This window comes from Paenibacillus barcinonensis (assembly GCF_003217495.1).
GTDB lineage: Bacteria > Bacillota > Bacilli > Paenibacillales > Paenibacillaceae > Paenibacillus > Paenibacillus barcinonensis.
This window is the reverse complement of the sequence record NZ_QJSW01000031.1, coordinates 1-53201: the sequence shown is the minus strand read 5'-3', so window position 1 is coordinate 53201 and position 53201 is coordinate 1. Positions and strand designations below refer to the sequence as shown.

The following is a 53201-nucleotide window of genomic DNA, read 5'->3' as shown; positions in this document are numbered from 1 at the left end:
TTCGCACCTAACGCTTCGGATACAAATCGAATGGGAACCATAACACTCCCTTGAGCATCCTGAAATGGCTTGGCATCTGGAAATTTCATCTTAATCGTATTTAACAACACTTCCACTTGCTTGGGTGACCCCGCAGCAGAAGCCGATTTCACTCCCGATCCCATCAAACTTACACTTAATGCACCTGCTAATACCGCTAAAATTAGTTTTTTCATCTTCTTGACTCCTCAACTTCCTAATATAGTTTCTATAGCTTTCTCATGACTCTATACTCTATTTATCGGCTCGAACATCCTAAAAATAAATCATAACTGGGAATTTTCAGAATATTATACCAGTAAATATTTGTACAAACTAGTGAATCTAAAGCTAATGTCCGCCTTCGGATTCCTTTAAATTTCAAATCGAGACGCCCCCTGGCTTTCGGTTACTGCAGTTCCAAGAACTTAAAAATAAAAAATAGCCTACTGATGAGTAGGCTAAACTTGGTTATACACTCGCACCTTTATATAATTTCACCCCGTAACTAAAAATAGCTTTTTTCCTCTCCGCTCTCGGTTCAAATTAGACATGTATCTGAGTATTTAAAATGGAGAAATGCCTCTTCCTACTTTACCTGCTTCAGAAATGCTAAGTCAGGATTCACTCCATCTCCCATTTCAATAAATGTATCATATGACCCACTAAAGGTTATTTTACCTTGATGAATAAAATGCAGAACACATTGGATATTTGCAATATCCTGCAAGTGATGGTTCGAGACCAGTACAGTGCACTCATTATGGAGTGCCAGCTTTTCGATCCTTTTTAAAATATGATAACGCATCTCAGGATCGATTCCCGCCAATGGTTCATCGAAGATGTACAATTTTCTCTGCATTAACGTGATTGCCAGAATACACAGATAGCGCCTCTCCCCAACAGATAGTTGCCCAAACTCCATATTCCATACACGCTGTACCAAATCAACCTCAGCTGGACTCATAGCTTCATCTACATAAGGTTCATTATTCACTTCAATACGGTTGGAGTGGTCGGAATACAGAAAAAAACGAAAAAGATCCTTAGCCTTTAAGGTTAGAGGAAATAACAAACCCTGCAGCTGGTAGATGATCTCCTTCTCATCAGGAATACCTTGTATTTCTGGCGGACGTTTAATCACATTCGCGATCAGATCAAATAATGTCGTTTTGCCAGAACCATTCTTGCCAATGATCATATTAACGGTCTGTTCGGGAAACTCCACATGTAAATGATCCAGATTTTTGCGAGAGGCTTTGGGATAAGAAAAGCTCAAATCTTCAATTTTAATCATAGATCCTCCTGCTATGTCCGATGTGTTCTGGATATGACTTTCACAAACTTGAGTGCGATAAGTCCGCAGGTAATATAACAAAGTGTGATGAAGCTCATGTTAATCAGACTCAAATGTGGGAACGGGCTATCCATAAACCATTCTGCTAATAAAAAAGTTAGATTCCTGACGTATTCCATAGGGTTGATGAACACCAGAAGTAGACCATACTCTGTTGAATACGCCAGTCCCTTTGCAGATAGAAAAAACATGACCAGTAAACTCATACTGACCACCGCATTCAGCGACTCCTGCCTTACTGGAAGAAGCATAAGGATAAGCGTTAATAAAATGACCATGACAGATCCCAATATACAGCTTGTTAAAGCAACGGCGAGAAACAAAGCAACCTGTCCAAAGCTATCCAGGAATATCACTCCCGATACTAGCGAGAAAAGAAGAATGGTCAAGAACAGAAAACCAATTTGGTTCAGAGCTTTTCCCCAGATAATAGGATATTTACTACCCGAGATAAATTTGAACATTTTGAAAAAACCGCTCTCCCTTAAAGAGATCAGATTGGTCGTCACATCAATGGACATCACAAAAATAATATATGAAACAAATACACTGGTCTGAATGTAAAATTCATTGATCTCCGGCCCCTGAGTAAACCATTGATAGTTAAAGATAAAAAAAGCAATGAGGGGAAATAACAAATACCATACGAATGCTACTTTGTTGCTTAACATCATTTTAGTAAACAGACGGAAGTATTCACGAGTTATTTTCAAAAGGTAACCTCCAATTTATCCAAACGGGAGCATTTTCCCTATATTGTGTAATCGATTCTTATAAGGCTTTAAGATTTCTACTTGAGTTGGGTCTATTTTTGCAGCATACATGTGATGGAAACCCTTATTTGTTATGATTTTAACAATTTTTGTATTCAATTCTCTATCAAGAGCTGGTATATAACAAAGATTAAAATCCATTGCCAATTTTAAAGAAATTTTCTTTACTGTATTATAAAATTCATTAGGATCAGCTTTGTCTCCATCTATTAGTTCACCACACACTTGATCCGATTTCTCTAGGTATTGGAACTCGCTTTTTAATTCATCTACACCAAGTCTCTCCATAAAATAATGAGAGTAAAGTAATGGATCAACCGAGTTTTCCGTATTTTGATAATTCGATTTTTTTATAGGTTGCTCCACAGTTATATATTGGAATAGCTCTTTTAAACTGCCTGTTATTGCACCTCGGTAGTCCCAATCAGCACTTATCCCAACACCTTTAGTTTTTTCTCCAAAGGCGATTGTAATTACTACCTTGACCTCATCACACAACGATATATCGTACATAAAAACCTCATCTACATGTATCCGAGACATCTGGATAATGGATTGAAGATCTATAAATTTTATATCTTCAATATGAATCTTTTTAGCAGGAGATTTAGTGAACCAACTAAAGAGCAAGCTTTGTCTTTCAAAGAATTCTAAAAATGCAGAATTTATTGACTGATGGGAACTAACATGAGAGGCCATTCCGCAGGTATCGCTATATATATTATCTAGATTTAATTTGTTAAGTATAGGATCATTCCAGTTCAACAAAATACGATGTAGAGGAAATTGTTCTATTGTACCATTCAGCATGTTGACTCCCTCTACTAATTGATCCCTGAATCTATGATAATTGTTAAAAACAGATACCCTCTCTATATGCTCTCCTATTGCTGCTTTAATTGATTTTCTTTTATCAAAATCAATTGCGCTTGCAGGCGGGCCATTCTCAGAATACGTAATAACATCACTCTGAAAATAGTCAAGGAGAAATGAATTTTGTTTGATATGAAACCTTTCAATCATAAAAGGTGTGCCGTTCACTGGATTATTTATCAAAGCGTATTCTCTCCTCTCTATCACACTACAATACAGTTAGGTATTTTCAACATGCTTTGCTCGTTAAGATCTATCGTATTTACATTCATAGGGTTTCTTAGGTTAATGTACTCTTTTAAAGGAATATGATTAAAAAGATAAGGAGAGTAGATTTTTATACATTTAATTTTTGTAGTTACCGTTTGTTTTAGCGGAATCATATATACCTCATCCACCCAAGCAGGAAGTATATTCAACAAATTGGAGATTGTTAATTCAATCATCGTTTTTTCATAATCACTAGTTGAGATACTTCCGTACCCTACAGATAAGTAATCAATAATCTCAGATTGATTTTCATATTTTTTCTTGAACACTTGGCGTGACATAGCAACGAGTTCATTACTTTCTTCTTTCCACTGTAATAAAACGGCTTCTTGTGTGGATTTAAGGATAGCCTCTTCAATGGAAAAAGAGCTACCCACCCCAGAAGAGCAAACGAAATTTTTGTAAAGAATAAAACAAAATACTACCTTTAAGGGATAGAAATATTCATTGATAAAAAAAAGAACTTCTTTATTTTTTTGATACATTAATCCAGATAAAATCTTATTTTTGTTTATCAGAGATACATCTAGTTTAATTTTAGAACCTTGTTTACCATACCAAAATAGATATAAGGCATTTTTTTCAATAATTTCTCGGAGAGAACTAACAATTGCTTTTTGTGACGAAATATGACTAGAGGTTCCGGTAGTATCAATTGGGAATTCTCCTGATAATGAATACGTTGAGTATTTCTTATTAATAAGTACACTACTTGAATTCACCATATTAATAGCGTAAACACTCTTCTCATCAAAAGGGATGCCCCCGGCAGATATTGCCCTTCTCTCGATCATTTCTGAAAAAGCTTTGATTAGAGATTGTTGCTTATTAAAATCTATTGCAGTGGAACTATCCGGCCCTATATAACCATTTTTAAGAAAGTTCCCAATCCTTGAGAAGGATGTGTATATGTCGTCAGTAATAAATTTTTGCTCCGGTATATTAAAGTGAAGAGGATTTGATAAATACAACATGATATCGACCTCATTTTCCTGTTGAATCCGTGTATCCAAACCATTGAAGCATCACTATTGGACACAATCTCACATTAAGACCACATCGTTTAGTCAGTTCATTATCATTGAATCCAGACCAGCTTACCTCCCCGACACCTTTACTCATTTTATGGAGAGAATTTTTAAATACTTGGCTCATGGCCCCTACCTCTATTAGAGCATGTCTGTACCCTCTGATATGATATTTGATTATTGATCTGCGTAAGTCTGCTGCATATGCAATACAAATTTCCGGTAGATCTATTGCATCATGACAGACATACTTCTTGATATGGAGTGCTTCGTCCTTGACCCAAGACTTTATTTTTAACAATGTTTGTTCTATACCATCATATACGTAAACACCTCTTGTTAAAGTATCATGATCTTGGAACACGAGTACCAACGGAACTATGGGATAGAGAGCACCAGCAGAACCATATTTTTTAGACCCTTTTTGTTTATCTCTTATAAAAGCATCATTTAATAATTGGGATAACTCTTCAAAATTGAACTTTCTTTCTTTGTTAAATGATCTGTAACTTCCGATTACATTCACTTCTGTGCTTGTATTAAGATTAATTTTCTGTTCGTAATAATCAGGAGTGATATCTGTGTACTGCGCATATTCAAGCCATGGAATTACGTTATCATCGATGGATTGGTGCTTGGAATCAGGCAACTTTAGCAAAGTACTGCTTTGATGAAATTTAAGAATATAGTTCTCAACTTTCTTTGGTATATAACAAGAGTAAATGTAATCAGTGAAAGACCTTTCCACTGTGTTATGTTCTAGACTTCCAACATACTTATTTTTCATAGCAATCACATAGCTCCCAATGTAATGAATAATCTGTATAGTAATTATTTGTTTGAAGATCAAATACAGAACATTCATGCAACTCCTCGTTATGGATTATTCTACCATTTTTCAGGGTGAAATATTTACTTATTTTATTACTTAATAACGAGAGTATATTTAAAATATTATTTTTGTTTAGAGGAGTATGAACCTTGAATTTGGGTTCATCTTTATAAATCGAATCTATAATTTGCTGATAAGAGATATTCCCAGTAGAATCTACACGTAATTGCGATTCAATGTGGCCTATGTGGCAAAAATGACATGGATTAAATGCTTGAGGGCTATAAAGAGAATCAATATAAAAGTTGTTGTTGTATGTGTAGCTCATCAATAAAATTGAGTTCTCACTCCTTCTTACAAGTGAAGTAATCTTACTGGCAATTTCTTTACTGTAAGGATTCATAAACACTACATATAAAGTATTACTATACTTCTCTGAAAGTAGTGTGCTATTTGATTCTTCATTAAGATTTACAATTGAATTTTTCATATTTTGGTTCTCAAAAAGATACTCTCGAGACACTTTAAGTATTTCATCATTATTACTTAAGAAAATGCATTTTTCTATTGAGAAATTCACTTCTTCTTTAGTAATGAAGATGTAATTACTCTCTAAAAATGCTATAGCATTTGAATAATCTTCTTGAAAAACATCCATAAGTTCTTTTTCATGGACTGATTTAATATTATTGTTATCCCATTTCTTAATTTCTTCTATTAATCTTGCTTCTTTTATTTTCACTATCCCATAGTTATGCATTAAAACTAGTTCATTTGAGTTTATTTCATAGATAACAAAGTTATTCAATGTATACGTAGTGTACTCTTCTGTAATCAAAGTGATATGACACCTCCGCTTTAAACTTCAAGTGCGGCTAATATCCTAAATACGTATATTGCCGCACTCGAATCAATATAATTATTGGGGATCAAAAAAAGTCCTATAGTTCAATTTGTTTTTGTACATTATCCGCTCCACCACCTTTGCCACAACAACAGCAAAGTACACAACTAACATTAACGCCACAGCTACCGGTGTTCCCTGTTCCCCCGCCTGTATTTGGAGGATTTTGAAATCTGATTGCTCCAACACCGAAATCCCCGCTAGTCAGCTCGGGATATTTATTACTGCCTTTACCAGGTTTACTTGCTCCCATACACTCACCTCCTTATTTAATATAGATAAAAAATTCATTTAACCTTTTCAAAAATTGAACTAGTATGTTGATCCCTTTTTTAAAATATAATATTTTGCAAAAGAATATTATATTTAAATTATTTGAATAATTATACAAATTATCATGTGTAATTATTTGGTAAAAGCATAAATATCATATCATTCATTTCCTCATGTTCATTCCTAAAGTAAATCGATTATATTCATTAATCAGCTCATCCAACGCCATAGACTGCTCAAGCACTTTCACATTCGGGATTCCATATTGATCTACCAAGCGACTCAACTCTTGCCGACCTTGCTCGATTTGGTCTTTCAAGATACTTAGTTCTCTCATCGCATGTACCCCTCTAGGACATTCTAGAAAAACATTCAATATGAGTAAGCTATTAGTTTATCTCATGACTACAAGTGCTTTTTAGAACATAATATGTTTTGCATAATATTGTAAAAAGAATTCTTTAGAAAAGGCATTGCGCTCTATCTTTTCAAGGAAGTAAACATAAAAAATAGCCTACTGATTGCAGTAGGCTAAACTATAAACTCGCTTCTATATAAATATTATCTACTAGTATTTTATATTTATCATGATCTTGATTAGTTAAATGCTCCTTAAACTGCCCATAGAGATTTACACATTTTGAGATCAGAACGTCATCTTTGACAAAAATACTTAACTCTAAACTTGTTAACAGAGAAACAGCTCCTAGTTCAAACCACTTCTTGTTAAAGTAGTAAAAGGCCAATTCGTAGAATAGCACCACTCTTCGATAATACCAGCTCTGTACAGTATATCTTCCTTGTGAACGTGCGTCACTGAATTTAGCATCGATTTGAGCTTTAAATCTAATCAGCACCTCATCTATATCATATTGATATCTATTTGCTGATTGAAGAATTTTGACCATTGCAGGGAGAATTTCCTCTTCACTATGTTCGATGTAAGCGATGTATTCAGGGATGACCTCTTTTCTTCCCATCATGACTTTATACAAACATTTGTTGAATTTCGCCCATTCTCTAAATTTATGAAGAACTTCATAATCTGCATAAACTTTCGCTTCATTCTCAATGATTTTCTCATATATATCAGTGTACTTTAAGGCTTCTTTGTAATTTTTAGCATAATCACAATAGTTAGAAAAAAGTAAGTTGGCATAGGCTTTGTATACGAAGAAAGGATATTGAGATTTAGATCCACGCTTTTTAGTTTGTTTCATAGCCAGGTTAGCTCGTCTCTCAAGTTCTTGCGATAAATCCTTCATTTTATTCCACTCATGCAACCCCCAGTAAGCATTCGCCAAATCCTTAATTGCATCCAATTGATAGTCCTGATCTAATCGCTCTATAAAAGGTTCAAACTTTGAAATAATTCTTCTGTTTTCTTTTTGGTCAGAACCCATACTAATCAGAAATATACGATACTGACACATAGCCAAACGTTCAGAGTGCTGATATTTTTCGCATTCAGACACACATTCATACAAAATAAGTGCTGCTTGCTTCATTCCTTTGTTATACAAATCTTCGGCTACTTCAAATAACTCATCTATATATGAATGATCATCTGTCACATGAGTAATGACTTGTTGAATAATATCCAGCTTATCAAGCTCAGCACAACGGTATATAAACGGTTCTAATCGTCTCCAATGGGGTGCAGAATCAATAAAATATTCCACACCATACATATCATAAAAGCACCCTTGTTCTAGACCCATTGCAGAAGTAATCAGGTCTAGTTGGTTCATTGAAATCAGTCTGGTTCCTCTGATGATCGCACTTAATGTACCCACATTAATGTCAACAATTTCTGAAAACTGTTGTAGTTTATACCCATTGTCTTTCAAGTGATTTTCAATATAGGAACGTATATTGGACATTTCCTTCACCGCCCCTCCCCAGATATTTCATTATCAAAAAGTTGGTGTGCTTAACTTTTCTATTACATTTTTATACTTTTTCATTTGTGTTTCATTGGCTTCGCTCCGATACTCCCCGTACATATCCAAACATTTAATGCACATCAGATCATCTTTACTTAAAGAAGAGAGCTCTAAACATACAAGTAAGGCATCCATTCCAAATGAATAATTACGTTTTTTCATTTGATACCTTCCCAATTCATAATAAAATTCTTGATGCACGCGGTTAAACATTTGATCGTTATACCCGCTTTTAGTGTGCATATCCGTATTAATTAATTTGATCTGATTTTCGAATCGAATTAAAGCATAGTCAATGTTAAAGGAATACTGATTAGCCGACTGCAAAATATTAACCAATCCAGCTAATATTTCTGAAGGGTTGTTTTCGATATAATCCAAATAAGCATCGATTACATTTTCTTGACCAAGCATTAATTGGTACAACAGTCGATTACCCTCCCCCCATTTTTTGAATAAATCTATTATTTCTTGATCCTCTTGTGTAGGATTCTCAATTTCAATTATCCTCATGTATTTCTGCATATACTTTATGGCCTTATCATATTCCCCGCCGGTCTCATATACAGTCGATATCATTAAGTTTGCATAGGCTGTATATGTAAAAAGAGGATAGGCTGTTAGCCTTCTTTTATTTTTTCGCCTACGAGATTGCATTTTTAATTGAAATTCAGCTTTCCGTTCCAGTTCCCGTGACCACGCATCGACCTTGTCCCACAAATGTATCGCACAATAAATATTGGCCAAGTCTTTAATTGCATCCAATTGCACTTCTTCATTTAATTTATCAATATACGGTTCGAACTTTACTGCGGCATTAAGATTATCATATTTTCTCAGTGTTTTATGAAGCGAGAAAATGCGGTATTGGCAAAGGGCCAACCGCTCCGAGTGCTGGTACTTCTCACTGGCGGCCACACATTCATATAAAATGAGTGCCGTTTCATTCATGTTTTTATTATAGAGACTCTCTGCCACATTAAATAACTCATCAATATAGGATTGATCATCTGTCACATGAGTAATGACTTGTTGTATAATATCTAGCTTACCAAGTTCAGCACAACGATATAAAAACGGTTCTAATCGCCTCCAATGGGGCGCAGATTCAATAAAACATTCAACTCCATACATTTCATAAAAGTACCCCTGTTCCAAACCCATTGCTGATGTGATTTGGTCTAGTTGATTCATTGAAATAAGTCTGGTTCCTTTGATGATCGCACTTAATGTCCCCACATTAATGTCAGCAATTCTTGAAAATTGCTGTAGCTTATATCCCTCATTCTTCAAGAAATCTTCAATATAGGAACGTATATTGGACATTGTCTTCATCGTCCTCCCCAGATAATTTACTATTGAAAAGTTGGTACACTTAACTTATATATTAGTTTTGTATACTGCTCTTCCTGGGTCTTACTGGCTTGGTTTCTGTATTTTCCGTATAAGTCAATGCATTTGATACACATCATGTCATCATTACTTGAGACAGATCGTTCGAAACTAGTAATTAAATGTTCGATCCCCTGCTGAATTTGGTTTTGACTCAACCTATATTTTGCAAGTTCGTAGAATAAAAGTATATATTTTAGATTCGAAGACTGCTCGTTATATGTTCCTTCGGAATTTTTCTCTACCTTGATTTGGATGATGTAATTTTCAAACCTATTCAACGCATGATCAATATTGTAGGACCACTGATTAGCAGCCTTTGCAATGTAAACAAAAGCTGTCAAAATCTCTTTGGGATTAGCATCCAAAAAATTTAGATAAGCACCTAAAACTTCGATATTACCCAACATTAAATTATATAAGTAGCGGTTACCTTCAGCCCAGCCCTTGAATCGCTCTATCAATTCTTGTTCTTCTCGAGTTGGATTTTGAAATTCATTCATAATATTCTCATAAACATCTGTGTACTCTAAAGCTTCTCTATATTGCTTACGCTTTTCAGACACAGATGCTTTTAATAGATTTGCATAAGCCTCATAACTAAATATCGGATAAAGTGCTATCCTCATTTTATTTTTCCGCCTATTGGTTCGAAAATTAAGCTGAAAGTCTACTCTCTTTTCTAGTTCTTCAGCTAACTCCCAAACTTTATCCCACATATGTAATGTGCTGTACAAATTAGCTAAATCTTTTATGGCATCCAACTGTACTTCCTCATTCAATTTATCAATATATGGTTCAAACTTTATTGCCGCTTTAAGATTATCAAATTTGCTCAGTGTCTTATGAAGCAGGAAAATACGGTACTGACAAAGGGCCAACCGTTCCGAGTGTTGATATTTCTCACTGTCTGCAACACACTCATATAAAATAAGAGCTGCTTCATTTAATCGTCTAGCAAAGAAACCTTCAGCTACTTCGAATAACTCTTCTATATAAGATCGATCGTCCGTCACATGAGTAATAACTTGTTGTATACAATCCAATTTACCTATTTCAGCACACTCGTATAGGTATGGTTCCAAACGTCTCCAGTGAGGCGATGATTCAATGAAGGACTCTACCCCATAACTCTCATAGAAATGCCCCTTCTCTAATCCCATTGCTGAAGTGATCTGATTCAGTTGGTTCATAGACATTGGTCTGCTACCCTTAATAATAGCACTTAATGTCCCAACATTAATTCTTGTAATATCGGAAAAATGCTGCAACTTGAGATTTTGTTCTCTCATATATTTCTCAATATGTGCTCTTATTGTAGGTACCAATTCCATTATCACACCTCCATCACCCAAATCACTTATAATTCAATAACATATAATAAATGTTATTTTAATCCTGTATTTTACATCGGTCAATCTATGAAAATACAAAAAGGCTTACTTCCGCATTCGGAAATAAACCAATAAAGTATCCATAGATAATCCTTGTATCTTAAATTAAATTTGCCCAATACCATGTGCTGATGGCACATAAATTTGATCTTGAACATTATTTTGACTTATAGGGAAAGTGCTTAGGATCATAACACTAAACAAGAGTATAGCCATGATTTTTTTTGATTTCATAATAGCTGTTAACCTCCTCCATTAGATTATGATAGGTAACTTCCATTTCCTGAGATGCAAAAGACCTGTACCTCTCAAAGAGAGCAACACATTGTATTATGTCATTAGAATTATTAATTCTAATGGCTGAACTTAAACACGTGACAAGCTTTTGCATCCCTTCTGCATATCGCTCTCGATTAAAATGATACATTGCCAATTCAAATAAAAGTTTAGAATACTGGTCATTCTTAATTTGCTCATTGTGCCCTTCTGTTGAGCTTGTATCACTGAACATTGAATTAATGGAATTATCAAATTTTAATATAATATGATCTATATCCATCTCAAAATTATTTGCTGCTTCAATAATCTTAACAAGAGCAGTAAGTGTTTCTTCTTCATTTTGCTCAATCCAAGCTACATATATCGGGAGAACCTCTTTGTCCCCCATCATTAGATTATATAAGTAGGTATTAACCTCAGTCCATCTATTAAACATATTGATATATATCATATCTTCATCGCTAGGACTTGGAATTTTAGCCAAATCGACATTTTTTTTTGTATAAACCAGTGCGTTAGTATAATCACCTTTCCATTCACATGCATTAGCCTTAAGCAAGTTTGAATACGCCTGATATACAAATAACGGGTAGGCTGTGACCCTATTCTCTTTGCTTATTTTTTTCTTAGTATATGATTGGATAATTTCAGCTTTCCGTCCCAGATCATCAGCAAGCGAAAATGACTTATCCCAATATCGAAGAGACGCATACGTATTCGCCAAATCCTTAATCGCATCCAACTGCCTCTCCTCATCCAGCCGATTAATATAAGGCTCGAAGTGCACGGCGGCCCGGAGGTTATCATGCTGATTCTGGCCTAGCGAGAGGGTGAAGATGCGGTACTGGCAGAGGGCCAGGCGCTCGGAATGCTGGTATTTCTCGCATTCGGCTACGCATTCATATAACATGCGGGCTGCTTTTTGTTGTCCGCGCTCCAGCATACCTTCGGCCATTTCGAACAGTTCCGATATGTAGGAGCGATCGTCTGTTACTTGTTGGATCACCCGTTGGATGCAGTCCAGCTTGTCCAATTCTGCACAACGTTGCAGGAAAGGCTCAAGCCTTCGCCAGTGGGGAGCCGATTCCACGAAGCACTCCGCACCGTACGTCTCGTAGAAATAACCTTCCTCCAGATTCATGCCCTGGGTGATCAGATCAAGCTGCGCCATGGCGATGGGGCGTGTTCCCTTAATAATGGCGCTAAGCGTTCCAGCGTTCACTCCCGATATATCTGCAAAATATTGAAGGGTATATCCCTGTTTCCTGATGTAATCCTCAATCGTTGAGCGTATCGTAGTTGCAGGTTCCATGTATCCCACCTCCACAATTAAAATCCAGAAATTTGAATTTATATGATTACACCAATTTTAATCCTAAATTTTACAGTGGTCAATAACAATCGTGGCAATTATTTTACATTTTTATTCCAGCAAAAAAGTTCTACATCTCCAGCTTGCCCCAGTCCCGAATTGCTTATAGAAAAAATCCATTAGAAGAATCAGAAGGAACATGATACAGTTATCACAACCTCAATATCCTACTATTTCCATAGGATTATACAACACGGACAGACACTTTTATACAAGCAAGGGAGTACATTCAATGAAATTTGCCTTGTTTAGCCTCATGATGAATCTACCTAATGCCGTCACAGGGGAAGTTTTGACAACTCAGCAGAAGTTCCATAACATCCTGCAGCAAGCTCAGCTCGCTGAGCGACTGGGGTTCGATGCCTACGGCATCGGTGAACGACACGGCGCACCCTTCCTGTCTTCATCGCCGCCCGTTGTGTTAACAGCGATTGCTGCGGCCACCTCACGGATTCGTCTGCTGACCACGGTTACGGTTCTTAGCATCCTTGATCCGGTTCGGGTTGCCGAGGATTACGCTACGCTGGATCAGTTGTCGGGTGGACGGCTGGAGCTGATTATCGGCAAAGGCAATGACCCGCGTCATTACCCGCTGTTTGGCATTCGCGAGGAGCAGCAGTGGGACTCTCTGGATGAACGCTATCATCTGCTGAAGCGGCTGTGGTCGGAAGAGAATGTCACCTGGGAAGGCACATATCGTCCTGCACTTGATGGGGTGACCACGTGGCCGAGACCCCTTCAGAAGACCATTCCGATCTGGCATGGCAGTGCGTCGAGCACATTATCTACAGAACTGGCTGCCAAATATGGTGAGCCGCTCTTTACCTCGAATTCCTTCCACCCTCAGGCCAAATACAAAGCTTTGATCGACCATTACCGCGAGCGCCTCACTTATTATGGTCATGATGCACAACAAGCTGTGATTGGTTCTGGTGCTGGCAGCCTCTATCTTGCGAGCACGGGCGAAGAAGCCATTCGTCGCTACAAGCCGTACTATGAAGCATTTCATGCTACCGCGGCGGCACAGCATAACCAGTCTCCTTTTACGGATCTGGAGGACAATATTGCCCGCGGCCCGGTTTTGATCGGCAGCCCGGAGCAGGTGATCTCGAAGATTCTAGATTATCATGCCGCTTACGGGCACCAGGTGCTCAGTATAAGCGTTGATGGACTCACGCATAGCGAGCAGTTGGAGCAAGTGGAACGTTTTGCCACAGAAGTGGCTCCTGTATTACGACGCGAACTGCCAAGTTCAGTGTGGAATGATCCCCCCGTTTTAAACGAGCACGAAAATTCCTTCATCCCCAAAGCGACGGACACATGGCCCACTGCCATCTCCCCGATCTTTCAGGTTTAAAACTTTGCCCTGCCACACATAACCGCTTCCCGGGTAATTCGGAATCCCTCCGTATTGCCCTCTTCCTCTTCCTTTTCCTTTTGCTCTTCTTCTCTTCCTTTCACTTCTCACATGTTGCTGCACTTCTTGCTATGCCTCAGACCCAATGCCTTTGAATACCACGCCTAGCAGCAGCTCCACAAACGTATCATCCATCGACTCACCCGTAACGAGCATTCGGTAGAACACAGGTCCATAAATCAGGTCGATATATAGTCCAATGTCCAGTCCCTGCTTCAGCTCGCCGCGCTTCACACCTTTCTCCAGAATCCCCCACGCCTCGCGGCGACGCGGCTGAATATATCTGCTTCGGTATTCTTCCGCAAGAGCTGGATCAGACTGTCCCTCTCCGATAATCTGTGTAATGACCTTCCCTTCGGCACTTGTCAGAAATTGAACCAGGTTTCCCGCATGAAGACGCACATCCTCATATACAGACCCCGTATCTGGCACAGGCAATCTGGCTGTTAACGCAGACATGTAGCCATCCAGAATCACAGCCCCTTTACTGGGCCACCATTTGTAGATCGTTGCTTTGCTTACCTGTGCGCGTTCCGCAATCTTCTCAATGGTCACCGCTGCAAACCCATCCTCCAGCAGCAGCTCATATGCCGCCGCAAGAATGGCATTCTGCGTTTCCATGTTGCGCGGACGCCCTCTTTTTGCCGTCATTGCTGACCCCTCCATTGTAATCATCTATATAGGCTGAACTAAAGTATTACACAACCACTTCAATGACAGAATAACCTTTCAATCGCTGTTATCCCCAGATTTTTTTGATTCCCTTTATTAAAGGGGAAAATCCGGTGATAAAGGCGACCGCTTCGCTTTTCCAGGTTTTTTCTGTCCTCTCCGTTTTTGTGTAAAAATAGTTCAGCTAAAATAAATACAAAAAATAAAATTAACAAAACGATACGTTCATTATACTAAAATGCAGCGTCAATATACATTTTTAAGCTCACAGCAATGTCATTATATTTCCGCCCTATCTATGTAAAATTACTATGTTCTGTAACTGCCTATTTACAATACTAAACGTATCGTATATTATTTAGGTGTAATTAGTAAACGGTGCGTACAGTAAATAAACCCGCGCGTCAATACGCATAATTAAATGCAGCTGATTAGCTCATCCTATACCTTAACGGAGGTCGAACTTATGAAGTCAACACAGAAACAAAGCTCCAACTGTACTACGACTGCTGTACCTGGCTGGATTATTTTCCTGCTCGCTGCTTCCTGCGGTTTGATTGTAGCCAACCTGTATTATGCTCAAACGGTTCTTGGACCAATTAGCGCCACCACAGGTCTCTCTTCTGCCACAGCCGGATTAATTGTGACGCTGACACAGATTGGATACGTTATTGGTCTGCTGTTCATCGTGCCGCTCAGCGATATTATTGAAAATCGGCGTTTAATTGTGCTCTTTCTCATCGTACTCGTTCTGGCACTGATAACTGCTACCTTCTCAACCAGTGCCTTTCTTTTCCTGACCGCATCACTGCTTATTGGCGTCGGGTCCGTTGTGGCACAGATTCTCGTACCCTATGCCACGTACCTGACTTCCGAAGAACAGCGCGGACAGGTGGTTGGCAATGTCATGAGCGGCCTGCTGCTAGGCATTATGCTTGCCCGTCCTGTTGCCAGCTTTATCACCAGCGCCTTGGGATGGCAGGCGGTGTTTGCCTTCTCCGCGATTGTGATCGCCCTGCTCATGCTGCTTCTATCACGAGCACTTCCCGTTCGCCAGCCTGAACCAAGCTTAACCTATAGACAATTAATTACGTCCCTCGGCACCCTGCTCCGAACACTGCCTATGCTACGTCGGCGGGCATTCTATCAGGCCAGCCTGTTCGGTGCATTCAGCCTGTTCTGGACAACAGTACCCCTTCGGCTTGCGAGCGATTTTGGACTGTCTCAGCAGGGCATTGCCTGGTTTGCTCTGGCAGGGGTAGGCGGTGCTATAGCCGCTCCGATCGCCGGGAGATGGGCAGATCGCGGTTTTACCCGGGTACTTACCGGGGCCGCTATCGTTATTGCTATCGTTTCCTTTGGTCTTGCCTATCTGTTCCAGAGCCATTCCACAGCCTCGTTAATTCTACTGATCGTTATCGCTATAACTCTTGATATGGCTGTTTCAGGCAATCTGGTGCTCGGTCAGCGGGTGATCTATTCCCTTGGTAATGAAGGAAGGGGGCGGGTGAATGGTCTGTTTATGTCGATCTTTTTCATCGGCGGTGCCATCGGTTCTTCGCTCGGAAGCTGGTCTTATGCCCATGGTGGCTGGAGTCTTACAACGTTGATTGGCCTGATCATGCCACTTCTGGCGCTGATCTATTATTTCACGGAGAAAAAGATCACGGCTGTAAGCAGCACATAACCTATACCTATACCTATACCTATACCTATAACTTTAACTTTGCCTTTGTCTTGCCCATACCAGTCTATGCTTCTATCTTTACCTTTCCATGCTGCCGTTTATCCTCCTTCCGATCTGCATCTTCATCACCGTATGCAGAGCATTCATCTAAAAAATTCCCTTATACAAAGCAAGGGCAGAGGCCTATCCATAGGATAGCTTCTGCCCTTCTCGCTATATTTGTACCCCGCACGGTCAAGCCGCGCTGATCTGTTCTGCTCTCTTCCGTTCCAGCCAGCCGCAACATCCTGCTGTTGTACCAAACGTTGAAGCGTATCCCCCAGACCTTCCTTATTTCATCACACTGAATTTCTTGGTCTTTGCCCGAACGGACTCGTCCTCTCCCCACACAATGACACCTACGACCTTGGTCGCCTCCAATGCCATTGCTGCGATCTCACTTGCATATTGTTCAAAGGCATTATTCAGGGACTGCCCCGTCTGTGTAAAAACAAGATGTCTCAAACTGTCGTTATCTTCGGAGCAGACTTTGACCAGATTGATCAGTTGATTCTCCCCTGCCTTCAGAATAACTGTGCTGTATCGGATACCTGCGTGCTGAACACCGCTCTGATCCAGAACAGGTTGATCCGAATATAACCCTGGTTCATTTAGGGCAGCTTGTCCCATAAGCAGGGCTGCCACATTGGCTGCAGCTCCTTGCTCCAGATTTTTATCCAGTATAATTGCAATTCTTTTCATACGAGTGCGTTCACCCTCTGTGGTTTTTTCGTAAAACATACCCATGGCATTTGAATTCCCTCGCGCAGCACTTTATAAGTGACCAGTCCATAATGATCTGCACAGAGCTGGTTCGTGAGCGCAATGGAGGTTTCTATATTCAGTATGACCTTCCTGCAGGCCTCAGGGTTGGAAGATACCGTGCTGTTCTCTCTATAGGCAATATTCAGTTCAGATAACAAATATGTAGTTGCCGGATGATGAAAAATCGTATCAATCTGCTCTGGACAGATGGCTTGAAAGCCGGACAGTACCAGTGCAGGGATCTTCTCTACAAAGCTTTCGGAGACCACCAGATCTGAATCCATAATGAAGCTGTTCAGCTTGGGATACGCTCCGGGCACCAGCAGACAGGAAATCTCGCCTGACTTCAGGTCTTCTGCAGCGGCTTCGAACTCGGGGTATGGCTTAATCATATCAGAATTATCCATTTTTTTCGCAATATGCATGCTACAAGTCAGGAATCCTTCATCGTCACCCAACGTACCCAGTATGGCATATTTATCTCTGGTTTTCTCCATTTTTTTCTATTTCCTCCCTCTTATTTTCCAATTCGGTACGATACTATACCAAAAAATACCTGCTGTCAATTAACACTTTAACGCAACAAAAATATGTATCCCTATGCATAATATTTTTACAAAAAATGTATTGTAAATGGAAAATAATGAGCTATAATGTTATGAAAACCATTTTCATCATTCATTTTTTTATCCGGGAGGACATATGAGAACAATCGTATACATATCAGATTTCAGGCTTCCATTCGGTTTAAACTTCGTAAAACCCTTACTCAAGTTTACAGACTGCTATAAAATTCTGATTATTGAACGGCATCAATTACGTAATCCCGAGCGGCTTGAACCTTATTTTGACGAAATACGATACGTGGATTATCTGGAATCTGTGGATGCTATCCGGGGGCATATTCTGCAAATCCTGCAATCGCACTCGATTGCTGCTTTGTTAACTCCGGGTGAGAATGCCATCGAGATTGGCGGGCAACTCCGCTCCGAATTCGGCATTCCGGGTATGCAGCGCAATCAGGCCGAGGCAGTTCGTAACAAATGGATTATGAAGCAAATGCTGCATCAGCGCGGAATTCGTACATCTAGAACGGCCATTGCGCTCCAGCAACAGGACTATCTTCGCTTCTCCGCTACACATGGCTTCCCCATCATTGTAAAACCACTCAGCGGTTACGGAAGCATCAACACGTTTAAACTCTCCAGCATGGAAGAGCTGTTACATTACTTGCAGCATACAAGACAAGAGCAGCAACGTGATCTGCTTGAAGAGTTCATTTACGGTACAGAGTTCCATTGTGACTCCATTGTGTGCAAGGGAGAAGTGGTCTTTGCTTCCGTTTCCCAATACCTCTACAACTGCTTGGATATCGCAACGCAGCAGAAACCTCCGGCCAGCATTACATTCCCCAAAGATACAGAAGCGGATTTTATCCACCGTATTCAGGACCTTAACAGACAAGTCATTGCCGCACTTGGTATCAACCAATCTGTAACCCATGCCGAGCTGTTCCTCACACCGGGAGGAGAAGTCGTTTTCGGTGAGATTGGGGCAAGAATCGGGGGGTCACATGTCATGCCGCCTTGTATTCGGAACACGCATGGTGTAGATCTTTTTGAAGCGGTTACGGATTTGGAACTTGGCACGTATACCTTCACACAGCAGGAAACCAGCAACAAATTCACGGGTATGATCTGCTTCCCTTCCCGTGCAGGGGTGATCCAGCATATCTCAGGTAGAGAAGATTATAAGGATGTACCGGGCATTATTGACTTCAATGTCTCTTATGAAGTAGGGCAGCAAGCTGGAGATGTCAACGATACGATGACCCGATCAGGGTTCGCCATTGTAGAGGGCAATTCGTTCGAGGAATTACGTCAGACGCTGGTGGATATGTATGACCGATTCGTCATTGAGGTCGCCGTTCCCGAAAACGTATAAGATAACGGACAGATGCGGAGTACACTCCGCTCTTATTGTTAGTTTGTGTTTGTGGTATTGGGTTTTCATGAGGAGGAATGAAACGATTGTCTTTATTCAGAACATACGCGGGACTCAGCCGCGACATCTATTATCTCTGCTTGGCACGAACTATTAACAGCACAGGAGATTTTATCTTCTCTCTCATTACGTTGGTGCTTACTCTACAGATGGGTATGAGTGTAGTTAGTGCCGGCATCTTTGTATCCATGGCGGCTCTGATTAGTGGTCCCGGTGTACTGCTTGGCGGCTATTTAAGTGATCTGATCGGCAAAAAAACCATTATTGTCTCAGGCCAAGTGTTATCAGCCCTTATGATCATTAGCTGCGCCTTCTGGTCAGGCACGATGACCATCGGTTATTTGCTGATAGCCGTCATGTTCTTCATCAGTATTACACGTCCTGCATATAACGCCTTAATTATTCAACTGTGCCCGGAGGAGAAGGAGCGAAAATCTGCTTTTTCCCTGATGTATCTTGGAGCTAATCTCGGTATTGCGCTCGGGCCACTGATTGCCGGTTTTTTTATTAAGGATTACGTGCATATCGTCTTTCTGAGCATTGGCACGGTATTCCTGATCTCTACCTTCATCATCTTGAAAAAGGTTCATGTCGGTTCGAGTGAGCAAGCAACTCAGACTGCAACTGGTGATTCGCACCATCACACGCAGCAGCAACAAGGATCGGAATCCTTGCCGTCGCCCCTGTTCCCTATGCTGCTGAAAAATCCGCTCGTTGTTTTTTTCATCGCGGTGTCCTTTCTTAACTACTTTATCTACATGCAGTATTCATTCAGCCTGCCGCTACAGATGAATCAAACCTTCGGTGAGAATGGCGCAGCTTATTATGGGTCGGTCATGACCATTAATGCGATCAGTGTTATTCTCATGACCACGCTGGTGTTGTCTGTGACGCGCAGCTTTACCGCTCTGAACTCCATTGCAGCGGGTGCTCTCTTTTACGGAATCGGATTTGGAGCGCTGTACCTGCTCGGGGATTGGCCTCATTTCGCTATTGTTACAGCATCCACGATGCTATGGACCATTGGGGAGATTCTGGTGCAGACCAATATCAATCTGTATATAGCTTCACGGGTACCTGACACTCACCAGGGGAGATTTAACGGCCTGCTGTTGTTCGTAGGTTGTCTGGGCTACACACTTAGCCCTTATCTGACCGGCCTGTTCATTCGAAGCGTGAATATGGAAAGTGTATGGATCATTATTCTGGGTATCAGCCTGTTCTATGCGCTGTGTATGGTTCTTCTCTGGTATATTGAAAAAAACGCCACAACCAAACGAGGACTCGAATCATCTGAATTCTCCAAAAGTATATGAACGAAAGACACCCGAGAAGTTTTTTTCGGGTGTCTCTTACGCTTGGCCTAATCATCAGGATTGGCCCTTTATGCCAAAGCCTATTTCCGCAGTCTGCGTGCACTTAATGCGTGATGTCCATTTTGTAGAAAGGTGCTGCGCGTGTTCTTCATCATCTCAATCCGCTGCTCTGCAAGCCGGTCCGCAGCAACGTAAGTTGCTATGCCTTCGGTACGGGAGCTTTCAAAAATTTTCTCCAGCGTTGTGTAAATCTCTCCAATCTTCGCCCATGCCCGCTCCGCATGATATCCGTTCAGCTCATCGGCAATGTTGATTACACCGCCCGCATTAATAACATAATCGGGTGCGTATACGATACCTCTCTCATACAGCTCATCCCCATGACGTGGCTCAAGCAGTTGATTGTTCGCGCAGCCCGCCACAACCTTGGCTTTGAGTGTCTTGAGCGTGTCATCATTAATCGTGCCGCCGAGCGCACATGGCGCATAGATATCACAATCGACTCCTGTAATGTCTGCCGGATCAACCGCCTTCGCCCCGAAGCGCTCAACCGCCAGCTTCACCGAAGCATCATGAATATCTGTGACGACCAGTTGTGCACCTTCCTCGTGCAGATAGTTACACAGATGCATCGCTACGTTGCCCACACCCTGCACGGCAATCATTTTGCCCTCCAGCAGGTCGGTGCCAAAAGCTTCCTTGGCAGCTGCCTTGATACCGCGATACACACCATAGGCGGTAGCCGGGGAAGGATTGCCTGATGAACCATAGCTCGATGAGATGCCTGTGACATAATCGGTCTCCTGGTAGATCAGATTCATGTCCTCTTCCGTGGTTCCCACATCCTCGGCGGTGATGTAACGGCCATTCAAGCCTTGAATGTAGCGGCCGAAGGCACGGAACATCGCTTCATTTTTGTCCTTACGCGGATCTCCGATGATTACTGTTTTGCCGCCGCCCAGATTGAGCCCGGATACTGCATTTTTATATGTCATGCCCCGCGCAAGACGCAACGCATCTTCAATGGCCGCTTCCTCTGAAGCGTATGTCCACATCCGTGTACCGCCAAGCGCAGGCCCAAGTGTTGTGTCGTGTATAGCAATAATGGCCTTCAAACCTGAATTTCGATCCTGGCACAGGACCAGCTCCTCATAATCATATTGCTCCATTGCTTCAAACCAACTCATGTGTTAACCGTCTCCTCTAACCTTTTTTACGATAAATCGCAGCGTTCCTATTAACGCTCCACTCTCTATTGTACCCATATCCAACCAGTTTGTGCAAAATCACATCACAATGTCAACGTTGAGTGCTGCGCGATTCATTCGAATTATCATGGCATTACCGGTACTCATAACAAACAAAAAGAGGCTCCTCCTGTCACTCGGTGACCGGCACGAACCTCCTTCAGCTCCTTTGATTCCTGCACAACTCCAATCCAAGGAACACACCGCATTTATTAAGGCAATGTTTCGACCACATTAATGGGATGTAACGCCCCATCTACCGCAAAAGAAGCCTGCCCCGTCTCCTCCGACACCACCAGCACCACCGCATCCGTCAGCTCGGTTAATCCGAGCGCTGCCCGGTGCCTTGTACCCAGCTTTCGTTCAGGAGCGTCAACTTGGGATACAGGCAGCACATTCCCAGCCGATACGATCTGATTGCCTCGAATGAGCACAGCCCCGTCATGCAACGGTGCACCCGGAATGAAGAGTGATTCGAGCAGGGCATGGGTTACTTTGGCATCCACCGCTACGCCGGAATGAATCATTGTGTCCAGCGGCACCTCCCGTTCGATGACAATCAGCGCACCGTACTTGCGATCCGACAGATGCTGCACGCTGGATGTCAGCTCGGCAAATTTTTCGGTAAACGGAGACAGATAACAATCGAGATAAAATGAAGAAGCGAGCACCTCAATGTGCTTGATCTCGGCCCGAATCTCGGCGAACTGTGCCAGCAAACAGACACTGTCATGGTCAAAACGGGATAACGTCAGATTCATCCGTTCTGCTACACGATGCAGGTCTGCCTTCAGCTTCTGCCGCATCACGGAACTATCACAGTCTGCTCGTCCTGCAAGCTGATTCATCTTGTGCCGCCTCCCTCTTCTGATGTACTTGTCTGCCGCCAGCCCTCCACCGCGCTCGGGCCGACTGAACTCGAACGCCATGATTAGTACCCATACCTTCCCCGCAAAAGAGAACAATTATTCAGGCGTAAGCTGTCGGACTTCAGTTGCATTCCAAAAGGCCTGACCGCCAGCTGCGATCAGGCCTTTCATCGTGCTCTGAAAACCTTGTACATCCTATCCTTGTACCTCGTCCTTTTTTCTGAACGTTTACGCAAATATTTCGTTAGACAGCTCCCTCTTATTGAGCCTTGCCGTACGAGCCTGCTTTAAATGTCGTTGGATCATACCACTTGTAGCCTGAAGCAGGAGCGGCCCATGGCTCAAGCTGAGGTTCGGTGGAGCTTGCTGGTGTCTCCATCGAGAGCAAGCTTGTCGCTGTATCCAGTGTCAATCCTGATACTTGGGACAGACTCGTATAGCTCTCTTTAACTGCCAGCCATTTCACCGTGTTTACAAGGAAGGTCGCGTCGTCTACTTCTTTGAAGCCATCATACGTTTTCTTCGTTGCTCCAGTCTCTTCACGCAAATACTTTGGCGTTGCATCCTCAACTGGTGAGGAATCACCGATAAATGCTGCTTTGCCTGCGCCTACCTTGGCAATCGCCGCATAAGCCCCCTCTGCTCGTCCGCCGCCATTATATACGCCCTGATCCACGGCATTATTCCATTTGGATACACCGCTGGGCACGTACACCAAGCCTTTGGCCTTGCTCGGGTCCATGATTGCAATCGTTGATCCGGCATGCATGGCTACAGATTGTACCCCTGTCGTAATGCCAAAAGCTTGGGATGGCGCTACAATATCCGTGGCATTGACATCGCCCAGCGCGTTATAACGGAATCGAACGCCGAAGTTGGTACCAAGCCAATCGGAGCTGATTACACCCTGCATGGCTGGTGATTCCGCTTCCGAGGAGGACATGCCTTTCGCTGGATTCTGGAAGGCCCCGCGGCGATAGCCGTTGAACACTTCGGAGGAATCCCAACGGTTTTTGTTTCGGTCGGCGTTGTAGTGATCCGAGATGAAGAAGATACTTCCGCCGTTCTGCACATATTGCAGAAGCGCAGCCTGCTCTGTTGCCTTGAATGGCACGTTGGCTTCGCCAATGACAAACACGTCATAGTCCTTCAATTTATTATAGGTGTATGCTTGCTCACCAAATGTATACGGGATGCTGCGTTCCAGCTGATCCACGGTAAAGCCTGCGTTTCGCAAACCATTCGCAAAGTCTGAAAAGGCTCCATCAATAATCCAGTCCGCTGCACCTGCCGTTTGGGCGTGAGTGTTATCGAACAGCACTTTTTTGCCTGTACCATCCGGCAGGGTTGTGCCCGGGTTCGGGTTTGGATTTGGATTTGGATTTGGATTTGGCTCTGGATCAGGGTTCGTGGTTCCTGAAGACAAGGTGATGGAGGTTGGATTTTTGATCCCGGCATAGCTGTTGTAAGCGCCAAGTGTTCCGGTCACGATAATTTTTTGACCTACCAGACTCGGGTTGGAGGCCAGTCCGTACTGCGCACGGAACGAGGAGGATACCTGCACATCCAGCAATTTGGCGCTTGCGCGCTCCGATGCGGAATCCGCAATCAGCACATTGAAATCATTCGCATACGGAGAGGTAAACTTGGCCGTAAGTGACCCGGTTGCATGTCCGACAATATAACCCTCGACAGTTGCCGTACCTCCGCCGCCCTGAGCAGCAATAGCCTGTGACACGGTAAGTGGTGCTGCCGCCTGAACCGGGGCTTGAATACCCGGAGCCAATAGCGTTGTTGCCATAAGGATAAAAACCAGGAATGTCCCCATCCAGTGCTGCCTTAATGCCTTTTTCATATACCCTTTCTCCTCCTCCGTATCATTGGATGCCTGTACATGCTGTGACTTGTTTCATTTGATGGGTGATTCGTTTGACTTAGCGTCTGTTGGACATTGTGTTTCATCGACCTGTTATGTTCCAGCATCATTCGGGTCAGGCTTGAGCTTGTCCCTTTTCTAATTTAATGCTTCACATGATGAATTCCTCTTTGTTTATGTAAATTTTTTGAAAAAAAGTTTGCGCCCGCTATCCTTCGTCGATACTGACTATTGTTCAGATGATAGTTTAGAGGATTGGACCTACCTCTCATTTCCGAAGGAGAATGCCATATGAAGCTGATTTTTCTGTTACTTCTGATTATCGTTCCGCTAGTCATGTCCTATATTGCACTTCGATTCAGGCGGGCAGCTCGGCTGTTCCATCTGCTTGCCATCCTTTGCTTCTATAGTGCAGCCACCGTACTCGCCAGTGACGTATATGCAACGAATGCCCATATGACCACGTTCACCACGGAAATTCACCACTTTTTGCTGAACGGCTGGTTTCTGGCCCCGGCTGCTTACCTGGGTGTATATATTCCATATGTGCTGTGGATGAGCCTTTTGAACGAAAAAAGTTGAGTCTGAGGCAGTTAGGCATTGCATTTTCCCAACGTTCGATGCATAATAAACAGTATATATGTGATAATGATTATCATTATTGAGCTTGTTTATCGTTAAATTGTTCAATCTACTGACCGCGACATGCTCAAGACTTTATAGATAAAGGGGAACGAACATCGAATGAATACAACTCTGCAAAAGGCTGATCTGCAGCTCGACGATTATTTGGATCTTCTGAACCTGGCAACCAACCTGGGTGATACGAGATGGCAAAAGGAGATCATTCGCAAGCTGTCCTACACATATCCTGCAGCAACATGCAAACAACCACAATAAACATACAGCTACGCCCGTGTTCTGTGAGCGAGCTACACTATGAAGCCTGACCTTAATCCGGATTGCCCATGAGGAATTCAATCTCTGAATTCAAGCATGGGCTTTTTTGCGTGGATCGAATGCGATAAAATCAGTAAAAGCGACAACCAAGGATCAGATTGGAAATTGAGTCAAAGGAGCGTGTAAACATGCAGCTGGGAACCGAAAGACTGCTCATCCGTGAAATTGGAGAACGTGACTGGCAAGCTATACATACGTACACGTCCATACCCGAAGTGACAGCGCATACCGCATGGGGACCGAATACCGAGGAGGATACACAAGCCTACGTACAGGACGTCATTCGCATGCAGCAGGCTGAGCCGAGGGAGGCATATGAACTGGCGATTGTTTTGAAAAAAGAAGGCCTGCTCATCGGTAGTGCAGGGCTGCACCTTGCGGAACAAAACAATGCAGAGCTTGGCTATGTCTTACATCCCGCCTATCAGGGGAAGGGCTATGTTACTGAAGCTTGCCGCGCACTGCTTCATTTTGGCTTCAGGCAGCTTGGCATGCATCGAATCTATGCCAAGTGCCGACCGGAGAATCCCGCATCCGAGCGGGTCATGCAGCGCCTTGGCATGCGGCGTGAAGGTGTGCTGCGCGAGCACTGGCATTACAAAGGCTCATATCATAATTCTGTGCTCTACTCCATGCTGGATCGGGAGCTGGAATAAACTATAACGTAAGTTGATCCCAGGAGATTAGGTTAGGTTAGGTTAGGTTGTGTTGTGGTGCGCGTTATCGTGTGCCGTGAGGGCTGGTGATGTGCTGTGGTTCGTGGTACTGATCTGTGGTGATATGCTAATATCAGTGATCCAGCAAGGCGCAAAAGCCGCATTCGAAATTCTAACGATCTCCAGAAACCTTATCTAGGCGTTTTACCACAGCTCGAAATTGTAACGATCACCAGTGACGCTATTTCACCCAGAATCCGCGATAAACCTGCTTTTTTCAGCAAAATGCTGGAAATAACGTTTCTCCTGATCGTTACATTTTCAGATGGGTCAAAAAACACCACATAAGATCATCTGAGATCGTTAGCCACAGGTGGTCAGATAGAACGTAGATTACTGGAGCGCTGCTGCTAGAGCATTGGAGTAGCTCCACGTGTGAAACTGGAACATGGGCATTTAAAAACGACGGTGCACCAAGCTGTTGAGACACTTGAGCCTGGAACAGCGAAGCATGGGACACTGCCTGTACAGAACTGCACAGAACCATAACAACACACCAGAATACTGGAGCATTACATGACAAAAGGGACAAAACAGCGCGAGCTGCTTCATCCCTTTTACCGTTCCGATCTAGTTTCTCCCCTTCGATCCAAGCGCTCTACTATCTGCACCACACATCTAACCTCTATCCACACCATACGTTCTCTCTAAAAACTAGCCACATTCCCCGCGATCAGCATTGTTCACGGTTTCATACGCTCTATATCCTTGCCAACAAGCCTTATTTTTGCCGTCTCCCGTCACGCACAAAATCTACTACAGTCGGCATAGCTCTTTCGGACAGCTTGGGAACGAAGGGCATCCGCACATACAACGGAGTGCAGCCATATCCCGAATCATTAATTTGCCGTCCAGCATATCCAGCGTGCCCTGCTCTTTCCATGCACCGAGCATGCGTGTAACACTCTCGCGGGTTGCCCCGATCATCTCGGCCAGCTCTGTATGATTCAGCTTCATCTCCAGCACGATACCGTCTGGTGTAATTCTGCCATACGTATTGCTGGCACGAATGAGGGTCGAGGCAAGTGCTCCTGCTTTCCCGTACAGCAGCAGGTCACGGAATCTCGACTGTGTAATACGCTGTGCGAGCGCCATCCATTGTAGAAATTTCAGCGCCAATTCTCCGTTTTTGCTCAGCACACTCTCAAGGTCCGTCAGCGAGATGATGGCCAGCTCTCCTTTTTCCGCCATCTCCGCACTGTAGCTGTGATTCAGTCCACCTATGCCACCAAACTCACCGATCAGATCACCGCTTTGCTGAATCGACAGAATGATCTCTTTACCATCCTCCGTCGATTTGGTCAGCTTCACACGTCCCGAACGAATGTAGTACAAATATCCGGCTTCATCGCCTTCCAGAAAGAGACTGTATCCCGATTTTACCCGTTTAGGCTGCATTTTCTCTTCAATCATATTCCATTGCTCCGGTGTAACGAACGACAGGATGCCACCTGTTTTTTGAGTCATTTTGTCCGCCTCCGCATGTGTCTGTTCTGCCTTTCGGGTTGCTCTTTCCACAAATACTGTACCCATTAATTTCGTCCCCCTCGGTGTTTCCTTGTGATTCCATCATACCGTGAAAGGGTGCAAAAGGTTATCGGGGGATTACCTGATCTTTGCCGGGAAACTCCCCGAATTCGCTGTGAGAAAAGTCACAACTTGCCCATAACCGCTAAACGAATCCTGTCCTCATATGACATTCCACATCCAACCTGCCTTCTGTTTTTTGAGCTTCAAGCCTATTTCCACGTCTGCCCGCCGCCACTTTCCCCCTCCGATAATAATCCAAAGCCCAGGTTCAGCATTTTCCAGAACGTAAATAGGGGTTTTCCCTGAATTACAAGGTTAACGAAACCGTCTACAATAGAACTAACATCGTAATAACCTGATTGTATGCTTTTTCGATTAAACGAGCCTTGATTCAAGGTTACTAATATGTAGTCAGAACGATGAACGATCATAATAAAGCACTTGATAAAGATGAGTGACGTGAAGACCGTCAATTTGATCCGAAAAAAGGAAGTGTCCCTCATGCATGATGAAGTCTCATCTGCCGTTCAGGAGATGATGAGCGGCCTCTGTCAGAATACCGCTGGTGATTTTTGCGGAATGGCCTGCGTGTCTGGACCCATGCTGCGCTGGAAATACACGTTCGGAGCAACCAATGAACGCGTGAAACGGATGGCGATGCGCCCTGGACAAGATCTGGTAGGCACAGCGTTAAGAACCGGGCGTACGGTAATGCTGGATGAGCAGTCCCGCGGTGAATTCACCCCGGAGCGCTGCCCGCTTATGCTTGCTGAACGACTGGTATGTGCTGTAGCCGTGCCTATGTTCCGTGAAGGACTTCTGCCCGGCGGTGTTCTCCTTGTTGGAAGCAGAACGCCGTGTACCTTTTCCCCCGAGATGGTGATGCAAACAGAGCAGGCGGCCAGACAAATGGAGCAGTACCTATGAGTTCTAACCTATATGCTGCCTGACGAGCGAAGCAACCACGGCTGGATTAGAACAGCACTCGAAATGTTACCTGGATTCAGCATAACCTGAACCCTATTCCACCGTAACATGACCTGGATTACACATTACGCGGAGACTTTTCGGAGATTAACCTCTGAAGCGTCTCTTTTTTTTGGTATGATAGGTGTAGATGTAGGAAGCGGACAGGGGGAAATGTTTGTGATTCGACTATTAGTTGTAGATGACCATGTAGTGGTACGCTCCGGGCTGATTGCCCTGCTTGAAGGAAAGAATGATATACATATTGTTGGAGACGCTGCGGATGGTGACGAAGCCATTGCCAAAGCACAGGAGCTACAGCCAGATGTCGTCCTGATGGATTTCAGCATGCCTCCGGGCAAGGATGGCTTAACCGCGACAGCCGAGCTAAAGAAATTAATGCCGGATATCGCCATTTTGATTCTAACGATGCATGATGATGAGGAATACTTGTTTCGAGCAATTCATGCAGGAGCCTCGGGGTACATTCTCAAAAGTGCGCCACATGAAGAATTGCTCGCTGCCATTCGTTCTGTAGCGGACGGAAGTGCCTATCTGTATCCAAGTGCAACCAAGCGCTTGATGAGTGAATATCTGGATAAAGCCAAACAGGAAAATGCCGGGCCGTATGACACCCTCTCGGATCGCGAGAAAGAAATTTTGGCCTGGATTGCCAAGGGGTATGCCAACAAGGAAATTGCCGAGCATCTGGTGATTAGTGTCAAAACCGTTGAATCCCACAAGAGCAATCTGATGGAAAAGCTTGGCCTGCGCACGAGACCGGAGCTCGTGAAGTTTGCGATGAAAAAGGGGCTGTTGAACTTTGAATAAGCCGCGCAAAAACAGACTCAGCGGACTGGCCGACCAGCCAGTGCGGCTGCTGCTTGACGAGATTGACGAGCATATCTCCGATAATGAGTTCCGTAGTAAATTAAAAGGCTCGCTGCACCAGCTGAGTGACCTGAAATTTGCACTGGATGAGTCCTCCATTGTAGCGTTGACCGACCGTAAAGGTAAAATCCAGTATGTGAATGATAAATTTTGCGAGATTTCACAGTATACCCGCGAGGAACTGATTGGTCAGGATCATCGCATTATTAACTCGGGGTATCACGGTAAAACCTTTATGAAGACGTTATGGGATACCATCTCTTCGGGCAAGGTCTGGCATGGCGAGATTCGCAACAAGGCGAGGGATGGCAGTTTCTACTGGGTGAATACAACCATTGTGCCTTTCATTGATAATGACGGCGAGCCTTATCAATACTTGGCTGTGCGCAGTGAGGTCACCAAGCTGAAGCAGGTCGAGGCCGAGCTGCAGCAGATGATGTCTCAGGTCATGAACATTCAGGAGGAAGAGCGGCGGCGCATCTCCCGTGAGCTTCATGACGGAATCGGGCAAAGTCTGTTCTCCCTGGTCATTCAGATGGACCGTCTGCTGGCCGATCAGGCCAATTCGGGGGTGGAGGCATTAAGACAGCAGGTCACCCGCATCATGGAGGATGTGCGCGGCATGGCTTGGGAGCTGCGACCATCCGTGCTCGATGATCTGGGCGTTGTTCCTGCCATCCGAACCTATGTCGAGAACTATACCCGACATTACGGTATTGAGGTTGAGCTTGAATGCAGCTTGCGCAAACGTCTGGACATGAACAAGGAAATTGCCATCTACCGGATTATTCAGGAGGCGTTAACGAACATCGCCAAGTACGCTGATGTAGCGGAAGCCCGCGTTAACGTAGAGGATACAGAAGAGCTTACTCTCGTGATTATTGAAGATCAAGGAGCCGGATTTAACAAAAACAATGCCGGGCACGGGGTTGGACTCTTCAGTATGGAGGAACGGGCCCGCGGAGCCGGGGGCACGCTGCGTGTATCGTCAGAACCCGGCGAAGGAACCACGGTAACACTGCTGCTGCCAAAGGCAGTGCAGGTATAGGGCTTACAAAATCTTGGGCTTCTTTATGCAAATCTGCAGCTGTAAGCGCAAGCGTTACGGGCTTAACCTATAGATATGAGGCGATGGGTTAAGCATCGCCTCTGTTTCTTTACATCTTCTTTTCATCGAATTAAGGGATGCATCTAGTTTGACTCTTCTAATCTGAACCCAGGAAATACACGCTGCACACGTACTGGAACAGTTTTCACAACTTCCCGTTTGGTGACTACATACTCCATCTTTCCTCCAGTCGAGACGGTTGTTCCATTATCCACGTATGGAGCCAGTGTGACAGTTAGATCCCAATATTCTACTTTCAGTTCATCTCCACCTGCCTGAATGCCTACTCTAACTAAATACTCTGGTATCTGGTTATTTTTTTTAAGAGTTTTCATATCCAAAATCTTGGTGGATAACATCGTTGGTCCCATAGAGAAGTGCTCCTGCTTCAAACGATCCACATCCATATTGAGTGTTGATTCCTTTAAGAGATCTTCAATGCCCGTATCCATTCCAGCCATGAAAACTTGCACTGTATTATTAATACCTGCTAATCCAAAGGGACCAATATCCTTCATGTTCTCATCCCACACATTTTCGTAAGGGATACCTGTGGTATGAATAGAAACAGTCTGCGTTTTATCGTTCCATGAGACTGATGCACCCAGCGCTTTCGACACAAAACTGATCGGAACCATGACACGGTTGTTCACCATTTTCGGAGCTACATCCGTTTGCAACTGGGTTCCGTTCACATTCAATTTGATCATTCCTGCTGCGTATGCTGAGCCCAGCACCCCTGACATTACCGCAACGGTAGTTAATACTGAAAAAACAATCTTTTTTTTCATATTTTTGAAACGCCTCCCATTCATCGTTATAAACGCTGAATACCCAAATAAGTTACACCTTTAACTTTTTATTTTTTGCTTTATGCTATGAAGCAGAAGACAGAAAACAATAAAACCAATCCAAACAAAAATAATCTCCACCATATGGGGAGATTTATGAATGTGTCTCATGTTTAAAAAAGTAAAATCACAAGACTATAGAGGCTGCTGTTATCACTAAAACAAAGAAATTGTTCTACAAGATTCATGAACTCAATTTCTTCAATAGAATATTCAATGTTTTCCTTTTCCATTTATTTACCCCTTGTTGAGAAATTTGTAGATCTGCTGAAATCTTTTTTTCTGACTTACCACAAAGATAGACATCATGAATGATTCTCTTCCCTACATCTGATGGAATAAGTGAGCATATCTCTTCGACATACATTCTGGATACAGCATCGTCCTCAAATGAATTAATGGTGCTTGAATCATAAACCATTCCAAATTCTCTAGTTCTAGCTATTTTTGCTCTGTATTGCATTCTCCAGGCCATCTTCTGAAGTTCAGATCTACATCTTTCTTTCGTTATCTCCAAAGACATCACCTCACTATATAGGTAAAAAGAAGAGCACTTCTACTACCAAAAAAAACAAAAAAAGGAACATTTGTTCTTATATAATTATATGAAAAACTCCGTTTTATTCCAGTTAAAAGTTGTAAAATCCTCGTGTTTTTTTCCTATATTTATGAGAAGAGAGGAGGAATTACATATGGATATCGATACATTTATTCAACTCATCCCCAATTTTGGATTTCTAATTGTCATTACTTTTATGTTGCTAAAATATCTTATGGACAGTATCAAAGAGAAGTTTGATATCTTAGATCCAACATTAAAGGAATTGATTGATTTAATTAAAGACTTAAAAACAGATCCTTAATTAAAAATCATGTCAAAACAACCGGTTCTAACTGTACTTATTGCGAAAAAATTTTTGTACACTGGGATCACCTAAAATCCTGAATTCGCAGTAACAAGCACACTCACGACAAAATGAAGGGAATATATCGTGCATCTTCAACAATTTCAATAAAATTGGTTGACTACGATTACGTTTCGTCATTAAACTATGAATGCTGCAATGCTATTGCATATAGGAAAACGAAAAGGTGGTCCCACGAATATGTCACAACGACGTCCCTCCAAAGGTGGAGAGATTCCGCAAATGTACAACCTGGACGAGATGGATCGCAAAATCATCGCCGCCCTGCACCAGAACAGCCGAATCTCCTATACTGACCTTGGTACACAGATCGGCTTATCACGTGTCGCCGTACAAGCACGAATCAATGCATTGTCGGAAAAAGGCATCATCGAACGCTTCACTGTTGTCATTAACCCAGGCAAGGTCGGACTCCAGGTGTCTGCCTTCTTTAATGTGGATGTAGAGCCGCGCTTTCTCGATGAGGTGGCGGAGATGCTGGATGAAGAGCCTGCCGTCACCAGCCTCTATCATATGACAGGCCCAAGCACTCTGCATATGCACGGTATTTTTTCAAATATGGAAGAGATGGAGCAGTTCCTGCTGGAGAAGCTCTATCAGATGCCCGGCATCGTCAAGGTTGAATCACAACTGCTCTTGAAACGGTATAAAAGCCGAATGGGCATGAGACTCTAGGAGGATATCAGCATGAGTTGGAAAGATTACAACGGTCTCGTGGTAGGCATGATGCGAACCGGAATTCTTGGATATGGCGGAGGCCCTTCAGTTATTCCGCTCATCCGTTATGAGGCCGTTACCCGTTATGCATGGGTCAGCGACGATGAATTTGGCGAGATTCTGGCGATTGCCAACGCCCTGCCGGGGCCCATTGCTACCAAGATGGCGGCTTATCTTGGGTATAAAACCAAAGGTGTACTGGGTGCTATTATCGCCGTACTTGCTCATATTTTGCCAACAAGCATCGCAATTATTGCTTTGCTTGGTTCCATGTACGCGCTGCGCGAATCCAAAATTGTAGCGGGCATGATCGCCGCGGTCCGACCTGTTATTTTTGTGATGCTCGGTATGATGGCTTATGAATTTGCGATGAAAGCGTGGAAAGGGCTTGGCAAATGGTTTGCTATCTCCTTCGGCGTAATTGCCTTCGTAGCGTTACAACTGCTGAATGTGCACCCCGGACTGGTCATTACGGCCTTCCTTGTATATGGCTTTTTCCATTTTGGTCTGATTCAGCGTTTGAAATCCAAAGGTAACTCCGACAAGGAGGTGTCGTAGGATGCTTCAGACGTGGTGGGAATTATTTTGGGGATTTTTTGTAGCCAATATTTTGGGATATGGCGGAGGCCCGGCTTCCATTCCATTGATGCAGGAAGAGATTGTGAATCACTACCACTGGATGACCACCGAACAGTTCGGTGACGTTCTGGCGATCGGCAATGCACTTCCCGGTCCAATTGCTACCAAAATCGCTGCATTTGTCGGATACCATGTCGCTGGCTGGTTTGGTGCCTTCATCGCCAGCTTCGCTACGATTGTGCCATCGGCAGCTGCCCTTATTTTATTATTGCGTCTATTAAACAAACATCGCACCTCACCTAAAGTGAAGGGGATGACCTTGCTTGTACAGCCCGTCATTGCCGTGCTTATGATTCTGCTCACTTGGGAATTCGGCCAAGTATCTACAGACTCCATTGGCATCTGGCAAACACTGATTATTGCAGGCATCTCGCTGTGGGTCATGACCAAAACCAGGCTGCACCCTGCGATTCTGATTCTTATCGCTTTTGCTTATGGTGCATTGGTGCTGTCACATACGATGTGACAAAGATAAATGACGGCATACAATTTTGAAAAAGACCGGTTACTGCATCAGCATCATACAAAAAAGGTGATATCCGCTTGAATGCGGATATCACCTTTTTTGGACCTACTTCCCTTCAACCACCACAGTAACTTTCGTTTTCACCCCTGCATAGGAGACGGTAATGTTCGCCTTCCCTTTACCATTTGCCGTAATCACGCCATCTTTAACGGAAGCTGTTGCAATTCGGGAGGAAGACCAAAGTGCCGGCTTGGATACGTCGGCCTCACTTCCATCCATGTACGTTGCTGTAGCCACAACTGTAGCTTTATCGCCGACCTTCATCGTTAATGTGACTTTGTCAGTCTGCAAATATTTCAGTGTATCTACATCCAGCGCAATGGTCACCGTTTTACTGCCATATTTCGCTGTAATCTTGGCTTTCCCTGAATTTAAGGCTTTTACTTTACCTTTGGTCACTTGAGCAACCTTGTAACTGCTCGTTTTCCATTCGGCCTTGTCCGTTATATCACGTTCACTGCCATCACTCAAGGTAGCCGTTACTTTCAGATCCACGGAATCACCTGATTTCAGGGAAAGCGCCGGTTCGGATGCTTCGATTCGTGAGATGACATCGACTTCAACCTGAATCGTAATTTTTTGGGAGCCATATTCGGCAGTGATGTTGGCTTTACCACTGCTATTGCCGGTGATCACGCCTTTTTTCACATCCGCTACGCGGGCATTGCTGGACTTCCAGGTCGCATCCGCTGTAACATCCTTCGTATTGCCGTCACTATCTGTACCTGTCAGAATAACGGTTTGGGTTTCTTTGGCCGAAAGCACGACAAAGTTCACATCGGCCTCCAGACCACTTGCCATACCCACTTCAACCGGAAGTGTCAACGTTTTACCTTCAATTTTGGCCGTAATCGTCGCTTTCCCTGTCGCTACCCCTGTAATTACCCCTTTGCTGTCTACCTCAGCGATTTTCTCGCTGCTGCTGCTCCAGGTTGCATCTTCGGACACATCCTTGGAGGTTTCACCATACAGCGCAAGCACTTTCGCAGAAGTTGTTCCACCTACAGCCACAGTTGCTTTCTTCTTGTCCATCTCATATTTATCTGGAACATCTACGCTAACTGTAAATTTAACCGTCTTACCACCATATGCTGCTGTAATCGTAGCCGTACCCGATTTATAAGCGATCAGCTCGCCACCCGATACATATACGATATCTGCATTGCTGGATGTCCATGTCGCCTTGGACGTAACATCCTCCTTGCTCGCATCAATATATTCTGCATTCGCTGTCAGCTTTTTCGTTCTGCTGTCACCCGTAACACTCATGGCGAGCTTATCATTCACATCTTTGATATCCAGATATCTCGCGGTATCAACATCCACAGCGACTTCCACCGTTTTATCGCTATACGTTGCCTTGATCGTAGCTGAACCAGCGCTCACTGCCGTAATTTGGCCTTTGAACACCGTCGCAACCTTCTCGTTACTCGATGTCCATGTCGCCTGCTCGGTCACATTCACATCACTGCTGTTTGGATACGAAGCCGTCAAAACAACATTGGCTGTCTTGCTGCTGCCGCTCAAACGGAAGAAAATACTCTGTTTCTCTACACTCAGCTTGCTCGTCAGGTCTACATCCACATCTACCGATACGGACTTTGTACCATATTTACCTGTAATTTTGGCAGAACCTGCTGAATAACCTGTAATATTGCCCTTCAGCACATCTGCAACCTTCTCATTGCTGGACGTCCATTCCGCCAGGTCGGTTACATCTTTCGTTGTCCCGTCTGGATAAGTAGCCGTCAATTTTACATTTTCACTTTTCTTAAGCAGCAGATTCACTTGCTTTTTGTCCACGTCAACACGTTTGACTACTTCCACATTCACTTCTACAGTGACGCTCTGACTGCCCAGCTTGGCTGTAATCACTGCGGTGCCTGCACTCTGACCAGATACTTTGCCGTTCACCACCGTAGCAACCTTCTCATCACTGGTTGTCCAGACCGCCGTGCTGGAAGCATCTGTAGTGGTCGAGTTGTCACTGTAGGTGGCAGTCAAGACGATATCTTTACTTTCCCCTGTGCGGAGTTCAAGATTTTGTACATTTTTCGAAAGGGCTTTAACCTTCTTTGTTACTTTAATCTGAATAGGCTGACTCTGGCCCTGATACGCCACGGTAACTGTTGCTGTACCTTCTTTTTTGGCTGTAATCGAACCATTATATGCAGTTGCTACTGAAGTATCACTGCTTGTCCAGGTTGAACTGATGGTAACGTTCGCAGAGGTATTATCCGAATATACCCCCGTTACAGTTACCGACCCGGAATCGCCAACTTCGAGCGACATTTCATTTTTGGAAACCACAATCTTGGACAGTTCCTTCTCTGCCGCAGCGGCCAAGCCTACGTTGGAAATAGTGAGCATCAACACCAGCATCATTACCATGTACTTGGTCAATCTTGGCTTTAACATCATTTCCCTCCGATATTCTTCATTTTATTCCTATTATTTAATGTCGGCAAAGGCTTTCCAGATGTTTAGACTTTCAGGAAATTTTCAGGTAATTATATGGAAATTCATGCTATTTGACCATCTAAACCTGCACAGAGGAATCTGAAGATATCCAACGCACGCTGATTTTCAGGCATTCCCTTCACCACCGTATCGACCGGGCATACGCTGGATTGAGAAACATTAAGGAGCATGTTGTATAGAAAGGAGGACATGGATTGAATCAATCCTTTGATTACATCGACTATTGGGAACGGACTTATCGTAAGGGGGAAACATCCGGCAGAGGTTCATACGGCGTGCTCGCTGCATTCAAAGCCGAGGTGGTCAATGCCTTAATACAGCGTGAAGGCATTCATCGCGTTATCGAGTTTGGCTGTGGTGATGGAAACCAATTGAAATATATGGACTATGGCGAATATCTAGGGCTGGATGTGGCATCCTCCTCAGTAGAGCACTGTGCATCCATGTACGCTGAAGATCCATGCAAAAGCTTCATGGTGTATAGACCGGGTTTGTTCTTCAACCACGGTTTTCTGCAAGCAGATCTGACTGTTTGTCTGGATGTGCTCTATCACATTACGGATGAAACCGATTTTCGCCATACGCTGCATGATGTGCTCCATACCTCCACCCGCTGGGTCGTGCTCTATACGAGACTGAGGGAGCAAGGAGATTCTGGAGTACGAACGATTCAGGACCGCAACCTGTTCCATTATCTGTTTGAATATCCCGAGTTCAAGGTGCATGAGATTATACGTCAACGCTATCCCGAGCAATCCTCGGCAGACTTTGTGGTTCTGAAACGGGCATACGCGAAGTGAATTCAGCCCAAAATACAGCAAAACAAATATAACCGCCCTGCCAAGGGCGGTTATATTCACATTCAGGATGAACAACTAACCCGATCGTTCCCTTATATCTATACCTGTCTTTGGAGCTTCCTGCTGAGACGATATGTGTCGGAAATGACAATCAGGAGACGACCCCTATTATTGAATCATCTCTGTTAAAATAAACCCTTGTCTCCACGCAGCTTCGCCAGCGCCTCCATATAGAAATAGTCGCCGTAAATAATCGGCACATTGATGCCCCGTCCTTCGGGGTAATGCACCGTACCCCGCAGGATCAGCCCCTCCTCCGCTGCCGATTCGGCGGAGCTGTGGTGCTCATACAAGCCGCGGACGATGCGTTCTCCCGCGGCAGCGTAGGTTTGCCCGCGCGGCGACAGCTTCGCGAGCTCAAGCAGTCCGCTCGCGGCAATAGCCGCTGCGGACGAGTCCCACGCCGCCCGGTGCTCCGCCGGCGCGCGAAAATCCCACACCGGCACGATGTCTTCGCCAAGCATGGCGAGGAAGAAATCGGCCGCCCGCTCCGCTGTCTCCAGATATCGGGCTTCGCCCGTATACCGGAAAGACAGCGCAAACCCGTGCAGCGCCCAGGCGGTGCCCCGCGCCCAGGCGGACCCCGGAGCATGGCCTTGGCCGCCATGCTCCCGCAGCTTCTGCCCCGTGTGTGGATCAAACTCCACCACGTGGCAGATGGACCCGTCCGCGCGAACGAATTCACGCGCTACGGTGTCCGCATGCGCTTCCGCCAGCCATCGGAAGCGCGGATCGCCGCTCTGCTCGGTGGCCCAATAGAGCAGCGGCAGGTTCATCATGCTGTCAATGATGGCTACGCCGCGTGTATCCATCGTTGACGAGCTGAAGTTCCAGGCGCGGATGAACTCACCGCGCACATGAAAGCGGGCGGCGAGCAGATTCGCGGCCAGCAAGCCGCGGCGTCGCCCCTCCGCACTGCCCGTCTCGCAATAGCTGGCTACGCCGCTAAGCAGCCAGATGAAACCCAGATCGTGATCCACCAGATCGGGATCACGCAGACAGCCTTCGAGCTGCCGCTCACAGCTCTCGGTAATGCGCCGCAGCTCCGCAGCCGACTCGTGCTGCGGATCATCCCTGTACACTAGCCATAACAAGCCGGGCCAGAAGCCGGCTGTCCACCATTCGGGATCATTCTGATCGTACATCCCTTGCAATGAAGTATGGGGAAACGTATCCTGAATTCGCTTGGCGTTGCGCATCGTTTTGTCAGCTGCCTGTCTCCATGCTGCTTCTACCCATGATACCGATGTTGATGTGTTCATGTTACTGCTCCTCCCGCTTCTGAGTATGCCATCTTCACACTTCCAACCGCTGTTCTCCCCAGCCTTCTTCCAGAAAGCTTTCGGCCTCGCTTCTCCCGTTTTCTTCTGCCTTCTCCGTTAAAGCTACATAGAACAACTTCCAGCACACTGTGCTCCGCTTCATACAAGCGCCATCAGCGACATGTCGCTTTTTTGTCCCTTTACCCGCACTCTGTATCTCAGTAAGTTCTTCACATGTTACACGCGTCCCAATTGAACAGTAATGGTCAGCTGCTGTGTACCGTGAACCTCCATCCGTGCCTGCTTCAGCAGGCCGTTGCGTGAGGCCACTGCTTGCGAATTGAGCTGTATTATCGCCCCTGCATCAAGTATTTTGGATTCAACGTATGCGCCGCGATACACGGTACGCACGCTTTGCCCGGTGTGAGTAATGACAGCTTGCTCCTGCCCATCGCTGAACATGAGCGGAATGAGTGCTCCGACCGCTTCTATCTCGCCTTCGAATTCATACGTCACGGTCAGTTGATCTGCTTGCTGCACATAGTGACCACGTACAGAGCTTATTCCGGGCAAAGGTCCCTTCCAGGTGAGATAAAAAGCATTCTCCTCCACGCCCCCACCCGTTGTCTTCACCGTTTCACCAGGCTTGTACTTCGCCTCGATCTCATCCATCTGATCCACCGCCTCATATACGACCGAACCGCCGCCGCTCGCCGGGTCTATTCCTGCATCACGGTCATATGCTCTACCAGACGGTATGCCTTCGGCTAAACTATGCCAGATCCCATCTGGTGTCATCCATGCTGGACAATAGCTCAGAGGCTGAACAATGCCCTCAGCAAACTCCGTAAACCCTGCCTGCACATGACTGGCTGCTGACGGACCAATTAATCCAGGTAAACCTGCCTGCTGTATTCGCACCAGACCTGGAATCGTATACGGATCATTCAGAGCGGTGTGCAATACGATCTGCTGACCTGGTACGGAAGCCAGCACAGTTTCAAACCAGCCATCCGTCTGTAGCACCCTGCTTCCAATCTCGGAAGGAAGATAGGATGGAATGATGTGTTCACCCGGATCACGCAGACAAGCATGGGCCAGTGCCGCCGCCGTCCATAGGTTATAACAGGTATGATTCGTATAAATTTCATAGCCGTGGCGCTGCTCTGGCGCATATTCATTGCGTACAATTTTCAGGCGCCCATCAGGCATAAGCCAGCGCTCCACCGCTTCAAAACAGCGGTTGGCCGCCCTGGAAAATGCCCCTGCCATGACCGAATCACCAGCTTCCATCGCCAGCGTAGCGTGCAGTGAGCAGACATACGCGGCTGCCGCCTCGTTCCATTGATGCTGAGAGCTGCGTCCTCGCGGCGGAATCTCTCCGAGCGGAGATAGCATGAGCAGTGAGCTGAATGCACCGTCACGCAGCCGTTCTCCCAAGGCATCTGCGACAGTACCCTCATATCCTGCATCGAGCATAACCCCCAGATGGTAGCGGGTAGCCATATCGTACGAAAAAGGGCTATTCGGCCGATCCAGCGGGCCATCCTGATACAACCCAAGCGCAGTAAACCGCGGCAAATGGTAGGCTTCCAGATAACGATCCATCCAAGCTGTATTTGCACTTGCAAGCTGTTCATGCCACCTTAAATATTCTCCAGAGATCATAATCGCATTCCAGTTAATCATACGGTTGGCATTGTTCATCTTGCTCATCGTAAACACATAATCTTCTTCGGGATCAATCGTCCTCAGCGCCTCAGCCCAGATGGCTGCCTGCTCAGGTCGATGAGACTTGAGCAGCATATACGCCCGCATCATCAGCACAGGAAAGAAATCCGGGTGATGGTCGGGCGCACTGCCTTTTACTACCGCATCAATGCTATGTGACAGAGCAGCCGCTGCGGAATCCAACAGTTCGAGATGCCCCGCATCGACCAGAACTGCCGCTGCCATGGCATAGGCAGGCGTGGAATAATACCTCTCTGCTCCCGAGTACGGATCAATAATAGCGCCATCATCATCCTGAGTCTTCTTGTAAGCGCACACAATATGTCCTATAAGGGCCAGCTTGCGTTCCCGATTCCATCCATCAGCTGGTGCAGGGCCCGCTTCAGCCGCCAACATACGATACTGCTCCAATTCTCTGTCCCACGGGTACGTTGCTGTAGCTGTATAGTTACTCATTTTCACTCACCTCGGATGATATCTTAAACGGCTCAATGACAAAATGCACCTGACAAACGATTTCCAGCGGAGCTACTCCAGCCATATCACCTGTAGCTGTATCTATTATTTTCGTAACATCTTCAGAGCCTTTGCCTGTATCCTTGCCTGCAATCTGCTCTTTCGCCGAAGCTTCTGATGCTCCTGTCCATACCAGTGACGTACGGTAAAATGTAGCCGGGTTGTGATCATGATCTATGGTGTGTACCGCTTCAGTATCGACATGCCACCGGGCTGCATCAAAGACCAGATATACGTTAGCTTGCATAGCGCGCCAGAGAAGCCGGCCCTTTTTTTCAAGAACAGGATTTATGCGGCTGATCCAACGCTCAATTACACGCGCAGGATGGGAGGAGGACTCCTCAACCGAAGGCTGTACAGCATCCGGCCGTGCACTCGCTTTCCATTGAAATGTGTCTGTTATCCGTAACACCGCCACCTCGATGTGCTCGTCCTGGCTCTGATTGATGCCGCTTCTGCCAGCATTGCAGGTAAACTCGCCAATTCCCGCGTAATCCCTTTCGATCCTCCAGCAAAATTCCCGTGTATAGCGCTGGAGCGATCCTGCCTCTGGATAAGCAAGTGTCAGGTCCAGAGCTGCCGCAAGCTCACTTCCATCGGGCTCAAGTCTGCACTCAAGTGTATGGGCTTCAGCCTGCCTGCCCGAGCTTTGCTCGCATCCGTCAATAAGCGGCACATTATGCCCGGCAGAGGAGATATGAAACAGCTGCTCACGTCCGGGGGCAAAGTATGCCTGAGTATACAGTCCTGCTCCGGGATCACATATGATATTTTCGCCGCCACAATGAATTATGAATTGTCCCAGATCATTATGATTGTGCGGTTCATCATTATGCCCGCCTTTGAACGAGCAGGCCGCTTGAACCCGCTTTTCTTCTACATGCCGTCTATACGCTTCATGCGATACCTCCGGTACACGAAGCACACTCTTGGCAACCATCCACCCCAGCTGATGTAAAATAACCCCTCCGTTCGACCGGTCACCGGCTCCTTGCTGCTCAGCTTCATACACTGCCGGATCACTCCACATCACGTTCCGCAGCAGATGAGCCCAGCGGCGGCAAGGATCGTCAGTCAGCCGGGGAATGCACAGCGGCAGATCAACTTGTAGCTGAAATTTTGCAGCCAGGAACGACAGGAGCCCCGCTGGAATCTCCTCGCGCTCCGCACTATCCGAATAATTGACAAATATGCCGTCCGACAGATGAATGCGAAGTGGAAACGCAGCGATGGCGGCCATCTTCGAGCCTGTCAGCAGATTCAACGCTCCATCGCTGTAGTCCTGTAACATCTCGGCATAATAGACATAATAACCGAAGCCGTAGACCCAGTACCCGATGCCCTCCGCACAGCCGCCATCCTCGCCATACCCGCTCAGGAAGGCCCTCATACAGCCGAGCGTCTGCCGAATGGATTCTCGCACCATCACCTCATCCTCAAGCAGCAGCATGGCGGCCATTCCGCAGCACCCTCCACAGACTGCTGACCAGTTGTGGTCTGCGGTCTGCCAGTGATACTTGCGTTTTTGTCTGTACAACGGAGTGAAGATTCTACACTCCGCCTCGGCACCGATCCGTTCAAGCACCAGCGGGTCCAGCTGTCTACCGTGAATAACCGCAATCTCTGCAAGCATATGAACGGTCTCTGCGGCAAAAAGATCAATATTGCCTTCCACCTGTCGTGCTTCACCATTTCCAAGATGCGCCGTAAGGCACCATGTATACTCATCACATACTGCCCATAACATGTCTTCAAGGGTATGCAGCACACGGGGTTCATCCGAAACGAGGGCAAGCATGGCCACAGCAGCCAATCTGCCGCGCCGATCAAAATACGCATCCTCATAAGCTTTGCGCTCTCCTGTCTGACCGAACTGCCGAAACAGTCCAAACGTCAGAGGGGGCAGCTTATCATTTAATGCCAGTGCTCCATATTGCTGCAGATCTACAACCAGCTCGGCCAGCTCAGGCTGACGCAGCCTTTCTCTGATTCGATTCGCCATCAAGTTCCGGTTATGCTGACTGTAATTTTGCTTCGGATGGCTCCTCTGCTGAAGACTCTCTTCATCCGGCCAGCCATTCACTTCAGCTTCATCCCCCGCACAGCTTGTATGGATATCCCCATATTCCTGTTCATTTCCGATTTCGTGATTGGAGCCTTGCACAGCATTCACCACGCTTCACTCTTGGAATGTAATACAGAACTCTAAGAAAATGTACTCCAGAACCTGCTTTTCTCCAATTACACAACAGCTAGTGGAGAATGCTGCACCACAGACAGCCACTGGCGTGCAATTAACTCGTGACCGGCTGCCGTTGGATGAACACCATCCCATAACCAGTAGGAGGCATCCGCCTGCTCCAAGACTTCATTAAACGATTGCTGCAGCGGAACAAAGACCGCTCCGAATTGCTTAGCCAGCTGTTGGACCTGCTGCTGATATTCGCTGATTCGTTCTTGCCAGGCCTCCCATTGATCCAGTGTTGCTCCCGTCCTGAGAATGAAGGGCTCCATCAGTACAAGCCCGGTATCTGGCATGACTTCCCGCGTTTCCTCCAGCAAGTGGCGATACGCCCGGGCGAAGCGATCTGTATACCCTCTGGCTTCACCATTCATTGAACGCCAGGCATCGTTAACTCCGATCAGAATGCTGATCAGGTCCGGCTTGAGACTGATAGCGTCTTCGTTCCAGCGTGCATACAGATCGGAAGCCCGATTTCCGCTAATTCCTCTGTTGTAAAAAGTTTTGTGCCTGTTTGCCAGATCCATTCCCAGCCTGCTTGAGATCAAATACGCATAGCCGTGGCCCAGAACATGATTCAGATCCTCATTGCGCGACCTACCTCCGTCTGTAATGGAATCACCTTGAAACAAAATCGTAGATGGACTAGACTGCATGCCGGCCATCGTTCCCTTCCTCTGTAAAATGGAATTTCCAAGTACTGCTGACTCCATCTTATCCCTTTCAGCCTCATTAGAAAATAGCGTTTTCATAGAAAATGTTATGCCAACCAGTAACGCAGAATCATCATGGAAACAATGCCAATCAGCACCGTTCCGAGCAGGCTTCGAGTCAAGATGGCAACGGCGAAGGTGGGCAGCGCTGCCCACAAAGCAGCATTGTCAGTGATGGGGACCAATCGGTTCCCGTCCATGAACAGCTCCTGACCAATTAAGGATGCCATAACCGCTACCGGCACATATTCGAGCCAGCGCAGCAGCCACACCGGAATCTGTATTTTACTAAACAGCATCAGCGGCAGTACCCGCGGAATAAACGTCAACAAGGCCGAGCCGATAATAATCCAGAATACATCCCATCTTACTTCCATCGTTCCATGAACACTCCCATCGTAGCTGCAACAACTGCTGCCAAAATAATACTCATGCTGCCAAGTGAGGCCATGCTTGCCAGGATAACAGAAATCACCGCAATGATCGCTACATTAATATGTATTTTTTTGCTTTTTCGGTGAACCAGCTGAAGCACAATCAGGCCGATAAACATGGCGGGCAGTGCATAATCCAAACCGAGCCTGTCCGGGTCCGTTATCCAGCGACCAAAATAAGCACCTGCCATATTGGCAGCAAACCAGTTCAAGTATGCCGTAATGTTCAATCCATGCATCCAGCGTTCGCTAAGCGTTGTTCTGCCAATCGCACGTGTCATGGCTACGCCGAAAGATTCATCTGTAAGCAGCGAGCCGATCCACATATTTTTAAGCGGTGTCAGATGCCTGAAATAAGGGGATACAGCTGCACTAAGCAGCAGATGACGAAGATTCACAAAAAAGATCGTGAAGATGATCGCTATCGCAGATCCATTCGAAGCCAGCATGCCGGCTGCAATAAACTGGGCCGAGCCTGCATATAGAACCAGACTTAACAGTGCCGTCTCCGCAAAACTCAACCCAGCAGTCATCTCGATAACCCCAGCTGCGAAGCCAATACTCAAATATCCGAGCAGTGTAGGGATACAGTCCCTTACTCCCTGCATAAATGTTGCTTCATCCTGATTTTCGACATGGTGCTCATGTCGAGGTGAAGTTAACGCATTTTGATTCAACTCCGGGGCAACTCCTCTCTAATTTCAATCAAGGCCAGCCGATATATATATCGTCGATACATGAATGACATTCAGGTTCCGAGAACCCGGTCTTGCATCGTATCGCATTAACATAGAAATATACCACATATTATGTAAGTTCGGGAGAGACAGGGGAGATTGGGTATGAAGAAAATGAAGCAGTCAAAAGGGACGCGAACGATGCAGATGAGAGAGAAGCTGGTGCTGTCTTTTGCCATCGTGCTGCTGATCCCGACCATAAGTTTGGGTATTATTTCATTCCAGACAGCGGATGCCAAGGTTGAGGAAAAAATGTTTGAAAATGCGAGCAGTAGTGTTAACGTGCTTAATCAGACCATTGACCAGATCATTGGTGCCACTCGCAAAAACGTCGATTTCCTGGCAAGTCAGCTTGATGCGGGCAATGTCGGACCTGTTCAGGGGGATGAAACCGAGACGATACGTACTTTGCTTGATGCGTACAAGGACACTCACTCTGATGTAGAGCTTGCCTCTGTCGGAACGGATAAAGGCGTATATATTAATTCCCCGGTAACCGCTGTGAACAAACCGGGATATGATCCGCGCGAACGCCCCTGGTTTCAGGCTGCCACACAGAACAAAGATAACCCCACTGTAATCACACCTTACATCTCTAGCAATACGGGCAACGTTGTCGCCTCGGTTGCTCAGACAACCAAAGATGGTCATGGTGTCGTTTCGGTCAGTCTATCCCTTGAAGCTCTTTCACAGACGGTAAATTCCACGAAGATCGGGAAAAGAGGATACATCTATATTATTGATAATGCAAATAAAATCATCGTACATCCAACTGAAAAGCCCGGTACAGAAGGCACAACGGAGCCATATAAACACATTTTCGAACAGAAAAACGGCGAGCTGCAATATACACTGAACGGCAAAAACGAGCATGCCTTCTTTGTCACCAATGAAGTAACAGGTTGGACCGTTGTCGGTGTGATTGATAATGATGAAGTGACGGAAACTGTACGTCCTATTCTGTACACTACACTTGTCGTTATCGCTGTGGCTATTGTGATCAGTTCAATCATTATTTTCTGGATTGTACAGTCGATTACCCGTCCGCTCAGACGACTTGTGGATGCCTCGAATGAGATCAGTGATGGCAATCTGACCATCGAAGTGCCTGTCAAAGGGCAGGATGAATTCGGCAAACTCAGTAACAGCTTTAACAAAATGAGCGAATCTCTGCGTACCGTTATTCAGGATGTGCGTCATACCGCAGACGAGCTGAGCACCTCTTCTGCACAGCTGGCCATCAATTCGTCCGAAACAACCAAAGCTACAGAGCAGGTCGCCCTGATCACAGAGCAGTCCGCAGCTGGAATTGAGAAACAAGCCAGCAGTCTGAAGCATACCGCCCAGCAGATGAATGAGCTTACTGGAGGAGTTGGCCAAGTTACGAACAGTACACAGCAAGTATCCGAGGCCGCTTTGCAGGCAAGTGAGCTTGCACAGCAAGGGAATGCCACGATCAAAACGGCTGTATCCGAGATGGACTCCATCCAGCATTTCGTTCAAGGTATCGCCGAAACGGCAACACGACTTGATCAGCATTCCAGCTCAATCGGAGAGATGGTATCTGTTATTACAGATATTGCAGCCCAAACCAACCTGCTCGCACTTAACGCTTCCATTGAAGCAGCCCGTGCAGGCGAGCACGGACGAGGCTTCGCCGTCGTTGCAAGCGAGGTCCGCAAGCTGGCCGAGCAATCCAGTCTATCCGGCCAGAAAATCGTGGGCATGGTCGCTTCCATCCAGCAGGAAATTTCCAGGGCCAATGAAAATGTGCATCTGGGGTTAAATGACGTTGATAGCGGCATTCGCGCAGTTCAATTTGCTGACGAAGCTTTTGTTCGCATCAGTGAAGCGGTTGGAATTGTTAATCAGCAGCTGGAGAACATCGCGGCAGCTTCAGAGCAGATGTCTGCCAGCACAGCAGAAGTAGTGCAGTCCATAGATCAGATTCATATCATATCGGAAACCAACGCAGACGGGACCGAAAACATCTCGGCCGCTACAGAAGAGCAAGTAGCATCCATGCAGGAGATATCCTCCTCTGCCGATTCACTTGCCCATCTGGCTCACAAGCTTCAGAAGCTTGTAGAACAATTCAAACTGTAGCTGACGCCCGATACCTATAGACAAGCCTCTCTAGGTGCATAAGTACAAGTACAACGTGCCTTTGCCGCAATGTCGGCAAAGGCACGTTTATATTGAGATGACTCTGTCAAGCAGGCTCCGTACCTTCGTATGCACGATTCTCCAGGTAAGCAATTCATCAAGCGGTCCTTCGGCGTTATTCCAGGCCATTCTTCATGATCTATTCAGCGGATGACTTGAGATCACCATGGTAGCCCCGCTCTCCATAAGGTTCAAGCTTCTCAAACCAGCTATTCAGACATTTGGCGAGCGCATCCTTCGGATCAGCGAAGGGATTATCCTCTTTTTTCAACACCTCCACCACCTCAATAACGAAGGCATCCTCCCCGTATTCATTCCATTCTGCCTGCAGCCGCCGGTTCAGATGGCTTCCCATCTGAAGCATAAACCGCTGCCCATTCACCGTTTTCAGATTAAGGGTGCTGTCGATATAGACTTTGCCATTACGTTCATTTCGGATCTGATACACTCCTGCTTCTGTTTTGACCTCTTTCGCCTGCTCCTGTAACTCCTTGCGCCGATTCATGTCCTTCTCCCCTTTACCTGCTTTCTTTGCTGAGCCCTGACGTTTCGCCTGCTGCTCTGTATTTCCGGCCTCTGCATCTTCATCTTTCGTTCGCTTCGCTGTTCTTTCGCCTTCATTCGGCTGCTCCGCAGCACTGCCCAGCCAATATTGACTGCCATCCGGTTCCCGCTCCAGCAATCCGTAATCCACCAGATACCTTCGAATCTCCACAGCATCATCATGAACGTGCTGCAAAAGTGCATTGACCTGCTTCTCTGTATAGGTGCACTGCGGTTTGAATCGTTTGGCTATTTCCGAGAGCACGATATACTTATGTTTTTGCTTCATATGGAACGTTGCCAAAGGGCCGTCTGTGCCCTCGGGGAAATAGTTACGCAGTACCCTTTCCCGCTCTGCTTCGGATATATCAAATGCCTGCTGAGCAATCGTATGCTCTTGTTTCATCACAGGGGACAGCCATGCTGCCGGGGCATGAAGATCCTTATTTTTAAGCAGCTCCATTAACGCCAGTAAAATCTTGGCCTGTCTCTCCTTTTCCTTCAGAACAAACCGATGATTCCGAATCGTAGACGCACTCCCGATGCCCAGCGCCTGCTGTACCTCTGCATCCTTTTTCCCTTCATAGAACTGAGCCAGCAGTCCACGCTGAACATCGGACAATCCTGTTACGCTTTTATCCAAAGCCAGCAAGTATTCAAATACCGACCCATGAGCCTTTTCAATATGAACACGCATATAACGTTCTGCTTGATACAGCACACCCTCGTCGGGATAAATTATTCCAGCCTCCGTCTCATACCCGCAGCAAACACAAGTATAGACCTCGCCTTCCTCCACATATCCACGTTTAATTTCTTCTAACGAAGCTGTCTGCAATCTGGAATCGGATGCTTTCATAACTCCCACCTCTTTTTATTTAAACGTTTGTTTATTTATAGATATAGTATTATTTTGTTTGTTTATTGTCAAACAAATTCATTTAAAATAAATTTTAACCATAGGCCCGCCCTTCAATGTAAAAAAATAAAAAGACTGCGGGTTCGAAGTTCGAAACCCGGCAGCCTCTAGATGCACGGCAGGACAGACTTTAGTCTGTCTTTTTATGATTTTACACATCTGAACGTTCATTTTATCCAGATTTAACCACTACAGCTTGAACCGCTCAATTACGCTTTGCAGATCCTCTGCCATACGTGACAAAGCCGCTGAAGAGGACGCAACCTCTTCCATTGTAGCAAGCTGCTCCTGAGCTGCCGCCGAGCCATCCTCGGTTCCCGCAGCGATTCGATTCGACAAAACCATCGTATCGTTTACAGCTTTATTCACATGCCCCATGCCTTGGTCAATCTGACGGGAAGCTGTTGCCGCCTCCTCTGCCTGTGTGGCTACCATCTGTACTGCATCACGAATTGTTCGGAAAGCTTCTCCTGCATCTGCAATCATCTGCGAGCTCTTCACCATACCTTCGCCTGTACGCTCAAAAGTAGCTTGCACTGCATGGGTTTTCTCATACATCTCCCGCATAAGCTCATTAATCCGCTCTGCCGAAGCACCCGAACTGTTCGCCAGCAATTTCACCTCGTTCGCCACCACGGCGAAGCCGCGTCCATGCTCCCCGGCTCTTGAAGCTTCAATGGAGGCATTCAGTGCCAGAATATTTGTCTGCTTGGCAATTGCTGTAATCTCGGCCACAATTTCAAGAATTTCATCATTTTTCGCACGAAGATCGTGGATGACAGCCTCCATCGCTTTGCTCTCATCGTTCACCTGCTGGATATGAGAGACAGCCTCCTGTACAGTTGCCATGCCTGTCTCTGATTTTGTGGAGGTCTCTACCGCTATGCGCTCGGTTTGTTCTGATTTTGCTGCGATTTCCTTGACTCCAAGGGACATCTCGCCTATCAGCTGCTCGGTAGCAGCCAAACTTTCATTCTGCAATGTCGTTCCTGCGGCCGCATCCTGCATCAACTCGGCTACCTGCTCGGTAGCTTTGGAGGTTTGCTCCGAGCTTGCCATCAACTCTTCCGAGGATGCCGCCAGCTGACTTGAAGTATCATGCACCTCGCCAAGCACATTACGCAGGGAGTTCGTCATCGTATCAAAGCTCTCGCCAAGCTGCCCGAATTCATCCTTGCGCTGCAAGCCTACCCGAACCGTCAAATCACCCGCACTTATCTGGGCTGCAGCTTGTGTGATCTGCTGCAACGGACGGTGAATGCTGCGGATAATGAAGATAAGCAGTATAATGCCTACAATCAGTGCTGCACCCACAATGGTGATTGCACGGATCATAATAGGTATGACCGCCTCGGTTACTTCGGAAGGAATCATCTCGCCAACGATTTTCCATCCAGTCACCGGATTGGTGTAGAACACAGCCTCTCTCAACTGACCATCATATGTGTACTTCACCGTTCCGCGATCCTTGGTATACATCTCTTTAATATAGCTTTGTTCTGCCTGTGTGCCCGATTCAATCTTGTAATGAAATAAAAATTTGCCGCTCTCATCCAGCAGATACACTTTTCCTGCCTTACCAATAGAGACACGATCCATAGCCTCTTGCAATTTGCTCAAGCTCACATGTGCACTAAAGGCCCCCCTGCCATCGGGCAGCTTGGCCGCTACGGAAACAACCCATTTTCCCGATGTCACCGACTTAAAGGCTTCCGAGATGATCGGCTCAGAACCTGCCATAGCCTCTTTATACCAAGGGCGGGTACGCGGATCAAAGGTCTCTTGCCCCGGATCAGGCGATTTCATCCAGCTTCCATCCTCGGCTCCAGCCGTAAGTATGCCAAGTTCGTCATGATGCTGCTTCATGCGATCCATCTGCTCCTGAATTGCAGGCGATTTGTTAATGATTCCCTCCGAGGCCATACCCGCTGCGAGCTGTGCAATATTTTTCTTCTCCATATCCAGCAGCTGCTCAATCTGCAAACTAAGCATTTCCGTTTTGGCCTGAGCGGAGCGAACAATCTCAAGTTTAACCTGATCCGCTGCCTTGAGATAAGCCAACCAGCCTACACTTAGACTGGGCACAATCAGAAACAACAACAAGGCTGCAATCAAGCGTTTTTTGACTGTCAAAGTAAACCATCGCTGGAATCTGTTTTTCATGTATAGTTATCCTCCAATGTAACATCTTCTTTACCTCTTTTTTATCGGACATTGCCTCTAAAAACATTACGTGTACATATTAAATTACATATGATTTACGAAGAAGCTGTTTCGCGGGATTCCTCTGTTTTGACCCCCTTGGAGAGATCGTTTACAATGCACATATGTTGGTTTTACATGAAACACTTGGAAGGAGAGGGTTTACATCTTACGCAAGTTACAAACACAACAGTCGTTATCCGGCATCTATTCATCCATGATTCGTGTATTGTGCGCACTTATGCTATGCGCTGTTCCTGTGCTCGTACAGGACGGAAGTAAGGCAGCCGCTGCACAGAGTACTCAAGCCGTCCACATTGAAGTAAATGGCGAACAGCAATATTGGAGAAATGCACCTCTTATCCTTAAAGGTACAACGTTCGTTCCTTTACGGGATGTCGTTCAATCGGTCAATGGCACTCTGAAGTGGGATTCACCTACTCAAACAGCAACAATCAGGGTCGGAAGAGACACACTCATACATCGGACTGGCAGCAAATCCATTCAAGTCAATCAGGTCTCTCTGGCTGCTCCAGTCCATTCACGTACCGTTAACGGTACGTTGATGGTCCCGGTACGCGCTATGGCGAATGCTCTCAAGGCAGATATCAAGGTCGAGCGGACAGCATCCGGCCAGATGAGCGTGAATATCGTTACGGATCAAGTCAGCCAGCTCCAGCCAGAGGTGATCCGTGTGGACACCTATCTGCGTGAGATCAACTATCCAGGGATGGCTCTCATTGCACGGAACGGGGAAATATTGCTCAAGCAGGGATATGGGCTTGCTGATGAACAAACGCTAAATCGCCCGGATCAGAAAACCCGTATCGCCTCTTTGAGCAAATCATTCACAGCGGCCTCCATATTAAGCTTGGCAGAAGCAGGAAAGCTGGATGTGCAGGACCCGATTTCCACCTATATTTCAGGCATTCCTGATGGTCATCGGATTACACTGCATATGCTGCTATCCCAAACCTCAGGGCTGCCATCTGCATTCGGGCGTGGTGAGCATGTTACGCTTGCGGAGACGGTTGAGGAAATTCGTCACAAAGCGTTGAAGTTCGAGCCCGGTAGTGCCTATCTATACAGCAACAGTGGATATGTTTTGCTAGCGTACGTTGTCGAACAGGTATCTGGCATGAGCTATGCTGATTATGTGCAGCAGACGCTTTTCAACCCGCTTGGTATGGATCACTCGGGCGAAGCCTCCCGCAAGGTGAATACGAACAACGGCTTTGTTCAGGAGGATAAAGCGTGGGTTACCGCGCCCTATTATGTATCCCAGTCAGGCTCGGGAACCATTTATTCTACTGTAGATGATCTGCTGAAATGGGATCGCGCACTATACACTGACGCGATTCTAAGTCAGGATACAATTCATACGATGTACCAGCCCTATTCCGATAAAAATTACGGCTACGCCTGGATTCTCAAGGAAAATGGCACCAAACGCACCGTCTTCCACAATGGAAGCGGCGGTGGATTCTCCACAGCGTTTTCACGGAATCTATCTGACGATGTCACCATTATTCTGCTCGGCAATCATGCAGGCATGGACATGACATCCCTTCTAAACGAAGTAGAGGCGCGTACCGCCAAGGCTTTGAATCTGTAACGATCTGATGCGGGACGTTCCATTTTTATTATGAGTGTAATAGTTAGGTTGAATGGTTGAGTTGGGTCTTTAACGATCTCAGATGAGCTTATTGGCGTGATATCAGGTATTCTGGAATTTTAACGATCACCAAAAACCTTATTTTGCTAAACATTTGAGATCAGCCTCCTTTTTCACAACAATTTCGGTAATAAGCTCCCCTGTGCTCGTTAGAAAATAAACGTATGCCATACAGACCAAATAGCGTTTCTGGAGATCGTTGCTATGAACGTTTTAGTCAAGCCCAACACAAAAATGATGCAATTTAGCCCGAAGCCCTAAGCGCGGGGGTCCATATGCGAGCGACG

48 protein-coding genes and 1 pseudogene are annotated in these 53201 nt (G+C 45.5%); 18 read left to right on the top strand and 31 right to left on the bottom strand.

Annotation, left to right across the window (positions count from 1 at the left end):
- Positions 1 to 215 (bottom strand): annotated as a pseudogene (locus DFQ00_RS26590) (copper amine oxidase N-terminal domain-containing protein); the annotation flags it as partial.
- A 392-nt stretch (positions 216 to 607) separates the two neighbouring features.
- A complete protein-coding gene (locus DFQ00_RS26585) occupies positions 608 to 1315 on the bottom strand; it encodes an ATP-binding cassette domain-containing protein (protein WP_110899446.1) in 708 nt (235 codons plus the stop codon).
- Positions 1316 to 1402: 87 nt separating this feature from the next.
- Here DFQ00_RS26585 and DFQ00_RS29685 point away from each other — a divergent pair, with 87 nt between their 5' ends.
- On the top strand, positions 1403 to 1933 hold the full coding sequence (locus DFQ00_RS29685; protein ID WP_146236231.1) for a hypothetical protein: 531 nt from the start codon (positions 1403 to 1405) through the stop codon (positions 1931 to 1933).
- Between the two features lie 170 nt (positions 1934 to 2103).
- Here DFQ00_RS29685 and DFQ00_RS26575 read toward each other — a convergent pair whose 3' ends face one another.
- The 10 genes from DFQ00_RS26575 to DFQ00_RS26535 all read right to left on the bottom strand — a co-directional run bounded on the left by DFQ00_RS26575 (position 2104) and on the right by DFQ00_RS26535 (position 12651).
- Complete coding sequence (locus DFQ00_RS26575) at positions 2104 to 3204, bottom strand: YcaO-like family protein (RefSeq protein WP_110899444.1); 1101 nt, start codon at positions 3202 to 3204, stop codon at positions 2104 to 2106.
- A gap of 20 nt (positions 3205 to 3224) precedes the next feature.
- Complete coding sequence (locus DFQ00_RS26570) at positions 3225 to 4265, bottom strand: YcaO-like family protein (protein ID WP_110899443.1); 1041 nt, start codon at positions 4263 to 4265, stop codon at positions 3225 to 3227.
- A 10-nt stretch (positions 4266 to 4275) separates the two neighbouring features.
- On the bottom strand, positions 4276 to 5115 hold the full coding sequence (locus tag DFQ00_RS26565) for a nitroreductase family protein (RefSeq protein WP_208643828.1): 840 nt from the start codon (positions 5113 to 5115) through the stop codon (positions 4276 to 4278).
- On the bottom strand, positions 5096 to 5989 hold the full coding sequence (locus DFQ00_RS26560) for an McbB family protein (RefSeq protein WP_167433850.1): 894 nt from the start codon (positions 5987 to 5989) through the stop codon (positions 5096 to 5098). Before DFQ00_RS26560 ends, DFQ00_RS26565 begins: the two co-directional genes overlap by 20 nt.
- 103 nt (positions 5990 to 6092) lie before the next feature.
- Positions 6093 to 6308 carry a hypothetical protein gene (locus DFQ00_RS28910; RefSeq protein ID WP_146236230.1) on the bottom strand — a complete coding sequence of 72 codons (216 nt, stop codon included), beginning with the start codon at positions 6306 to 6308 and terminating at the stop codon, positions 6093 to 6095.
- A 183-nt stretch (positions 6309 to 6491) separates the two neighbouring features.
- Positions 6492 to 6665, bottom strand: coding sequence for an aspartyl-phosphate phosphatase Spo0E family protein (locus DFQ00_RS26555; RefSeq protein ID WP_110899440.1), 174 nt, complete (start codon positions 6663 to 6665; stop codon positions 6492 to 6494).
- A 199-nt stretch (positions 6666 to 6864) separates the two neighbouring features.
- Complete coding sequence (locus tag DFQ00_RS26550) at positions 6865 to 8220, bottom strand: helix-turn-helix domain-containing protein (protein ID WP_146236229.1); 1356 nt, start codon at positions 8218 to 8220, stop codon at positions 6865 to 6867.
- 24 nt (positions 8221 to 8244) lie between these two features.
- Positions 8245 to 9600: a helix-turn-helix domain-containing protein gene (locus DFQ00_RS26545; RefSeq protein ID WP_110899438.1), complete on the bottom strand. Its 1356-nt coding sequence runs from the start codon at positions 9598 to 9600 to the stop codon at positions 8245 to 8247.
- Positions 9601 to 9629: 29 nt separating this feature from the next.
- Entirely contained in the window at positions 9630 to 11000 is a 1371-nt protein-coding gene (locus DFQ00_RS26540) for a helix-turn-helix transcriptional regulator (RefSeq protein WP_110899437.1), read from the bottom strand.
- Between the two features lie 256 nt (positions 11001 to 11256).
- Entirely contained in the window at positions 11257 to 12651 is a 1395-nt protein-coding gene (locus DFQ00_RS26535; protein ID WP_110899436.1) for a helix-turn-helix domain-containing protein, read from the bottom strand.
- A gap of 292 nt (positions 12652 to 12943) precedes the next feature.
- Here DFQ00_RS26535 and DFQ00_RS26530 point away from each other — a divergent pair, with 292 nt between their 5' ends.
- A complete protein-coding gene (locus DFQ00_RS26530) occupies positions 12944 to 14068 on the top strand; it encodes an LLM class flavin-dependent oxidoreductase (RefSeq protein ID WP_110899435.1) in 1125 nt (374 codons plus the stop codon).
- 129 nt (positions 14069 to 14197) lie between these two features.
- Here DFQ00_RS26530 and DFQ00_RS26525 read toward each other — a convergent pair whose 3' ends face one another.
- On the bottom strand, positions 14198 to 14779 hold the full coding sequence (locus tag DFQ00_RS26525; RefSeq protein ID WP_110899434.1) for a TetR/AcrR family transcriptional regulator: 582 nt from the start codon (positions 14777 to 14779) through the stop codon (positions 14198 to 14200).
- Between the two features lie 487 nt (positions 14780 to 15266).
- Between DFQ00_RS26525 and DFQ00_RS26520 the strand changes: the two genes are divergently transcribed.
- Complete coding sequence (locus tag DFQ00_RS26520; RefSeq protein WP_110899433.1) at positions 15267 to 16487, top strand: MFS transporter; 1221 nt, start codon at positions 15267 to 15269, stop codon at positions 16485 to 16487.
- Positions 16488 to 16817: 330 nt separating this feature from the next.
- On the opposite strand, the gene DFQ00_RS26515 is transcribed toward DFQ00_RS26520, so the two are convergent.
- Complete coding sequence (locus DFQ00_RS26515; protein ID WP_110899432.1) at positions 16818 to 17228, bottom strand: DUF2000 family protein; 411 nt, start codon at positions 17226 to 17228, stop codon at positions 16818 to 16820.
- Positions 17225 to 17788 (bottom strand): type 2 periplasmic-binding domain-containing protein, encoded by a 564-nt coding sequence (locus DFQ00_RS26510; RefSeq protein ID WP_110899431.1) that lies wholly within the window; start codon positions 17786 to 17788, stop codon positions 17225 to 17227. The genes DFQ00_RS26515 and DFQ00_RS26510 overlap by 4 nt, the downstream gene beginning before the upstream one ends.
- 205 nt (positions 17789 to 17993) lie before the next feature.
- Here DFQ00_RS26510 and DFQ00_RS26505 point away from each other — a divergent pair, with 205 nt between their 5' ends.
- Positions 17994 to 19235 carry an ATP-grasp domain-containing protein gene (locus tag DFQ00_RS26505; protein WP_110899430.1) on the top strand — a complete coding sequence of 414 codons (1242 nt, stop codon included), beginning with the start codon at positions 17994 to 17996 and terminating at the stop codon, positions 19233 to 19235.
- Between the two features lie 86 nt (positions 19236 to 19321).
- On the top strand, positions 19322 to 20611 hold the full coding sequence (locus tag DFQ00_RS26500; protein WP_167433849.1) for an MFS transporter: 1290 nt from the start codon (positions 19322 to 19324) through the stop codon (positions 20609 to 20611).
- 80 nt (positions 20612 to 20691) lie between these two features.
- Here DFQ00_RS26500 and DFQ00_RS26495 read toward each other — a convergent pair whose 3' ends face one another.
- The 3 genes from DFQ00_RS26495 to DFQ00_RS26485 all read right to left on the bottom strand — a co-directional run bounded on the left by DFQ00_RS26495 (position 20692) and on the right by DFQ00_RS26485 (position 24582).
- Positions 20692 to 21798 carry a Leu/Phe/Val dehydrogenase gene (locus tag DFQ00_RS26495; protein WP_110899428.1) on the bottom strand — a complete coding sequence of 369 codons (1107 nt, stop codon included), beginning with the start codon at positions 21796 to 21798 and terminating at the stop codon, positions 20692 to 20694.
- A 272-nt stretch (positions 21799 to 22070) separates the two neighbouring features.
- Positions 22071 to 22706, bottom strand: coding sequence for a sporulation-specific diadenylate cyclase CdaS (gene cdaS / locus DFQ00_RS26490; RefSeq protein ID WP_110899427.1), 636 nt, complete (start codon positions 22704 to 22706; stop codon positions 22071 to 22073).
- A 280-nt stretch (positions 22707 to 22986) separates the two neighbouring features.
- Positions 22987 to 24582: a DUF6359 domain-containing protein gene (locus tag DFQ00_RS26485; protein ID WP_110899426.1), complete on the bottom strand. Its 1596-nt coding sequence runs from the start codon at positions 24580 to 24582 to the stop codon at positions 22987 to 22989.
- 312 nt (positions 24583 to 24894) lie between these two features.
- On the opposite strand from DFQ00_RS26485, the gene DFQ00_RS26480 reads away from it, so the two are divergent.
- From DFQ00_RS26480 to DFQ00_RS26475, 3 genes are all read left to right on the top strand, one after another.
- Positions 24895 to 25185 carry a hypothetical protein gene (locus DFQ00_RS26480; RefSeq protein ID WP_110899425.1) on the top strand — a complete coding sequence of 97 codons (291 nt, stop codon included), beginning with the start codon at positions 24895 to 24897 and terminating at the stop codon, positions 25183 to 25185.
- 162 nt (positions 25186 to 25347) lie between these two features.
- Entirely contained in the window at positions 25348 to 25503 is a 156-nt protein-coding gene (locus DFQ00_RS29340) for a hypothetical protein (RefSeq protein ID WP_167433848.1), read from the top strand.
- A 188-nt stretch (positions 25504 to 25691) separates the two neighbouring features.
- A complete protein-coding gene (locus tag DFQ00_RS26475) occupies positions 25692 to 26219 on the top strand; it encodes a GNAT family N-acetyltransferase (RefSeq protein WP_110899424.1) in 528 nt (175 codons plus the stop codon).
- Positions 26220 to 27035: 816 nt separating this feature from the next.
- Here the strand turns inward: DFQ00_RS26475 and DFQ00_RS26470 are convergent.
- Entirely contained in the window at positions 27036 to 27812 is a 777-nt protein-coding gene (locus tag DFQ00_RS26470) for a Crp/Fnr family transcriptional regulator (protein ID WP_110899423.1), read from the bottom strand.
- A gap of 498 nt (positions 27813 to 28310) precedes the next feature.
- Between DFQ00_RS26470 and DFQ00_RS26465 the strand changes: the two genes are divergently transcribed.
- From DFQ00_RS26465 to DFQ00_RS26455, 3 genes are all read left to right on the top strand, one after another.
- A complete protein-coding gene (locus DFQ00_RS26465; protein WP_167433847.1) occupies positions 28311 to 28736 on the top strand; it encodes a GAF domain-containing protein in 426 nt (141 codons plus the stop codon).
- 219 nt (positions 28737 to 28955) lie between these two features.
- On the top strand, positions 28956 to 29606 hold the full coding sequence (locus tag DFQ00_RS26460; protein WP_110899449.1) for a response regulator: 651 nt from the start codon (positions 28956 to 28958) through the stop codon (positions 29604 to 29606).
- Positions 29599 to 30714 carry a PAS domain-containing sensor histidine kinase gene (locus tag DFQ00_RS26455; RefSeq protein WP_110899421.1) on the top strand — a complete coding sequence of 372 codons (1116 nt, stop codon included), beginning with the start codon at positions 29599 to 29601 and terminating at the stop codon, positions 30712 to 30714. Before DFQ00_RS26460 ends, DFQ00_RS26455 begins: the two co-directional genes overlap by 8 nt.
- Positions 30715 to 30857: 143 nt before the next feature.
- Here DFQ00_RS26455 and DFQ00_RS26450 read toward each other — a convergent pair whose 3' ends face one another.
- Together DFQ00_RS26450 and DFQ00_RS26445 are read right to left on the bottom strand one after the other, a co-directional pair.
- Positions 30858 to 31565, bottom strand: coding sequence for a copper amine oxidase N-terminal domain-containing protein (locus tag DFQ00_RS26450; protein ID WP_167433846.1), 708 nt, complete (start codon positions 31563 to 31565; stop codon positions 30858 to 30860).
- A 244-nt stretch (positions 31566 to 31809) separates the two neighbouring features.
- Positions 31810 to 32088 carry a hypothetical protein gene (locus tag DFQ00_RS26445; protein WP_208643827.1) on the bottom strand — a complete coding sequence of 93 codons (279 nt, stop codon included), beginning with the start codon at positions 32086 to 32088 and terminating at the stop codon, positions 31810 to 31812.
- Between the two features lie 229 nt (positions 32089 to 32317).
- Between DFQ00_RS26445 and DFQ00_RS29335 the strand changes: the two genes are divergently transcribed.
- From DFQ00_RS29335 to chrA, 4 genes are all read left to right on the top strand, one after another.
- On the top strand, positions 32318 to 32488 hold the full coding sequence (locus DFQ00_RS29335; protein ID WP_167433845.1) for a hypothetical protein: 171 nt from the start codon (positions 32318 to 32320) through the stop codon (positions 32486 to 32488).
- Positions 32489 to 32731: 243 nt separating this feature from the next.
- Entirely contained in the window at positions 32732 to 33226 is a 495-nt protein-coding gene (chrS, locus tag DFQ00_RS26440; RefSeq protein WP_110899418.1) for a chromate efflux transcriptional regulator ChrS, read from the top strand.
- Between the two features lie 12 nt (positions 33227 to 33238).
- Positions 33239 to 33826, top strand: coding sequence for a chromate efflux transporter ChrB (chrB, locus tag DFQ00_RS26435; RefSeq protein WP_110899417.1), 588 nt, complete (start codon positions 33239 to 33241; stop codon positions 33824 to 33826).
- A gap of 1 nt (position 33827) precedes the next feature.
- The gene (gene chrA, locus DFQ00_RS26430; RefSeq protein WP_110899416.1) at positions 33828 to 34373 is read left to right on the top strand and encodes a chromate efflux transporter ChrA; all 546 of its coding nucleotides are present in this window, start codon (positions 33828 to 33830) and stop codon (positions 34371 to 34373) included.
- A 105-nt stretch (positions 34374 to 34478) separates the two neighbouring features.
- On the opposite strand, the gene DFQ00_RS26425 is transcribed toward chrA, so the two are convergent.
- Positions 34479 to 36851 carry an Ig-like domain-containing protein gene (locus tag DFQ00_RS26425; protein ID WP_110899415.1) on the bottom strand — a complete coding sequence of 791 codons (2373 nt, stop codon included), beginning with the start codon at positions 36849 to 36851 and terminating at the stop codon, positions 34479 to 34481.
- Positions 36852 to 37108: 257 nt separating this feature from the next.
- On the opposite strand from DFQ00_RS26425, the gene DFQ00_RS26420 reads away from it, so the two are divergent.
- Positions 37109 to 37714, top strand: a complete 606-nt coding sequence (locus DFQ00_RS26420) for a class I SAM-dependent methyltransferase (RefSeq protein WP_110899414.1) — start codon at positions 37109 to 37111, stop codon at positions 37712 to 37714.
- A 185-nt stretch (positions 37715 to 37899) separates the two neighbouring features.
- On the opposite strand, the gene DFQ00_RS26415 is transcribed toward DFQ00_RS26420, so the two are convergent.
- From DFQ00_RS26415 to DFQ00_RS26390, 7 genes are all read right to left on the bottom strand, one after another.
- On the bottom strand, positions 37900 to 39036 hold the full coding sequence (locus DFQ00_RS26415; RefSeq protein WP_110899413.1) for a glycoside hydrolase family 88 protein: 1137 nt from the start codon (positions 39034 to 39036) through the stop codon (positions 37900 to 37902).
- A gap of 34 nt (positions 39037 to 39070) precedes the next feature.
- Positions 39071 to 39199, bottom strand: coding sequence for a hypothetical protein (locus DFQ00_RS30225; protein ID WP_279630436.1), 129 nt, complete (start codon positions 39197 to 39199; stop codon positions 39071 to 39073).
- Positions 39200 to 39273: 74 nt separating this feature from the next.
- Entirely contained in the window at positions 39274 to 41223 is a 1950-nt protein-coding gene (locus tag DFQ00_RS26410; protein ID WP_110899412.1) for a glycosyl hydrolase, read from the bottom strand.
- Complete coding sequence (locus DFQ00_RS26405; RefSeq protein WP_110899411.1) at positions 41216 to 43456, bottom strand: heparinase II/III domain-containing protein; 2241 nt, start codon at positions 43454 to 43456, stop codon at positions 41216 to 41218. The genes DFQ00_RS26410 and DFQ00_RS26405 overlap by 8 nt, the downstream gene beginning before the upstream one ends.
- Positions 43457 to 43524: 68 nt before the next feature.
- Positions 43525 to 44181, bottom strand: coding sequence for an SGNH/GDSL hydrolase family protein (locus DFQ00_RS26400; protein ID WP_110899448.1), 657 nt, complete (start codon positions 44179 to 44181; stop codon positions 43525 to 43527).
- Positions 44182 to 44285: 104 nt separating this feature from the next.
- Positions 44286 to 44615 (bottom strand): AzlD domain-containing protein, encoded by a 330-nt coding sequence (locus DFQ00_RS26395; protein WP_110899410.1) that lies wholly within the window; start codon positions 44613 to 44615, stop codon positions 44286 to 44288.
- Positions 44606 to 45280, bottom strand: coding sequence for an AzlC family ABC transporter permease (locus DFQ00_RS26390; RefSeq protein WP_110899447.1), 675 nt, complete (start codon positions 45278 to 45280; stop codon positions 44606 to 44608). Before DFQ00_RS26390 ends, DFQ00_RS26395 begins: the two co-directional genes overlap by 10 nt.
- Positions 45281 to 45514: 234 nt before the next feature.
- Here DFQ00_RS26390 and DFQ00_RS26385 point away from each other — a divergent pair, with 234 nt between their 5' ends.
- The gene (locus tag DFQ00_RS26385) at positions 45515 to 47515 is read left to right on the top strand and encodes a methyl-accepting chemotaxis protein (RefSeq protein ID WP_110899409.1); all 2001 of its coding nucleotides are present in this window, start codon (positions 45515 to 45517) and stop codon (positions 47513 to 47515) included.
- A 199-nt stretch (positions 47516 to 47714) separates the two neighbouring features.
- Here DFQ00_RS26385 and DFQ00_RS26380 read toward each other — a convergent pair whose 3' ends face one another.
- Together DFQ00_RS26380 and DFQ00_RS26375 are read right to left on the bottom strand one after the other, a co-directional pair.
- Positions 47715 to 48977: a DUF2087 domain-containing protein gene (locus DFQ00_RS26380; RefSeq protein WP_110899408.1), complete on the bottom strand. Its 1263-nt coding sequence runs from the start codon at positions 48975 to 48977 to the stop codon at positions 47715 to 47717.
- 249 nt (positions 48978 to 49226) lie between these two features.
- Positions 49227 to 51200, bottom strand: coding sequence for a methyl-accepting chemotaxis protein (locus DFQ00_RS26375; RefSeq protein WP_110899407.1), 1974 nt, complete (start codon positions 51198 to 51200; stop codon positions 49227 to 49229).
- A 256-nt stretch (positions 51201 to 51456) separates the two neighbouring features.
- Here DFQ00_RS26375 and DFQ00_RS26370 point away from each other — a divergent pair, with 256 nt between their 5' ends.
- Entirely contained in the window at positions 51457 to 52854 is a 1398-nt protein-coding gene (locus tag DFQ00_RS26370; RefSeq protein ID WP_110899406.1) for a serine hydrolase domain-containing protein, read from the top strand.
- Positions 52855 to 53201: the final 347 nt, after the last annotated feature.

Coding starts and splice junctions, on each gene's coding strand:
- DFQ00_RS26370 (WP_110899406.1), top strand. CDS start 51,457: ATGATTCGTGTATTGTGCGCACTTATGCTATGCGCTGTTCCTGTGCTC.
- DFQ00_RS26505 (WP_110899430.1), top strand. CDS start 17,994: ATGAGAACAATCGTATACATATCAGATTTCAGGCTTCCATTCGGTTTA.
- DFQ00_RS26530 (WP_110899435.1), top strand. CDS start 12,944: ATGAAATTTGCCTTGTTTAGCCTCATGATGAATCTACCTAATGCCGTC.
- DFQ00_RS26495 (WP_110899428.1), bottom strand. CDS start 21,798: ATGAGTTGGTTTGAAGCAATGGAGCAATATGATTATGAGGAGCTGGTC.
- DFQ00_RS29335 (WP_167433845.1), top strand. CDS start 32,318: ATGGATATCGATACATTTATTCAACTCATCCCCAATTTTGGATTTCTA.
- DFQ00_RS26545 (WP_110899438.1), bottom strand. CDS start 9,600: ATGTCCAATATACGTTCCTATATTGAAGATTTCTTGAAGAATGAGGGA.
- DFQ00_RS26520 (WP_110899433.1), top strand. CDS start 15,267: ATGAAGTCAACACAGAAACAAAGCTCCAACTGTACTACGACTGCTGTA.
- DFQ00_RS26475 (WP_110899424.1), top strand. CDS start 25,692: ATGCAGCTGGGAACCGAAAGACTGCTCATCCGTGAAATTGGAGAACGT.
- cdaS (WP_110899427.1), bottom strand. CDS start 22,706: ATGAATCAGCTTGCAGGACGAGCAGACTGTGATAGTTCCGTGATGCGG.
- DFQ00_RS26480 (WP_110899425.1), top strand. CDS start 24,895: ATGAAGCTGATTTTTCTGTTACTTCTGATTATCGTTCCGCTAGTCATG.
- DFQ00_RS26450 (WP_167433846.1), bottom strand. CDS start 31,565: ATGAAAAAAAAGATTGTTTTTTCAGTATTAACTACCGTTGCGGTAATG.
- DFQ00_RS30225 (WP_279630436.1), bottom strand. CDS start 39,199: ATGAAGCGGAGCACAGTGTGCTGGAAGTTGTTCTATGTAGCTTTAACG.
- chrB (WP_110899417.1), top strand. CDS start 33,239: ATGAGTTGGAAAGATTACAACGGTCTCGTGGTAGGCATGATGCGAACC.
- DFQ00_RS26535 (WP_110899436.1), bottom strand. CDS start 12,651: ATGGAACCTGCAACTACGATACGCTCAACGATTGAGGATTACATCAGG.
- DFQ00_RS29340 (WP_167433848.1), top strand. CDS start 25,348: ATGAATACAACTCTGCAAAAGGCTGATCTGCAGCTCGACGATTATTTG.
- DFQ00_RS26510 (WP_110899431.1), bottom strand. CDS start 17,788: ATGGAGAAAACCAGAGATAAATATGCCATACTGGGTACGTTGGGTGAC.
- DFQ00_RS26445 (WP_208643827.1), bottom strand. CDS start 32,088: ATGCAATACAGAGCAAAAATAGCTAGAACTAGAGAATTTGGAATGGTT.
- DFQ00_RS26410 (WP_110899412.1), bottom strand. CDS start 41,223: ATGAGTAACTATACAGCTACAGCAACGTACCCGTGGGACAGAGAATTG.
- DFQ00_RS26395 (WP_110899410.1), bottom strand. CDS start 44,615: ATGGAAGTAAGATGGGATGTATTCTGGATTATTATCGGCTCGGCCTTG.
- DFQ00_RS26375 (WP_110899407.1), bottom strand. CDS start 51,200: ATGAAAAACAGATTCCAGCGATGGTTTACTTTGACAGTCAAAAAACGC.
- DFQ00_RS26485 (WP_110899426.1), bottom strand. CDS start 24,582: ATGAAAAAGGCATTAAGGCAGCACTGGATGGGGACATTCCTGGTTTTT.
- DFQ00_RS26515 (WP_110899432.1), bottom strand. CDS start 17,228: ATGAAAAGAATTGCAATTATACTGGATAAAAATCTGGAGCAAGGAGCT.
- DFQ00_RS26470 (WP_110899423.1), bottom strand. CDS start 27,812: ATGGGTACAGTATTTGTGGAAAGAGCAACCCGAAAGGCAGAACAGACA.
- DFQ00_RS28910 (WP_146236230.1), bottom strand. CDS start 6,308: ATGGGAGCAAGTAAACCTGGTAAAGGCAGTAATAAATATCCCGAGCTG.
- DFQ00_RS26390 (WP_110899447.1), bottom strand. CDS start 45,280: ATGCAGGGAGTAAGGGACTGTATCCCTACACTGCTCGGATATTTGAGT.
- DFQ00_RS26400 (WP_110899448.1), bottom strand. CDS start 44,181: ATGCAGTCTAGTCCATCTACGATTTTGTTTCAAGGTGATTCCATTACA.
- DFQ00_RS26415 (WP_110899413.1), bottom strand. CDS start 39,036: ATGAACACATCAACATCGGTATCATGGGTAGAAGCAGCATGGAGACAG.
- chrS (WP_110899418.1), top strand. CDS start 32,732: ATGTCACAACGACGTCCCTCCAAAGGTGGAGAGATTCCGCAAATGTAC.
- DFQ00_RS29685 (WP_146236231.1), top strand. CDS start 1,403: ATGAAGCTCATGTTAATCAGACTCAAATGTGGGAACGGGCTATCCATA.
- DFQ00_RS26555 (WP_110899440.1), bottom strand. CDS start 6,665: ATGAGAGAACTAAGTATCTTGAAAGACCAAATCGAGCAAGGTCGGCAA.
- DFQ00_RS26570 (WP_110899443.1), bottom strand. CDS start 4,265: ATGTTGTATTTATCAAATCCTCTTCACTTTAATATACCGGAGCAAAAA.
- DFQ00_RS26425 (WP_110899415.1), bottom strand. CDS start 36,851: ATGTTAAAGCCAAGATTGACCAAGTACATGGTAATGATGCTGGTGTTG.
- DFQ00_RS26380 (WP_110899408.1), bottom strand. CDS start 48,977: ATGAAAGCATCCGATTCCAGATTGCAGACAGCTTCGTTAGAAGAAATT.
- DFQ00_RS26465 (WP_167433847.1), top strand. CDS start 28,311: ATGCATGATGAAGTCTCATCTGCCGTTCAGGAGATGATGAGCGGCCTC.
- DFQ00_RS26525 (WP_110899434.1), bottom strand. CDS start 14,779: ATGACGGCAAAAAGAGGGCGTCCGCGCAACATGGAAACGCAGAATGCC.
- DFQ00_RS26585 (WP_110899446.1), bottom strand. CDS start 1,315: ATGATTAAAATTGAAGATTTGAGCTTTTCTTATCCCAAAGCCTCTCGC.
- DFQ00_RS26540 (WP_110899437.1), bottom strand. CDS start 11,000: ATGGAATTGGTACCTACAATAAGAGCACATATTGAGAAATATATGAGA.
- chrA (WP_110899416.1), top strand. CDS start 33,828: ATGCTTCAGACGTGGTGGGAATTATTTTGGGGATTTTTTGTAGCCAAT.
- DFQ00_RS26385 (WP_110899409.1), top strand. CDS start 45,515: ATGAAGAAAATGAAGCAGTCAAAAGGGACGCGAACGATGCAGATGAGA.